A 57,671-nucleotide genomic window follows, 5' to 3' on the forward strand; every position below is an offset into this window, starting at 1 on the left:
TTTTCTCGGTATTTTTAGAATTACAGAGAAATATGAAGATGAAGCAGGACAGACACTGGCACCAAGTACCTATCAGGATGTAAATAGAGGTGCAACCTATGAGAAATTAGGTCCCTTATTGCCTCATAACTGGCTTCAAATTGGTTATCGTTTAAATCAGACAAACTTCAAGGAAACAACCGCAAAGATTACTGCTGTTGATAAGGTCAATACGGTGACCTTTATTTACCGTAAATTACCTGCAAAAATTCATTTAAGACAAGTTATTTTAGATAAAAAGGATGACCTTGTGATCCCAACAAATGGTTATTTCCAGTTGCTTCATCATGACACAACAATGAATCTCCAAACACAATCTGGCGCATCAACAACCGTGCCTTTTAATACAATCCAATCAGAAATGCAGGTAGGAAACTATCAATTTACGATACAGTCAATTGTCCCAGAGCATTATAGCTACGATGGCTATCTCATTAGTTCAGAGCAAGCAACCATTCATGATGAAAAAAATCGTATCCAAACAGGTTATCCTCAGTTAGATTTCACTGTTGAAAAAGAATATTGGGTAAGTATTTATTTGAAACCAATCAATGCTAATGAAGTACGATCCTATAGTTGGAATTACCAAACCAATCCATTAGGTAAATTAATTCCCTAAAATAAAAAGGCATGTCTTGAATTTTTTCAAGACATGCCTTTTACTAATCTTCATCCTTAATATCAATATCCTCAGGAAGTGGTTCACTTAAATACTGCGCTAAATCCATTTTATACTGCTCAATTGCTTTTAAATACAAGTTAAATTGCTCCTTATAAATTAACAATTCCTCTCCATCAAAAACCGTTCGAATTTGCTTTTCACGAATCAATCGTTCAATATCTTCTATTGACAATTCTAAATACTCAGCTGTTTCCTCAATTGTGAGATACATCTTGTACCCTCCATTCATCTACTACTTTATTCTACAAAATTTTGCTAAAAATAGAAAGCCTCATATACAGAAGCTTCTTCATCAGACAAAGAATTTATTTATGCGGCAATCTTTCATTTCATGGTACAATAGAACAAGCGAAAATGATAATGAAAGGTGTGTCAGCCGTGATTACGAAAGTTATTGCGCATCGGGGAAGTAAAGGAACCCATCCAGAAAATACTTTAGCTGCTTTTAAAGAAGCTGTGCGAGTAAAAAGTGATGGGATTGAATTAGATGTACATTTTACAAAAGACCGTGAATTAGTTGTGATTCATGATGAAACCCTTGATCGCACAACCAATGGGACTGGGAATGTTGGGGAACAAACCCTAGAAGAAATCAAACAATATGATGCTGGAAGTTGGTTTTCTCCTGTTTATCAACAGGAGAAAATTCCTACATTAAAGGAAGTCCTATCCTTATTAGCAGGATATGAAGGACTCTTAAATATTGAAATAAAAACAGATAAAATTGCTTATGCAGGAATTGAAGAAGCGCTGATAGGATTGATTGAACATATGCAACCAACCTGTCACATTGTCTATTCTAGCTTTAATTTTAGCAGTTTAAAAAAAATCAAAGCATTCAATCCTAAAGCAGAGATTGCTTGTCTCTTTAAAATGAATAATAAGCAAACTAAACTATTTTCAAGAACAACACAAGTTGCCTTTTGGCATCCATCTATTCAATGGCTTAAAACGAAGAAATGGTTGTTGCTGTTTCCCAAAAGACGCCATCTGCGCGTATGGACTGTGAATAAAGAAAAGGAGATGTTGTTTTGCTACAAGAAAAAAATCGCTGCGATTATTACAGATTATCCTGAACAAGCTTTAGCAGTAAGAAAAACTTATCAAAAATAGAGAGTACGTGAAATCAATGAAAAAGAAAATTATTGTGATTGTTGGACCAACTGCAGTAGGAAAAACAGCCCTTAGTATCCAACTGGCACAAAAATTTAATGGAGAAATTATCAGTGGAGATTCAATGCAAATCTATGAGCATTTGAACATTGGAACAGCTAAAGCAACCCTTGCAGAAAGAGCAATGGCTAAACACTATTTGGTTGATTGTATTCCAATTACCCAACCTTATACCGTTTCTGATTTTCAAAAGCAGGCCAGAGCTTCTATTGATCAAATCATTGCAGCTGGAAAAGTGCCAATCATTGTTGGTGGCACAGGTCTGTATATTGAAGCCTTGCTCTATGATTTTTCACTTGGAGGCACAAATGATAAAGATGTCGCTTATCGTCAGCAATTAGAAAAAGAGGCTGCAGAAAATGATGTGCTTTATTTATGGGAGCAATTAAAAGCAATTGATCCACTAGCTGCTGAAAAGATTCATCCGAATAACCAAAAAAGAGTGATTAGAGCGCTAGAAGTCTATCATACAACTGGACAGCCTTTTTCAGCCTATCAAACGGCAGTAGAGAAGCCAGAGCCATTATACGATGCTTATTTAATTGGCTTAGAGACAGAACGTCCAACTTTGTATGCACGTATCAATGAACGTGTTTTATTGATGATGAAACAGGGCTTATTAGAGGAGGCAAAATGGTTATATGAACAGCAAATTCCGACTTCTCAAGCAGCCCAAGGGATTGGCTATAAAGAACTATTTTCATACATTGAAGGCACGCAGTCATTAGAAAGCTGTATTGAAAAAATTCAACAGCATTCCAGACAATATGCGAAAAGACAACTTACATGGTTTAAAAACCGGATGACGATTCCTTGGTGGGATTTAGTAATGACAGAAGAGATTTATCCAACTTTAGAACAAGAAGTTGCACAATTTTTACAAAATAAATGAAGTCAAACAACGAAAGTGTGAACAAAATGGAGACAAAAACAGAAACAGAACGCGTGATTATCGTTGGTGTGCAAACAACAGAAGACCAAGCTGATTTCCATTATTCAATGGAAGAACTTGAGCAATTAACTGAAACAGCACAGGGACAAGTAGTGGCAGCAGTCACACAAAAAAGAGAACGTGTAGATGGTAAAACTTATATTGGCAAAGGCAAATTAAATGAACTGTTACATTTAGTGGAAGAACTAGCAGCTGATGTCGTGATTTTTAACTATGGATTAACTCCTAGCCAAACTAGAAACATTCAAGAAGAAATGGATGTTAAAGTCATTGACCGAACCCAGCTTATTTTAGATATTTTTGCCATGCGTGCGCAAAGCAAAGAAGGGAAGCTGCAAGTTGGTTTAGCGCAGCTTCAATATTTATTGCCAAGATTAGCAGGGCAAGGTAAGAATTTATCTAGATTAGGTGGAGGAATTGGTACCAGAGGACCTGGTGAAACCAAGCTAGAATCTGATCGCCGTCATATCCGTAACCAAATTAGAGATATCAAAAAAGAATTGGTTGAAACGCAAGCACATCGCAAACGTAGTCGAGATAAAAGAAGTCAAAGTGAAGTCGTTCAAATCGGTTTAGTTGGTTATACAAATGCCGGAAAATCTACTCTTTTAAACCAATTAACAGATGCTGAGACTTACGAACAAAATCAATTGTTTGCTACATTAGATCCATTGACTAGAAAAATGGTTCTACCAAACGAAATGCATGTCACATTAACAGATACAGTTGGCTTTATCCAAGATTTACCAACACAATTAGTAGATGCCTTTCACTCAACTTTAGAAGAAACGATGGAAGTGGATATGATTCTCCATGTTGTTGATGCATCAGCACCAAATATGCTACAACATGAAGCGACTGTTTTAAAATTACTGACTGAATTAAAAATGAATCAAATTCCAATTTTAACTGTTTATAATAAAAAAGATTTGATTACAGGAGCGTTTTTACCTGATTATTTCCCACATATTCTGATGTCTGCAAGAGATGACGCTGACATTGAACAGCTAAAAATAGAAATCATTAACTATTTAAAAAATATGATGGTTCCTTATCATAAAGTTGTCAAGGCAGATCAGGGCGATTTACTGGTGAAAATCAAAAAAGAAACCTTAGTTGAACTGTTAGCATTTAATGAAGAAACCAATCAATATGAAGTTTCTGGTTATGCAATGCCACATTCAAAATGGATTGGAGCGAAAGAAGCAGAATGAACTGGAAAGCAGATTATGACCAAGAATTAAATGAAAAAATTAAACTTGTTGAAGCAAAAATTAAACCACTACATGAAAAAATTCATGAAGTGGCCTTAGTCAATCAAAAGAAGATTTTAAATAGTTTCCGGAAGCATCAAGTATCGGATAGTCATTTTAATCCAACAACAGGATATGGCTATGATGATTTTGGCCGCGATACCTTAGAAGCCATTTATGCAGATGTCTTTGGCGCAGAAGCAGGTCTTGTTCGCCCACAGATTATTTCTGGCACACATGCCATTTCGACTGCCTTATTTGGTGTCTTAAGACCAGGAGATGAATTGCTTTATATTACAGGAAATCCATATGATACCCTACAGGAAATTATTGGACTGACTGGCAATGGTATCGGTTCACTCAAAGAATATCAAATAACCTATGATAAAGTAGATTTAACCGCAGAAGGCAACTTTGACTATCCAGCCATTAAACAACAATTAACGGCTCAAACAAAAGTGGTCGGTATTCAACGTTCAAGAGGTTATTCAAGCAGACCCTCCTTGACTATTGCCCAAATTCAAGAAGCGATTACTTTTGTTAAAAAACAATTGCCAGAAGTGATTGTCTTTGTTGATAATTGTTATGGTGAATTTGTTGAAGCACAAGAACCAACAGAAGTTGGTGCAGATTTAATGGCAGGTTCTCTGATTAAAAATCCAGGTGGCGGCTTAGCTAAAATCGGTGGCTATATTGTTGGAAAAGAAACCCTAGTGGAAGCTTGTGGTTACCGGTTAACTGCACCAGGAATTGGTCGTGAAGCAGGGGCATCCTTATATAGCCTACTTGAAATGTACCAAGGCTTTTTCCTAGCACCTCATGTTGTCGGAGAAGCTTTAAAAGGAGCCATTTATACAGCAGCTTTATTGGCAGAGTATCAAGTGAAAAGTGATCCAGCTTGGGATGCACCAAGAACAGACTTAATCCAAATGATTTCATTAGGCGAGAAAGAAGCCATGATTTCTTTTGCACAAACCATTCAAAAATACTCACCAGTAAATGCCTATGTCACCCCTGTTCCAGCTTATATGCCAGGCTATGAAGATGATGTCTTAATGGCAGCAGGAACCTTCATTCAAGGCGCAAGCTTAGAATTAACGGCAGATGGCCCGATTCGCCCACCCTATACTTTATATGTACAAGGTGGTTTGACATATGAACATGTAAAACTTGCTGTGACAGAAGCTGTCAAGGAGCTACAAGCTTTTAGAAATGAGCAAGACTAAAAAAAGTCTGTTAAGGATGGATGCTTGTCCAATGTCCTTAACAGACAGTTAAAATGACTCAAATAATTGGAGGAAGCGCATGAAAAAAAGACAGTCAAATTTAGAAGTTTTACGCATCATTAGTATGCTATTAATCATACTTCATCATTATTCAGTTCATGGAAATTGGGATTTTCAAACTGCTAATGGCTTTCAGAAAATTTTTATAGAAACAGCGGCAATTGGCGGGAAAATAGGTGTAAATGTTTTTGTACTGATTTCTGGTTATTTTCTGGTATCCTCAAAATTCAATTTAAAAAAAGTAGTGATGCTGATTAGTCAAATCTTCTTTTATTCCTGTTCAATCTTACTATTTTTTAAATTTGTGTTACATTACCCATTTAGTATCCAAGCAATAGCGACGAGTTTACTTCCTACAACATTTAATGTTTATTGGTTTGCAACAACTTATGTTGCGCTCTATTTACTTTTTCCGTATCTGAATATTTTCATTAAAAATATTTCTCAGCAAGGCTTAAAGCATCTGCTCATATTATCGTTTATTTTATTATCCTTGGTACCAGGAATGAAACATCTGGTTTCAGGTATGCTATTCTTAAATGCAATTGTTTGGTTTATCTTCTTATACCTGATTGCTGCCTATATTAGACTTTATGGACAGACATTTCGCTGTCAAATGAAGCATTATATTTGGGGCTTATTGCTTAGCTTAGGATTTATTATTCTTTCTTTTCCTGGTATAGATTACATAAAAGCACATGTTCCACTATTGGGCTATTTAAATACGATTTATTTTACCGAAATGAATACAGTGCCAGTTTTAATCATTTCAGTTTGTCTCTTCTTAATTTTTAACCAACTAGATTTAGGTGTGAGACCTTGGATTAATCTGATTGCGAAAACAACATTTGGCATCTACTTAATTCATGATAACGTTTTAGTTCGTCCATTTTTATGGCAACAATTAGCTAAAAATGCGATCTTTTTGCATTCAAAATGGTTATTTTTACATATGATTGTTTCTGTTTGCATCGTTTTCATTTTTTGTTGTATAATTGAGCTTATTCGGATGTATTGTATTGAACCAATCTATGCAAAACTAGTTGATCAAGTCATGGAGACTAAACCAATCCAACGATTGATAAAAAGCTACGAAGTAAAATAACCTAAATAAAAGAGGGATAAAGATGTCTAATGGAATCTACTTGGATCATGCGGCAACAAGTCCAATGCTTCCAGAAGTTATTGATGCGATAACAAATGCGATGCAAGAAAACTATGGCAATGCTTCTAGCATGCACCAATTTGGCAGAAGAGCAAGACAAGCATTGGATCAAGCCAGAGAAATATTTGCAGCCAGTATTCAAGCGACGTTTAATGAAATTGTTCTAACCAGTGGTGGAACTGAAGGGGATAATTATGCCATTCTTGAAACAGCTTTTTCAAGACAAGCAGTAGGACGTCATCTGATTACCACTGAGGTAGAGCATCATGCTGTGTTGCATACCATGGAACATTTAGAAACACTCGGCTTTGAAGTGACTTATTTACCTGTGGATGAAAATGGAGCGATTTCCATAAATGATTTAAAAGCTGCCTTAAGAGAAGATACCATTTTAGTGAGCATTATGTATGGAAACAATGAAGTAGGGACACTGATGCCCATTCATGAAATTGGTGCCATTGTTCAAGCAACAAATGCCTATTTCCACACAGATGCAGTACAAGCTTATGGTTATGAAGAAATAGATGTGAAGCGTGATCACATAGATTTACTCAGTGTAACCGCACATAAAATTAATGGCCCAAAAGGCATTGGTTTTCTATATATCAATGAAAACATTCATCTGCCAAATATGATGTATGGTGGTGAGCAGGAAATGAAGCGCCGCCCAGGAACAGAAGCGATTCCAAATGTGATTGGCTTTGCTACAGCAGTTGAATATATGAAACAAACCAATCAAGCTAAAAATAGGGATTATCCAGCACTATTTGATGCTTTGCTACAGGAATTAAATCAGGCACAAGTTGACTATTCGTTGAATGGACAAAATGTCCCTCATTTACCCCATATCCTCAATATCTGGATCAAAGGTGTTCCTGTTGAGCAAATGCTGATGAACTTAGACCTAGCTGGTGTTGCAGCTTCAAGTGGTTCAGCTTGTACAGCTGGTAACTTAGAGCCCTCACATGTGTTAACCGCCATGTATGGCAAAGACAATCCAAGAATTCATGAGTCCTTACGCTTTAGTATTGGTTTTGGTACCACAGAAGCGGATATGAAGCAAGCAGGCCAAGCCATTGCAGCCATTGTGACACGTTTAAAAAAATAAAGTAGCGTCAACCTTTTCCTTTGAGGATTCTCAGAGTGAAAAGGTTGATTTTTTTCTAGAGTAGCTTATAATAAGTAAGACTGAAAAAATGCGACCTTCAAATCGTAGATGCTTCAGAATCTATATTGAAATGATGGTGAAAAAATGACAGATAACAGCAAAATTCGCGTTGTTGTTGGCATGAGTGGAGGCGTCGATTCTTCTGTAACCGCGCACTTATTAAAAGAGCAAGGTTATGATGTAGTTGGCATCTTCATGAAAAATTGGGATGATACAGATGAGTTTGGGGTTTGTACTGCAACAGAGGATTACAATGATGTGATCCGTGTAGCAAATCAAGTGGGCATTCCGTATTATTCTGTTAACTTTGAAAAGGAATATTGGGACAAGGTTTTCGAGTACTTTTTAAAAGAATACAAATTAGGCAGAACACCCAATCCTGATGTCATGTGCAACAAAGAAATTAAGTTTAAAGCCTTTTTAGATTATGCAATGAGTTTAGGTGCAGATTATGTCGCAACTGGTCATTATGCACAAGTGACACGTGATGAAAATGGTGTGACTCATATGCTAAGAGGTGTTGATCAAAATAAAGACCAAACCTACTTCTTAAATCAATTGTCACAAGAGCAACTTTCTAAAACCATGTTCCCATTAGGTGGCATGGAAAAAAGTGAAGTCCGTCGTATCGCTGAAGAAGCTGGCTTAGCCACCGCTAAGAAAAAAGACTCAACAGGAGTTTGCTTTATTGGCGAACGCGATTTCAAACAATTCTTGATGAACTATTTACCAGCTAAACCAGGTAAAATGTTAACCATTGATGGAGAAGAAAAAGGGACTCATGATGGTTTGATGTATTATACAATTGGGCAAAGACAAGGCTTAGGTATTGGTGGTGGCGGTGCCTCAAACGATCCTTGGTTTGTTGTAGGAAAAGATTTAGCTAAAAATGTGTTATATGTAGGACAAGGATTCCATCATGAATGGCTTTATGCCACACATTTAGATGCGACTGATTTACATTTTACAACAAATGCTGAACTGCCTAAAGAATTTAAATGTACAGCGAAATTCCGTTACCGTCAACAAGATGTTGGTGTGACAGTGAAATTAGGGGAAGATGGTACGACTGCAACGGTTATCTTTGATGAACCAGTACGTGCCATTACACCAGGCCAAGCTGTGGTTTTCTATGCTGGTATGGAATGCTTAGGCGGTGGTACGATTGATCGAGCGTATCAAGAAGAAAAGCTTTTACAATATGTATAGAATATAATAGGGACTACTTATTTCTAATAGGGAATAAGTAGTTTTTTTGTCTCTTTTTCTAAATTGAGTGAATTTCAGTAAACAATACTGTAAAATGGAGACAGAATAAATTGTTCAATTGGAGGTTCAATCAAATGAGAACTGAAAAAGAAAAAATGCTACAAGAGGATTTGTATCGTGCAAGTGATTCAGAATTAATTGCAGAACATGCAAGGGCAAGTAGTTTAACACGTTTACTGAATCAAACAACAGAAGAGCAGTTAGAAGAAAGACAAGCTCTAACGAAAGAACTATTTGGTCAAACTGGCGATAAAATTTATGTAGAACCGCCATTTCGTTGTGATTATGGCAAAAATATTTTCATTGGAGAGCATTTCTATGCCAATTTTGATTGTGTCATGCTAGATGTGGCAAAGATTACAATTGGTAAAAATGTGATGTTTGGGCCAAGAGTTTGTTTATTTACAGCAGGTCATCCAATTGATGCGGTTGTGCGCAATACGGGTTTAGAATTTGGACGAGCAATCACAATTGAAGATAACGTTTGGATTGGCGGAAATACAACGGTAAATCCTGGTGTGACCATTGGAGAAAATGTGATTATTGGCTCTGGTTCAGTTGTCACAAAAGACATTCCACCAAATACCATTGCAGCAGGAAATCCTTGTCGTGTCATTCGAAAAATTACTCATGAGGATGAAAAATATTGGCAAGAGAAGCAAAATCAGTATTGGGCAGAGCTTGATAATCAGTCATAAATTTTGAAGGAGGTATGCCAATGAAACAAGAATTAAAATCCGCTGCCAAAGAAAAATGGGAGATGAAAACAAAGATCATGGATGCGTTATATGAAGATACAGCATTTATCTTTACTGACTTTAATCATCCAATTTTTACAAAGACAGTATTTAAAAACTGTTTATTTAGAAATGTAAATTTAAAGGATGCCAGAATCTATGATTGCCAATTTATTGACTGTACCTTTAAAAGTGTTCATTTTGCAACAGTCACAATTGGTGCACATAATGGTTTGTATCAAGACTGTACTTTTACTAGCTGTCGATTTAGAGGTGCATTCTTTTATAACCCAGAATTTATTGCTTGTCTTTTTAATAAATGCCAATGGAAAAGTGTGGATTTAAGCGCCAGCTATTTTGATTCCTGTAAATTTATTGGGAAATTAGAAGATGTTACGTTTAGAGGATATCATGAGTCAGACCTTACTGAAGGTGCAAAACCTAACCCAATGAAAAAAGTGGATTTTTCTGAAGCTATTTTTGGTGAATTTGTCGGTTTTACTGGCTGTGATTTATCAACTGCAATTCCACCTGTTGGTTATACGTTTGAAGAATTACTGAGGCCATCTAAATACGGTAGTGATATGGCGTACATAGGAACGGGAGAGAATGGTATGCTAACAGCATATCAAAAATCATAATAGAAGAGGTAAATAAAATGAAATTAGAAAAAATTGCACAAGTAGATGAGAATGAGCTAAAAAAGTTTTTAGCACAAATTGATTTTGAGTTACCAAAAGACTATCTTTCATTCATTACAGAAAATAATGGTGTTCGTGTAGAAAATGGCTATTTTTATGTGGAGGATTTAAGTGAATTTATTTTAATGGATTTATTTCTTGGAGTGAGTCAACCAAAAAGAAATTTAATGAATCTAAATGAGGAATTTGAAGATGAAATTCCTAAAAATAGTTTATTGATTGCTAGAGATCCTGGCGGTGGCTTCATTCTGCAGATTCATGATGGAGAAAATGATGGGATTTATTATTATGATCATCAATACTTTTTTGATCAATCTTCTGATGAAGAGAATACTTACTTTATTGCTCAAACATTTTCTGAATTTTTACATTTATTAGAAACAACACAATTAAATTAATTGGATGTCCTGTTCTCCTATAAATTTAATAAGAAATAGTGTAAAATGTTCCTATTGGACAAAACAAGAAAAGGCGTGAATCAAATGAATCGTAACCAACAATCCTTTGAATTATGGGAGCAAGGTAAAAAAGAAGAGGCTATTCAATTATTATTTGAAGAAATAGAAGAGCATCCAGCAGATGCAGATGCTTATATTAACTTAGGCAGTATGTTTATGATGATGGAAAAATATGAAGATGCAGCTGCAATCTTTGCAACGGCTAGCGAAAAAAGTCCTGATAATACAGAAGTGATTTATTGTTTTGCTAGTCTTTATTATGAACAAGGACAATATGAAGTAGCGATTAAACAATATGAAAAAGTAATTGCGCTAAAACCAGAGCAAGAAGCACTAGCTGATGCAAACTTCATGATCGGTATGAGCTATCAAGGCATGGGAGATTATAATCGTGCGCTTGTTTATGTGCTACGTGCAACTGAATTAAGTCCTGAGGTAACCGATTTTAATCTTTCAGCAGGAGATATTTTAATGAGTTTGGAGCAATTTGATCAAGCCAAACAATATTATGATTTAGCGATTCAGCATGAACCTGACCATCAAGGTGCTTACTTTAAACGTGGCTTAATGGCCTTTATTTTAGATGAAGCAGATTCAGAAGTTTATTTCAAAAAAGCTAGTGAGTTAGATCCAGAAATGTATCAAGAGCAATTAAAACAATTAAAAGAAATTGAAAGCTTTATTCAAGCACAAAGTAAAAAATAATCGAAAGGGGCACCAGTAATATGGCACAAGAAAATCTGAATTTATTCTCTGCAGAAAATCCGTATATTGCTGGTACTGTAGTCGCTATTTTTTATCAGAACCCAACCAACTTTTATAAAGTGATTTTATTAAATGTAACGGATACAAATACAGATTATTTAGAACGCGAGATTGTCGTAACAGGCACCTTTGGAAAAATTCAAGAGGGTGAACCCTATCGTTTTTTTGGTAAGCTAACGGATCATCCAAAATTTGGCATGCAATTTAATGCTGAAACTTATCAAACTGAGACACCAACCTCAGAAGCGGGTATTGTGGCGTATTTATCTAGTGAAAAATTTCAAGGAATTGGCAAGAAAACGGCACAAGGCATTGTAGATCATTTAGGTGAGTCTGCGATTGATGATATTGTGAGAGACCCAACCGTTTTAAACCAAGTTCCAGGAATGAATGCTAAAAAAATAGAAACCATTGTAAATGTATTATCTGAGGGTGCCGGTATGGAAAAAGTCATTATTCAGTTAAATGGCTTAGGCTTAGGAAATCAATTGGCATTTGCAGTGTACCAACATTATCAGGAGCGAACCCTAGAAGTGATACAGGAAAATCCCTATCAATTAATTGAAGATATTGAAAATATTGGGTTTATTAAAGCTGATGGCATTGCTGATCAATTAGGCATTCAAGCAGATTCACCTGAACGGATGCAAGCCGCGATTCTATTTGCCTTAAATGAAGCCTGTCTTTCAAATGGCAATACGTATACAACTGCAGAGCCATTGCTATTAGAAGCCATTCAATTATTAGAGTCTCATCGTCCAATTGAATTAAACGCAGAAGAAGTGGCAGAACAAATTGTGACATTAATGACGCAAGAACGGATTATTGAAGAAGAAGGAAAGCTCTATTTACCGACACTCTATTATGCAGAAGTTGGGGTGGCAACAAGCATTCATCGTTTGCTTGACCGGAAAAATAAAATTCACTATCAGGACAAAGATATCCAAAAAGAAATTCGTATTTTAGAGAAGCGTTTAAAAATTTCCTATGGTGATTCACAGAAGCAAGCGATGGAAGAAGCCATTTTATCTCCAATATTTATTCTGACTGGGGGACCAGGTACTGGGAAAACAACTGTATTAAATGGCATTGTTGAATTGTTTGCTGAATTAAATGGCATTTCTTTAGATTTAGCAGACTATACCAATGCAATTTTCCCAATTCTTTTAGCGGCACCAACAGGGCGAGCAGCGAAAAGAATGAATGAATCAACTGGCTTACCAAGCAGTACCATTCACCGTTTACTAGGCTTAAATGGACGAGAAAATCCAAATGATTATCAGGGCGAAAAGGAATTAGAAGGTGGCTTATTAATTATTGATGAAATGTCGATGGTTGATACCTGGCTTGCTAATCAATTATTAAAAGCGATTCCCAATAATATGCAAGTCATTTTTGTAGGAGACCAAGATCAGCTGCCATCTGTTGGACCGGGACAAATTTTACATGATTTATTGAAAACCAAGAGCATTCCAAGTATGGAATTGGTCGATATTTATCGACAAGAAGATGGTTCAACCATTGTTAATTTAGCCCATGATATTAAAAATGGTCAATTACCAGCTGATTTTATGGTCAATCAAAAAGACCGTTCATTCTTTCAATGCCAAGCTCTGCAAATTGAAGGTGTGATTAAGCAAGTTGTAGAAAGAGCAAAGAATAAGGGCTTTACTGCTCAAGATATTCAAGTTTTAGCACCAATGTATCGAGGACCTGCTGGGATTGATGCGCTAAATAAAATGATGCAAGAAATTTTTAATCCTAATCTAACAGGTAAACGAAAAGAAGTGCGCTTTAATGATAAGGTTTATCGGATTGGCGATAAGGTGCTACAGCTGGTCAATTATCCTGAAATGAATGTCTATAACGGAGATATGGGGGAAATAGTCGGCATTCAGCTAGCAAAAGAAACTGATGATAAAGTGGATGAGCTGACGATTCAGTTTGATAGCAATGAAGTCACCTATAAACGAAATGAGTTTCTTAAAATTACCTTGGCGTATTGCTGTTCCATTCATAAATCCCAAGGTAGTGAGTTTAAAATGGTGATTCTACCAATGGTCAGGAATTATAGCCGCATGTTAAGAAGAGACTTGCTTTACACTGCGATTACACGTAGTCGTGATTTATTAATATTATGTGGGGAAGTTTCAGCCTTTGCGGATAGTGTAGAGAAAACCTCTGATGATCGTTTAACTACTTTAGCAGATAAGATTCTTGGCATTGAAGGAATGACTGAAAAGCTAGCAGCTTATGAAGTAAAAGAAAAAGAGAAAATTAAAGAAGCAATGGCTGTGAAACAAGAGGAGAAAGCTGTTGAAGTAACAGCAGTACCTATTGTTAAAGAAGTTCAGCCAATTGTAGAAGCGGTTGATTTATTTGCACCAGTTGTAGAGGAAGTTCCTGAAAAAGGTGCAGTGCTAACGATTCAGTTAGTGCAAAGTGGCGGAATTGACCCGATGATTGGGATGAAAGAGTTAACGCCAATGGATTTTTTATAGCAAAGAACCACAAATAAGTTCCTAGAAATAGCAGCTTATTTGTGGTCTTTTTTTGTTTATCTAAATATTTGCTTTACTTTTTGATACTTGCAACAATCTTCATTTTTAGTTTAACCGGTACAAACCGTTGAGCTTTGTTAAAAAGACCTGGAACAATGACTTCCTTACCTTTTAATAATTTTTTATAGGCGTAATGAGCCACTTTTTCAGCAGACATTGAGAGCGGAGGTGTAGCCATACCCTCGCGTTGAAAGAAATTAGTTCTAGTGGCACCAGGACATAAGGTGGAGACAAGTACACCTTTTTCCTTGGCTTCATATCTTACTGCACGAGTATAGCTTAATACAAAAGACTTACTTGCAAAGTAAGTGGATGTATAGGGACCCGGCTGAAAGGCACCTGTTGATGAAATATTTAAGATGTTCCCTTTATTTTTTCGATACATATCAGCTATCAAATACTTTGTTAACTCTACCAATGAAATCATATTTAAAACCATCATTTTTTCATCCTGAATAAAATCAATTTCTTCAGTAGCACCAACGAGACCATATCCTGCATTGTTGATTAAAATAGAAATATCTAATGCTTCATTTTTAATGATTTCATATAAATATTTTGCCTGTCCAATGATACTCAAATCTATTGCATATGAATGAATAGGTACCTGACTCATTTTTTTTATTTCATTTGCTGCTAAATCTAATTTGTCTTGATTTGAGGATACAAGCACCAAACCATAATTATTTCGGGCAAATACTTTTGCAAGTTCAAAGCCAATACCAGATGAAGCTCCTGTAATCAATACATATTCCATAAAAAACCTCCTTTATAAAACTTATTATAAGGAGTCGCGTAACCATTGTAATTCGCATAGGTCAATTGCTAAAGCTTTTTTCGGATTCTACTTAAAGAACTAGATTGAATACCAATATAAGAGGCTATGTACATTAAAGGGACTTGAGCATGAAGCTTGGGATAAATGTGTTGAAAATGAAGATATCTTTTCTCCGCACTACTAAATAACAACATTTTCTCTCTTTTTTCGAGTTTGGCAACTTCATCTGTATAAAGCTTTCGAATCATTTTTTCAATGCGCTTATCTTCATTGCTTAATTGATGAATAACGGTATAGGGAATTTTAAAACAAGTACATTTTTGAATACATTCAATTGAAAAGGAAGCTTCTTTCCCAGTCCTCAAACCTTCAGATGAAAAAAAATGATGCTCTGTCGCAAAACATTTCGTATATTCCTCTCCCGCCTCATTTGAATAAAGACCTCTCACAATTCCAGAAATGACATAATATAAATGGTAAGGTGTTTCTCCTTCCAAAAGAATCATCTCATTAGATGCAAAGTGAACCAGTTCAACATGCTTAGTTAATAAAGCTTGGTGAGATGAGGATAATTGAAAATCAAAAATAGTAAAAAGAGCATTGGATGGATTCATAAGTAGGACACCTTTCTTTTCTGTAGATGATTTAATTCATTATAAGGTTAAAAATGATAAATCGCTAATTATTCTATCAATAATAGAAAAAAATTAAGGAATTATGATAATGAGAACTTACTGGATACAAAAAAGAACATCTCTAAAATCACTTTTAAACAGATTTTAGAGATGTTCTTTGATTTTTTATCAATGATATAGATCATTCCCAATCAATATTCAAAAAATTAATGGCTAATTAGAACTATTTTTTAATGATTCAAATGAGCCTCTAATTTTTTGAATATTTTTAACACATCTTCTTCATTTGGGGGATTATGAATAGAAACAATTTTTTCCTCCTCATAGATATCAAGCCAATCAAGTTTATTACCACTTGTAATAATCATATCAGCTCCAGTGTAACCATCAGAAAAATCTGTTGCTCTGACCTGAATATTTACTTTGTCTTTTAAAGCACTTAGAATTCGTTCGATGATTAAATTTTTATATAAAATATCAAAACTTGTATCAATTGTCACGGATACCTTTTCCTCAAAGTAGCTAAGTGGTCTAAGAAGATTGAAAATTAAGGCGTAATTTGTTTCTAAAAAACGAGTTGTATGATTTTCTAACAAAAATAAATCACTTTCAACAATTGCATGCACAATATGAGAAATCCGTTTATCTAAGTTTTTAAAATGATTATTGATTGTCGGAGAAACAGCTACATCATTCCATTTGGGATATAAAAATAAAGAGAGGTGCTTAGAAAATACATAAGGATAAATCAATTCTTTTTCAAATGAAGTCAATTCAATTAAGTAAGTTTCAAATGATAAGAAAAATAAATAATTCAGATAAGTAAATGGAGATAAATAGTTTTGAAACGTATGTAAAATGCTGTTTCCACTAGCATCTATTGTGAACTGTGGATCTTTAAGAATATGAAGGTATAAATAGAGAATTTCGTTTTCAGGTAAGGAAAGTTTATTTTTTAATTGGGTTCCTTGAACATAATTAGAAAAGAGGAGTTCCTTTTCTCTTTTCAAGCACTTTGGTATCTCAACATATCGTCCATTTTTTACTCGAATGATGAGGATTCCAATAAAATTTTTGATTCTTCTTAAATCATTATGAGTTGTAAAAATATGCTGATTTTCTTTTGTAATATGAAGTTCTTTAACATAAAAGTCGACTTCATCTTTTTTCACTTCTTGAAATGGCCAAGTCAGACTACCATATATTTTCCAAAAAAAATATTCAGCGAACAGTCGAATCTGTCTTTCATCTCCAAAAAGCGTAAGGTGACGTTTTCTAGATTTAATTTTTAAATCATATTTTGAGAGAAAATGATTTAGTTCCTTAATTCTTCTCCGAATACTTGTTTCACTAATGAAGTGTTCTTGTGTTAGCTGATAAAAACTCAACTCATAGCCAAGTAATAACTTGGAGAGTATCACAATTCCTAGCTCATCCATCATTAATTGTTTCACAAAAAACTTATATTTATGTTTATCATAAATCGTCATACTTAATCCTGAAGAAGGCGTATTCTTTATTTTTGCTGCTTGCTGATACATCAATGCATCATCTAATTCCTTTATATATTTATATAAAGTATTGGTTGCAACATTGATTGCTTTTGCTACATGAAAAATTTTAATTTTCTCTTCAGATTCTTCTAGTAAATGAAGTAAATCTAATTTAATCCAAACATTTTTTGTTAGAACATTCTTGTATAATTCATTAAACATACAAAACTCCAATAAATAAATTTATTCTTTTACTATATTCGAATATAAATCAATATAACATAAATTCAATCTTTTTTTTAACCTTTTTTTGAGCAGTTTGTTATCAAAAACTGAGAACAAATAAAATTCTTTTTATATTATTCTATTTATACAGAGAAAAAATGTCTGGATAAGGAGAGAATTTAATAATGTTTATTAAAAAAAAGAAACGAGAAGATGAGTATGATTACGATTATGAAGAGTATGATTTAGAACATGAACAGAGTGATTACAATCCTATCAGTCATTCACAACCAACTCATTCCGTGAATCATGATTTAGAGGACGAGTTATCAGCCTTAAAAAAGGTTTTTGAACAAACACAAAATGATTACGTTAGATTGGATTCAGAGATTTCACAGTTGAGAGAAGAAAATCATAGATTACATACTATTAATGAAAGAGTGAAGCATGAAGCTGATGAAAAACAAAGAGAGATTGATCAGCTAACTAGTAAAGCAATGGATTTTCAAGACTCAACCAATCACTTTGAACGTGATTTGGATCAAGTTAAACGAGCAAATCAAGAAGAGATGGCACATTTAAATCAAGTGATTTCAGATTTACAGCTTGAAAAAGAGCGATTGAAGAACGAGCTAAAATTGGTCAATCAACAATTAGATCAAACCATTAGAGATGAAAGAAATCAAAAAGATCAAGAAATAACGCACCTATTAAAAACGATGGATGAACTAAAAGTAGCAAAAAATGATCTAGAAACCAATCTAAATGAAAAAATTCATAATCTGCAGTTAGAATTAGCACAACAAAGTAGTGATAAAAATAGCAGCAAGATTGAAATTGGAGAAGTTTTAGTAGAAGCAAAAGAATTGTCTAGTCGAATTGTTGCAAAAGCTGAAAATGAAGCAAGCCAAATTTTGAATCAAGCATCATATGAAGCGCAAACCAAAACAGCAGAAGCTGAAATGCAATTACGGTCCATTCAAAGTCAAGCTTATGACTTCTATAAAAATGTTGTGGTATTAAAAGAAGTATCAAACTCAACATTTGATAGTTTAACAAAACGCTTAAGTGTTTTTGATAAAGAAGAAAAAATTAGCAGAATTAAATAGAGAAGAGGGGGAACGAGTATGCAAGAAGTAAAAATAGCATTATTTCAGCATCCATCGCCAAAAATCGGTCAAGTTCTCTATCAAAGCAATCAAAGAGACGCCTTCATTATTGGTAGCCGGAAACTGCTTGCAAAAAATTACTCTCCTTATCAATCAGAAGAGTTACTCAACTTATTTGAACCAATTTGGGCAATCAGTTCCCCTGTTAAACATTTAGAAGTGACCTTTGATACTGCCGAGTTAGACTGGCAAGCCGTTTTGCAAAAAATGAAGCAGCAATATGAACAATTGATTTGGTTACAAATTCAAGTAAAAAAAATAGAACCAAATAAAACAATCTATTTCTTTGATTTTATCCCTTTGGCCAGAAAATGTGAAGGCTTTCCAATAGAAGTTAACCTAACAACGAGTTTGACACAAGAATTAGGCAAAACTGAGCATCCGCTTAAGCATTTTGTGCTACAACTAGAACAAAGTTTTCTTCCTTATCTGAGTTTAGCACAAAAGCCTGCTTTTGCTAATGATTTAGGGTCTGCTCATTTTCAGGGAAATCATAAGATTCAGCAGCTATCTTCCTCTAACTATCAGGTAAGCAACCAAATAGTAGAAGGAAGACGACAGCTCAAATTGAGTACAACAAGAACTAAAAAGACGAATCGAGGACTTATCGCTGCTGCTTGAACAGCAGTACCAAAAAAATTCTTTTTTAGTTTTATGACGGCCTTTTTAGTTTTGTTCATTATAGCTGGAATAGTCATTTTTCCAAGAGATGAAAAGCTTCAGGCGCAAGTTGAAGGAGAATCAATGATGCCAACTTTTCATAACTTAGAAGAAGTTATTGTGGCAAAAAATAAAAAGACGATTAAACGATTTGATGTGATTGTGTTTCAACATGGAGAAAAGGATAAGTACATTAAGCGAGTAATTGGTCTACCAGGAGAGAGCCTTTACTATCAAGATGGCATTCTTTACATCAATCATCAAAAAGTTGAGGATCCTTATCATGAAGGAAATGAAAACTTTACTCTTTATGAAACAGCTGAAGTGATGGTTATTCCTCCAAATCAATATTTTGTGCTAGGAGATAATCGTAAAAATTCCTATGATAGCAGATCATATGGCTTAATTAATCAATCTGATCTCATTGGTATTGTAGATGAAGGAGTGAAAGAATGAATCAACGCGAAAAATTAGAGTGGTTGGAATATTTTTATTGGGGCTATTTTGGTGCTTCCATTGTGACAATACTGATTTCCATCATTTATCTCATTAAATTGTATATCTTTACATTAGAAGTAACAACAATTGCGGATATTTTTTTGATTTTAGTCTTGTTGTTATCAAGTTTCTATTTTAGATATAATGCGTTTCATTATCAAAATTTAGTGATGCAGCTAAAAAAAGAAGAAATTTGAAGGAGGTCAATTAAGGATGGATTTTTTCAAAAATAATAAAAAAAGTTACCTACTATTGACAACTTTTAGCTTATTCCTAGTAGGAACCGTTATCGTAGGCGTAACAAATAGAGAAGAATTACATTTATTAGCAAAGACATCAGATGTTGTGGAAACAAAAAAAGAAGCTTCTAAGAATTCAGCCAAAAAGGAAGCCTTCAAAGATTCGTCGGGAATGGAAGCTTCTAAAGATTCATCAGAAGAAGAGGCTTCCATAGACTTATCGGGAACAGAAGCTTCCAAAGATTCATCAGAAGAAGAGACCTCCAAAAACTCATCAGAAACGGAAGCTTCTAAGGATTCAACAGAGGAAAAAGATGTTGCAGATACTTCAGAAAAAGAAGAGGGAAAAGAGGAAAAAGAAACCGACAAAGAGTCCTCAGAAAAAGCACCTACTGTTATTTCACCAGAAAAAGAGGTCATTAAAGATTCATCAGAACAGACAGCAAATAAAGTAGTAGAAAAACCTCAAGAAAAACCAGCTGAACAAAAATCAGAAATGACTAAAAAACCAGCTGAACAAGCTACAGATGATGCTAAACCAAAAGATGAAAATCTAGCGACTCTTGCGAAGGAAGAGCTTGAAGATAATTATTATTTTTCAGTAATTAAGAATCAAACGACCGAGGAATTTATTGATACATTAAAAAAAGATGCTAGTGAAATTGCTTGGCAGAATGATCTCTATGCATCTGTCATGATTGCGCAAGCGATTTTAGAAACAGGCTCAGGAAATAGCGCCTTGTCTAGTGAACCTAATTATAATTTGTTTGGTGTAAAAGGTAGCTATGATGGAGCAAGTGTGATGATGAAAACAAATGAAGATGATGGAAATGGCAATCTATTTATGATTCAATCAGCATTCAGAAAATATCCTAGCTATCGAGAAAGCCTTGAAGATTATGCAGCTTTATTAAAAGGAGGCATTTCAGGAAATCCAACTTTCTATCAAAATACTTGGAAATCTAAATCAAAAGCCTATACAGATGTGACGGCATTTTTGACTGGGCGCTATGCAACAGATATTCATTATGCAAAAAAATTAAATGCCATTATTACAACTTATCGTTTAACACAATATGATGTTCAGCTTGATGCTAAGCAGAAAGATAAAGAAATCAAACAAACCAGCCAGCAGAAAGAAAATCAAACAAAAGTAAATCAGCAAAAAAATGAGGTAGAAGCAGCAACTGATTCTCAAAGCGTATCCTCTAAATCAACAGAAAAAATGACTAAAAAAGAGGGTATAAATTTTGATGAAGAGGAACAAATTGGTTTGATGAAACGAAAAATTCAAGAGGTTTCAAGTGACACAAATATTCTGTTTAAAGGACAGTAAAATTCATTTGGGAGATAGAGGTAGGACATCATGAATGATTTTAAGAAAACATTGATCAATGAAGAAGGCCTATCAATGATTGAAATATTAGCAGCCGTGGTGATTTTAGGGATTGCCCTCTTACAGCTTTCTTCTTTAATGTATCAAAATTTTATTGCCATCGACCAAAATAAGCTAAAAGAAGAGGCTATTTTTGTAAGAGAGGATATCAAGGAATGGCTGACCTATAGAGCCCAAAACCAGGATGTGGCCAACTTAAATACCTATGCTTTGCTCTGGGAATTCAACAATGCAGGGACCTATACAGAAGAACAAACCATGCGAAGGAAGCATTTCATTTTAGATGAAACAGGTATTCAAGTTGATGTAAACACAGGGGAGAATATCTATGGTGAAATTGCAAGAGAGGCAAGTGCTGAAAGAGGAGAGCTTGTTTCAAAAGTCAGATATGATTTTTCAGGTAGCTTGCTACCAGATGCCCTACAGCAGGATCCGTACAATAAATACTATATTGGAGAATATATCGATTCAGAGGCGGATGAGCCGCTGTTCTTAGTGAAAATTTTAGTAGAACCCAAAGATATACTCAATAAAAAGTACGATGCAAGAACAGGCGGTGTAGGGTTAAATATTTTGATTTATAGCAAAGAAACAGGAAAACTTCTCACCGAAACATATCTGAATTTTGTAGCAGCATACTAAGGAGGTAGGGTTATTTGCAGAAAATGTTGAAAGAGGAACGAGGCGTATCAATACCAGAATTATTAGGCATCATAGCAGTTTTAGGTATTGTCCTTGCTTTAATGTCAGGAATCTTTCTAAGCATTGTAAAAACTACCACCATTCAAGGTCAAAAAGTTGAAATGCAGCAAACCGCTAATAATTTGGTTGTGCAATTGGAAAAGATTAGCAAAATTGATGGTATTTACGAACAGGCTGGTTATTTAGGTAAATTTGTTGGAATTGATTGGAAACAAGCGCATATTTTTAAACCATTAGTTCAAGAAAATGGCTCAGATGAATGGGTTGAAATGAGTCTCACTGGACAAGGTGCGAATCAAGTTGCTCTTACTGATATCAATGATACCTTAAACCAATCAAAAGAAATGTTTAAAATCAAAGATCCAGCAATTAAAATCAAAATTTTACAGCAAAAAAATGAAAATGAAGTCACAAAAACCCTATATGGGACACCAAATTATCGTGATACTTTCTCCATTCAAACAACCGTGATGATTCTTTTTTATAAAGAGGAGATTAACTTTACAGATTACTATCAGACATCAACTGGTTATTGGAAGTTTGAAGAAATCAAACAGCATCCTAATGTCGTTTATTCACGAGAAGCCATGTTTTATTATCGTGATGATGCGAAATCGAAAGGAGAGATTCCAGGAAATGGTAGATGGTAAAAAAAATGAATCAGGACTTGCCCTAGTCTCTGTCCTTGGCATTATTATTTTAATCGCTGCAATGGTTGGTAGTATCTTTTTTATTGCGAGAATAGTTTTTTTTCAAGTAGAAAAAGTCGACCAATTTACGCGGATTAAGGAAGTTGAAGAGTATGCACTACAAGATGGTGCCAATCAGATTCAACAAAAAATTTCTGATTATCTTTTTGAACAAGAGACAATAGATTTTGGTCAAGATATCACTGGAATCGGTACAGCAATAGATTCACTGCTTTCAAATTACGCTAAATCAGAAGAAGAAATTGGCAGTCAAGATCAGTTTTCTTACACCCTTTCAATTAAGGGGATACATAAAGAAAAGGTTACACCCTATGTTTTAGTAAACAATACTGGTAGCTTTGGTTGGGAAAAAGACACCTCTATTATGAACAAAACCAACGCAACAAATGTCAAATTAACCTTTGATTTGGAAGCTATTGTAACAGAGAAAGAACAAAATGGGCAGGAAACAACAGCAACAGCAACTTCTCAATTTTGCTATGAGATTCAATGGAATGATGTGGATGTAGCCAATGAGCTAACAGAATTGGATGTTTGGCGAAATGTGGTTTATTCCTACAATATCCCAAATGGTGCGCTGTATCTATCAGCTGATTCTTGGATAAAAAAGATGGAGGCTGTCTATCACTATAACAGCAAACCCTCACAATTTGATTATATTGGATTTGACAATCAACACCCACATGTAGCTGGATATATGAATGGCCAAGTGGTTGATATCACAGATGGTAGAGTCTTAGATTTTTCAACAAGTGGGAAAAAAATTTATTCAAGCTTATCATTCCGAGGTTCTTTACTGTTGGAAAATGGTATCCAAATTGAAGGTGATCATGAGATGGCGCGCTTAAAGACCAATAATCTATTAGCTTTAAGAACGAAGAATCATGAAAAAAACTTTATTAAAAAGTTAGATATTCAAGCAGCTTCTGGAAGTTATATTGATTTGAACGGTCAAGAGAGTTATTTAGCAATGATTGACACAGCCTTTGATACAAGTGGTTTATTGATCAATCATACACCCATGAAAAATGATAAGAGTACGGGTGGTTTCTTATTTGGAAGTGGTAAATTACATGTTCAGCTACAACATACAAATGAACCTTTTTCATTCGCAAATTACTTAAGTCATGCCTTACAAAAATCGCCACAAGATGAATATTGGAATGAATTTTTAAAAGGCTCAATGGTAATTGCAAGTGCTAATTTTTATGCAGGTCCTGTTAGTCTGAGTGATCAAATTCAATCTACTGTAGAACAGGATCGGAGAATTCGAGTATCTGGCAACTTTATGTTGACGAGTGCCATGCTTGAGAGTGATTCAGAAGGCAAAAGAATTTCTTATTTTGAAAAGGAATCCACGAGAGGGGTGTCTGATCCAAATGCACCGTCAACCTTAACCTTAGATGGACCCTATACGGATATGTATGTTGATGGAAAAAGTTTTATTGATGCTCCAAAAACAAGTCGAAGAAAATCACCAAGTGAATCGGATTTTATAGAGACACCAAAATTTTATGGTAGTCAGAATGATTGGAATTCTATCCATATTAAAAATGGCGCGAGCATGTATTTAAATTATACAGGGATTGAGCCTTTTAATTTAACCATTGAAAAAGATTCTATCTTTTCTGCAAAAGTCTTGCCTGATTTAGCTTTCTTCGATACAACTTTTCTTTTTAATAGTGTCAGTGCTGGAAAATTAAAAGGAAAGGTCATTCTTCAAACCTTTAATCAAAAGGATGCCAATACATTAAAGGATGATTTAAAAAGTCAACATATTCCTGTATCAACAGCAACTTATGAATCAGATGCTAAAAATGGTGAAGTGACCATTATTAAACCCGATAATCCTGCTGGATCAGGGTCTTCACAGATTATTTCAAGAACCTTTTATTATGTAGATAAGGTTGATTATTAAGTAAAAGGAGACAAAAAGATGGATGAATCTAAATATAGAAGCTATCAGGAAACACGCAGACCTTTGACAGAAGAGAACCGACCACGCTCAGTGGATTTATTTAAACATACCATTCATTCAGAGCTGCTTGATTTAATTCCTAAATCATTTGCAAAAGAGCATAGTGTGATTCCGCTAGAATTGGATCAGCGACGAAACCAATTAACCGTAGCCATTGGGAATCCAATGAATTATTCAGCTTTAAATGATTTACGACTGAAAACGGGCATGCAAATTGTACCACTAAGTGCGAGTGAAGTAGATATTCAACAATTAATCGTGCGAGATTATCCTTCCGAAATTAATTTAGATGGTTTTTCAGCTGATGAAGAAGTGATGGCTTATTCAGGAGGAGGAGAAGAATTAGCTAATGATGATTCTCCTATGATTAAGCTCGTCAATAGTTTGTTACAAGATGCGGTTGACCGTAGAGCAAGCGATATTCACTTTGATTCGCAAGAAAAGTATATGGTTGTGCGCATTCGAATTGATGGAGAGTTAAGAGAGTTAAAGAAGCTCCCCAAAAATATTCAGCCTGCAGTTATTTCCCGTTTAAAAATTATTTCTTCATTAGATATTACAGAGAGTCGGGCACCACAGGATGGACGTGCTGTTTTTAAGAATGGCTCTCGTGTAGTTGATTTACGGGTATCGGTTTTACCAACCATTCATGGGGAAAAAGTGGTGATTCGGATTATGGATCGTTCGGTTGGAATTAGAAAACTAGAAGATTTTCGGATTGAACCCAATAATTTAAAAGCCTTACGCCACTTATTAAGACAGCCACATGGCATTATCTTAGTGACAGGACCAACTGGATCAGGGAAGTCCTCTACCTTATATGCTGCCTTAAATGAATTAAATGAACCCAATGTCAATATTATTACAGTAGAAGATCCTGTGGAGTATCAATTAGAAGGTGTTAACCAGGTTGCAGTAAACAGTAGTATTGGTTTAAGTTTTGCAAGTGGTTTACGGTCTATTTTACGACAAGATCCAAATATTGTGATGGTGGGAGAAATTCGAGATGGCGAGACTGCTGAAATTGCCATTCGTGCGTCAATGACTGGTCACTTAGTGCTTTCAACAATTCATACCAATGATTCTGCAAGTACAGTCAATCGTTTAATTGATATGGGCGTTGATCCATTTTTAGTGGCAAATTCTTTAGGCGGTGTCCTTTCACAAAGATTAGTTCGTACGATTTGTTCGAGTTGTAGTGTACAGGAACCAGTTTCTAGCCAAGATATGACCATTTTAGAAGCGTACCATCTTCATGCTAGAACATTAGCTAAGGGAAAAGGCTGTGCCAAATGTAGCTTTACTGGCTATCAAGGTCGAATGGCGATTCAAGAATTACTTGTGGTAACAACTGAAATTCGTAAGATGATTACCTCTAATGTAACAAGTGAAGCATTAACAGATTATTTAAAAAGACAAGGAATGAAATTTTTAATTGATGATGCTTTTGATAAAGTTTTAGCTGGCTATACAACCATCGAAGAAGTATTAAAAGTCGTTGCAACAGAGGGATAAAGAAAGAGAGGAGATTGCTGGATGTACCAGAATGATGCCTATTATAAAGGTGAAGATTATTTAGATACCGATTTTAAAGAGAGAAGTAACTATCGTGATACAACTTATGAGTCCACAACGCCCTCTTCATATGAACCATATGAGTCAAGAGAAATGACCGCTCAATCAACTTATCAGAAATATGCTGGAAGTCCTACTATTGTCAGTCCAAAAGCAACGTTAGATGAATGGTTAAACTTAACCGTTACAAAAAATGTTTCCGATTTACATTTAGTTGAAGGGGTTGAACCCATTTTCCGTTTAAATGGAGAGTTACTTCCAATTGAAGGCTCTTCTGTTTTATATTCAGAGACCATCACAAAAATGGGCGAAGCCATCTGTGATCAGGAACAATGGGAAGAATTTTCTGAGAAAGGTGAAGTCGATTTAGCCTATGAACTAAAAGGCGTAGCTAGATTTCGTGTCAATATTTTTAAACAAATGGGCACAACCGCCATTGCCTTTCGACGGATACCAATTGATATTCCTAGTTTAGCCTCATTAGGCGTACCAGAAGTGCTGCAAAGTTTGATTCATAAAAGCCAAGGTCTATTTTTAGTCACAGGACCAACTGGTTCAGGAAAATCAACCACCTTAGCTGCTATGCTAGATTATCTGAATGACACAAAGAAAACCCATATCTTAACACTTGAAGACCCAATTGAGTATGTGCATCATCATAAGAAATCAATTATTTCGCAACGAGAAATTGGACGAGATACGGATTCCTTTGGCAATGCCTTACGTGCAGCTTTGCGTCAAGATCCTGATGTAATCCTAGTTGGAGAAATGCGAGATTTTGAAACCATTTCAATTGCCTTAACTGCGGCTGAAACAGGACATTTAGTATTAGGAACGCTACATACTTCAAGTGCACCAGCCACAATTGAACGGGTTGTTGATGTATTTCCAGCCATTCAACAAGCACAAATCCGCTCACAGCTGGCAGGAGCCTTACTTGGTATTTTATCACAACGCTTATTGCCAACAAGAGATGGCAAAGGACGTGTAGCAGCAACTGAAATGCTAGTAAATACCAAAGGAATTGCCAATATTATTCGCTCTGGAAAAACCCATCAAATTAGTAATATGCTACAAATGGGTAAAAATGAAGGGATGCATACAATGGGCGCAACAATTACTAAGCTCATTCGTTCAGGACGTGTTGATTCGGATATTGCTTCCTCCTTTGAAGAAGAAGGTAGTGATTTTTAATGGCACTCTATAGCTATGAAGGAAAAAAATCAAATAAAGAAATTGTGACAGGAAGTATTCGTGGCAATTCGATCTCTGAAGTTCAAAAAAAACTACGAGAAAGTCAAATTAAAGCCATTTCGATTATCGAACAAGAACAAACACTAGCGAATATGGAAATTCAGCTCTTTAACAAGATTAGCTTAAAACAAGTTGCTCCTTATTTACAACAAATGTCTACCCTAATCAATGCTGGGATTACGGTGTTGGATGCTTCTATGATGCTTGAGAAACAAACCAAAAAGGGGAAGTTTCAATTGATTTTAGAAGAGGTCAGAAAGGATTTAGAAAATGGTGAGTCCTTATCAGCAAGTTATCGTAAACATCCCAATGCTTTTCCAACCTTATTGGTTAGTGTCATTTCAGTAGCTGAACTATCTGGAGCACTGGAGAGTAATTTACAGCAAATGGCAAAGTATTATGAAAAAACGTTAGAGAATAAGAGCTCAATGATTACAGCAATGATGTATCCATTAATGATGCTACTTGCGGCAGTAGGAGTAGGTGTTTTTCTGATGGTTTCTATTGTCCCAATGTTTGCAGCCTTTTTTGAAAGTTTTAATGCGCCACTACCAGCCATTACCAAGGCAACAATGGCTATTAGTGCTTTTATCTCAACTAAAGGCTATATCATTGTATTAGCCCTGATTGTAATCATTTCATCTTTTTCAGTAGCAAAGCGCAATCCTGTGTTCAAGCTGAAATGGGATGCCTTTAAATTAAAAATTCCCGTTTTTGGCGAATTTATTCAAAAAAGTGATTTTGCAGTATTTATGACCACTATGTCAACCTTATTATCTAGTTCTGTACCCATGGTAAATGCACTAAAGATGAGTAAGGATGTCGCGAGTAATGGTTGTATCCGTGAGGTCATTTCAAAGTGTGAGCTTGAAATTGAACAAGGGGGACGTTTAAGCAATATTTTCTTAGATAGTCCAATCGTGCCAATGATTTTATCGCAAATGGTAGAAATTGGCGAAAAGACCGGTTCACTAGAAGACATGCTCGCTAGATTGAGCATTATTTTTGAAAAAGAAGTAGATGAAAGCAGTAAACGTATTAAGACAGTCTTAGAACCACTAGTGATGGTTGTCATTGCTGGCATTGTTGGATTTATTGTTGCGGCAATTATGCTGCCAATGTTTTCAATGTATACAACGATTCAAGGATAACAAGAAATTGAATTGTTTTAAAAGGTTTCATTCAGCTCATTTGAGCGACTAAAAGGTGTTATTAAGCTTAGAGACCTAGACCTCTAATTTAATATAAAAAAATAATCAAAGTTTATTAGGAGGAATAATAAAAATGACAGGTGTATTAACGTTAAAAGAAGAAAGCAGAATGAGTCGTATTTTAAAAGATGAGCAAGGGATGACACTAGTAGAATTACTAGCAACAGTTGTAATCTTAGCGATTATTGCAGCAATTGGTGTAACCGCAATTGGAAAAGTGATTCAAAATACGCGTGAAGATGCTGGAATTGCAAATATACAACAAGCAATGAATGCAGCGAAATTGTATCAATCAACTAATTTAGGAGCAGGTAGTGGTACTTTTCATTTATCAGATTTAACAGATTATTTAGATACAGCTGATGCAACATGGGCTGATCCAAGTGCTGTTTCATTTGAAGTACAAGATAATGGCTCTTTATTAATTACTGTTCCAGCTGGGCAATTAACTGCTGGTAATAAGAGCAGTAATGTTTTAACAGATATGTCTAATAGTCAAATTCTTGATTTAGATAGAGATACATTGTGGAATTAATTTAGCCTAACTTACTTATAGACCACACCAAAAAGGAGTTTTTTTATGAATGTAGTACAACAAAATATCAATCCAATCTTTGTCTATAGCTATATTTTTATCATAGGAATGTGTCTAGGATCTTTCTTTATGGTGGTGGGCTACCGAATACCAAGAAAAGAAACACTGATGGGGAAATCACATTGCGAGCATTGTCAAAATCAATTGCGATGGTGGCAAGTGATTCCGTTGTTTTCCTATATCCTATTAAAAGGAAAATGTTCTTTTTGTACTTCCAAAATAGGGGTAATTTACCCTATTTTGGAAGTATTCATTGGTTTTTTATTTGTAGCGAGTGCCTATTTTTTAAGATTAACACCAGAAGTATTGGTTAGTTTCACCTTTATTTGTTTGTTATTTACAATTAGTGTTTCTGATATCTTATATCGCATCATTCCCAACAAAGTTTTGCTCCCATTTTTGATTGTGGGCTTAATTGAAAGGTTGCTGATTCCTCAAAATGATAGCTGGTGGTATCCACTAGTAGGTATTTTAGCAGGTTTCTTACCCTTATTCCTGATTGGCTTATTAAAAGAACAGGCGATTGGTGGCGGGGATATTAAACTATTCGCTGTTGTAGGGATTTTTATCGGACCTATTGGCGTGTTGATTTCTTTATTTTTATCATCTGTAATTGCTATTATATTTCATGTTTTTTCATTTTTTTCTAGTAAAGAAAAGCAAAAATACATTCCTTTTGGACCTTCGATAGCAATTGGTTCTTTGATAATTTATCTATTTACATCAGGTCAAATTGAAGCAATAACACAGTTATTTATGTGAGAATAGTAGAATGGAAGTGAAGAAGTAATGTTTGGGAAAAAGAAAGATATTTTAGGGATAGATATTCAAAAAAATGTTGTCAGATATTGTATGTTACATAATGGAAAATGGAAATATGGTGAAAAAATAGGGAATGGCAGTTTTTTTAAAGATAATGGTGTAAAGAATAAAGAAGCTTTAAGAGAAATTTTACACGATATTTTTGCTGAAATCCACATAAGAAGCCCTCATATTGTCATCTCTGTTTTAAATTCTAAGCTGTTGATTAGACAAATACCACTTCGAGATATGGGAACCGAAAAAGAAATTCGAGAATTTTTATTTTTTGAATTAGGTGAATCGATTCCATTACCTTTTGAAGAGCCGATTTTTGATCTATTAATCTTAGATCGACCAACCCCAAAAAAACAACAGTCATCAAGGCTAAAGAAAAATACAAAAGCACCATCTCATCAAAAAAATGTAAAAATTAAAACCATTAAACGGAATCGCTTTGCAGTCAATGGGAAGGTTCCAGTAGTGATTACTTCAGAGCCACTTCTTGAAGAAATAGGAGATACGATTCAAAAAGGTGGTGGGCATTTATCAGGTGTTGATTTTAGTGCACTTGCTTATACACGTGCGCTAAAAAGAAATATTCAATGGGGAGAAAGCTTTGCTCTTGTTGAAATTGATTCAGGTGAAGCGACTATTACAATTTTTGAGAAATTTGTTCCTATTTATGTCCAATATGAAGCCTATAATCAAGTCAATTGGCGCTATCAAGAAATAAAAGGCAAGATTGTTCCTGAGTTTAAAGGAGAGATGGAATCCTTAACACAATTAGGCGAAACTATTCGCAATTTAATTCATTATTTTGAATCTGAAATTTCACTAAATAGTAAAGTTTCAAGAATCTACTTAGTTGGGGGACATCCTCACTTAAAGAGAGAAGTTTCAGAAATCATTCAAAAACAAAATAGCATTCCAGTGAGTGTACCAGCAATGCCATATACATTAAGAAATCAAAAAACACTTCCTCATCGATTCTTATTAGCGGCAAGCTTATCTATGAAGGAGGTTTAATGAGATGAATATCAATTTATTGCCACAAAAATTTGTGAAAAATAGAGCAACAGACCTGATCATCATGGGCACCATTGTTGCCAGCCTTTTTTTTATCATCTTAATTGTTGTGATTCAGTTATTTTTTAGTATTCAGTTGAGCCAATTAAGTGGAAAGGTTCAGCAGGCTAAAGTAGAAAAGTTTACACTTCAAAATGAAGCAAGTTTATTAAAAGAATCACAATCATTGGATATTCAAAACTATCTAACAACCTTTAAAACAGATAAAAAATTAATGAGTCCTGTGATGGGAAACTTTGAAAAGGTAGCAGGTGGCTTAAATCTAAAAATATTAAATTATCAAGTTTTCTTAATAGATCCGGAAGATCAATCTAACCAAAATCAAAATTTCGTTGGTGCGACGGGTGAGCCATTGCTCCAACCCATTACCATTAGGCTACAAGGAGATTTATTTGATCATACAGCTAAATTTAAAACAGAAATAGAAAAAATAGATTGGGTTTATGATGTTCAGCCAGTTCGTATGACCACTGAAAATGATAAAACAGAATCAGAATTTGTGATTCGGATTAAAAAAGAGCAAGTTACTGGGGCAGTAGAAAAGGAGGGGGCTGAATCATGAATCAGGTGTTATTCACAAAAAAGCACATCATAGTCTCCATAGGAATAGGCTGTCTGATTATCCTATTAGTTGTGGGAAGCTGGCTTTTACTCATTTCTCCTAAGAAAGCCCAAGTGGAAACAGCAAAAAAAGAATTAAATACATCCCAAAGTGAGATTGCCACAATTAATCAAGAATTATCAGGCCTAAGAGCAAATCCAACTTTATTTGAATCTGCTGTGGTAAAAGAAGCACCAATTATTTCAAATGGGATTCGTTTAGAAAATTACTTTCAAGAATTAAAAGGAGTTAGTACAAGTCTCTCTGTTTCCATTCAAAATGTTGTATTTGAACATTTTTTGGTTTTTCCAGAAGAACAGAGTGCTGAAAAACAACTACGAAAAAGTGTCATTGGTTTTGATGTCATTGGAAATAGTGGCCGAGATTTAATTGCTTTTGTTGATGGCTTAGAGCAAGGCAATCGTTTTGTGAAGGTTCAAAATGTGACCTATCGTGCAAGTGAATCAATGGGAGATGAGAGTTATGCTTATTCAGCAACAGTGGTCATAGAAATGTATTATCTCTCTAACTTTGAAACAGGAAAAGCAAATGAAGAGGTTAAAGGACAATAAATTTTTGATGAAAAGGAGGCAAAGACATTGAAAAAGAAAGTAGCTATTACACTATTTGTATTGGCAGTCGTTGGTGTAAGCTTGTTGGTATTTAATCCATTCAAACAAGAACGAATAAAGGTTAAAGGAGCCGACTATGAGACCGAAGTAGTTAAAAGGGGAGATTTTAGACTAACTGCTGAGAATAAATGGGATTTAGAAAATGAAAGAATCTATGTTTCTTTGGAGTGGGATGAAGTGGATGAACTGCTCCATAGTGGGTATCAAGTGTATCAATCTGATGATTTAGGTTCAACTTGGAATATTCGTTCTATGAACTTTGATAAGGCAGTTAAAGTCTTAAATATTTATCCAGATGTAGGCGGTTCAAATACTTTAAAAAGATGGATGGACGATGCATCCATTGGTTTGGGTTTAGTTGATGTCACACCAATGTCCCTCTCAGCTTATAATGCTAATCCCCAAACTGCGCTCATGGATCAAGAGGGAAATTATAAGTATGATGTTTTAGTATTTGGATCATGGGATAATAATAATGGAAAAGATTTAAATGAAGCCGGTCGCATTGAAACCAAGAAATTTATGGATGTTGGTAGAGGGGTTCTTTTTGGTCATGATACAGTTTGGGCTGGAAATCCTAACTTTAATAGCTTTAAAGACTATCTAGGCATTACGACTTTTTCATTAGGAAACCATAATAATCCTTGGGGAAAAGAACTACGAATGGGAAGCACACAAGTAAGAGTCGTCAATAATGGCTATTTAATGAAGTATCCCCATGAATTAGCAAATAGTGTCACTTTAAACATTCCTTATGCCCATTCAGCAGCACAGATGACTAGAGCTGTAGATAATACGAGATGGTTAGAGTTTCTTCCACCATTTGGGATAGCAGATCCAAATTATCGTAATGGAACGCTTATAAATGATGCAACTTATGGGACCAATAATCACTACTTAATTACCAAAGAAAATATTGGATTGATTCAGACAGGGCACTCCAATGGAGCCTCTACTAAAGATGAAATGAGAATATTAGTCAATACCATTTATAATTTAGCGCAAGTCTCTTTAGTTACTTATGGAAATGATCAAACAGTGATTGATGATGTTGCTCCTGAACCACCAAGCTTAGAATGGGGTGATGCTGCTGCTGGTCATAGTTATGAAGATTTCCCTATTTCTATCAAGGGCAAAGACAAAGGCAAGCCCTATCAATGGTATGTATTAGCTGAGACATATGAGAGGACCTTAACATCTGATGTTGTGATGAATAATGTGAAGAGTAATATTGCCGGCTATTTTTATGTTGTAGATGATCAGCAAACGTCTAATTTAAAACAAGTGGTAGAAGGTCAAAAAGATGAGTATGGACGCATTTCTAAAGAGAAATATGATTTTTATGTGGCACCAGAAAATAGCACGGCATTGGAATATGAAACAAAGGCTGTGATTCCACATTTTAATGGCGCAACTGATGCGAACAAATTTGTCCATGTAGTTGCAGTGGATCGTGCGAATAATATCAGTGAAGTGAGTACAAAGCAAGTTAGAGAAATTATGATTGAGTTTCGTGTGACAGAAACTTACTCTGATGATTTTGGCAATAAACTAAAAGAAAACCAACAAGTAGCTGTAAAACAAAATGGTGAATATATTGAAACCTTTCCTAGTATCACTGATTATCTAAAATATAGTTATCAAATTGATAATGGTGTAGTGGAGACAGCGAATGAAGATACTATTGTGGAGATTATGAATATAACAAATAATCATACAGTCAATTATGTTTATACAAGACCAGTCAAGTTACATTTGAGACAAGTCATTCTTGAAAGAAATGGTGCGATTGCGATTCCTGATAATGGTCATATTTCCGTGTGGAATACACAAGATCAAACAACAGATCAGATTGCGAGTAAAATGAAGTATGATATCAATTCAGGAACGGAAGATGTCTCCTTTTCTGATATTGAATTTAAGAAAACAATGGGCTATCATTTCTTACATTTAAAACCGAATGAACCAAGTCTTTATGAATATGTAGGTTCAGTTGTCACAAATAGTGATACCCCTCATAATGTTGCCGATCGAACAGCAGAGCCTCCTGTTTTATCATTAGCGGAGGGAACTGAGTATTGGGCAACGATTTATCTGAAGCCAGTCATAGATATGGGGGTTTACCTAAATGTTGTGAATGATCAGCTAAATGTCTATTATTCCAATATTAATAAATTTACTGTTTTTATAGATGGAAAGAAGTATCGAGATTACTCAGTTGATTTTAAACCAACAGTAGAGTCAATTGCATTAGATATGCCGATTAGCGAAATTAGAAATAAAGTTTCTGTCAAGTTTCTGACGCCATATGGTGTTCATGTGACAGTCTATTGGAACAATACTTGGGATTTTGTGAATGATAGGGATCGATAATTCTTAAAAGTCAGAGCGGTTGTTTCCAATTAACGATAAATAAAAGCCTTGAAAGTTAGACTAAAATCTAGCTTTCAAGGCTTTTTATGTCTGTCAATCAAATCTAGTAAGAATGGCTCTTCCATTACAGCAAAATAATGTCCTTCTGGATCAGCAAAGTTAAAAACTCTTCCTTGTGGCCTATGCACTACTTTGCCAACTGTTACACCCGCCTTTTGCAATTTTTGATAAAGTGCATCAAGCTCTTGGCTAGCCAATAAAATAGAAGGTGTCCCAAAATTTAATTCAGGCTTAAGCTTTTCAATGACAGCACGTTCAAATAAAACAAATTGTGTTTCACTATCTCTTGAGGGGGCAATCACAATTTGGATGATGCCTTGAGTATTTTCCTTATAAATCGTTACAAAATCAAGTGACTCAATCCAAAAGTCAGCAACTTTCTGTGGGTCATTTACATAAAGCATCACTTGTGCAATTTTTTGAATCATGGCTATCCTCCTAGTAAAATTAATAATTGCGTTTATTATTGGCGTGAATGGCAGGAAAGTCATTTGAAAAGGTTTGCATTTAAAGTGGAAATGCCTAAAAAATCTGTTAAAAAAATCTCATTTTACTAGGGCTATCCTTTGTCCTATTGTCCAATTTGTAGTATCGTATAGATGAGACTTGCAAATCCTTACAAGCCAATCTACTAAAATAGTTACTGGGGAAAAAACTATTTTTATGAAACGGAAGTGATGAATCAAACCAATTGAATGGTTAGTGACACATTAGTTTTCATAGGGGGAAAAGAAATGGAGAATGTAAAAAAGAAAAAGTTTCAAATGCCTTCGTCATACACAGTTTTATTCTTAATTATTGGTATTATTGCAATTTTGACATGGATTATTCCAGCTGGACAGTATGATGTAAATGATGCAGGAGGAGTGATTGCTGGAACTTATCAGCATACAGCTGCATCACCACAAGGAATCTGGGATGTTTTGATGGCGCCAATTAATGGGATGTTAGGAACAGATAGTACAAGTGGTGCCATTGAAATCTCTTTGTTTATTCTTGTTATTGGTGGCTTCTTAGGAATTGTCACTTATACAGGAGCAATTGATGCAGGGATTGGCTCTGTTGTTAAAAAGAATAAGGGCAAGGAAAAAAGATTAATTCCGATTTTGATGATTTTATTCGCTTTAGGTGGTAGTACCTTTGGGATGGCTGAAGAAACAATGGCGTTTTATCCGTTACTGATTCCAGTAATGGTTGCAGTTGGCTTAGATACAGTAGTAGCTGTGGCGATTATTTTAGTCGGCTCACAAATCGGCTGTTTGGCTTCAACTGTTAACCCATTTGCGACAGGTGTTGCTTCTCAGGCTGTTGGGATTACACCAGGAGATGGGATTATCTGGAGAGTTGTTTTATTAGTGTTAGGGACAGGCCTAGGTATTTGGTATGTCTATCAATATGCTTCAAAAATTGAAAAAGATCCAAAACGATCATTGGTTTATGAAAATCGACAAGCTGATTTAGCTGCATTTAAAATCACTGAAGAACCAGAAGCGATGGATAAACGGAAAAAGTCAGTGTTAATACTGTTTATGCTAACTTTTGTGATCATGATTATTGGATTGATTCCATGGGATGCGATTAATGAAAATTGGACATTCTTTATTGATTTAAATAAATGGATTGCAAATATTCCATTTTTAGGCAACCTGATTGGACAAAATGTTGCCCCATTAGGTACTTGGTATTTTAGAGAAATTACAACGCTGATGTTGTTAATGTCGATTGTTGTTGCCTTTGTTTATGGATTAGGAGAAGAAAAATTTGTTTCTACTTTTATTGCAGGCGCTAAAGACTTACTGAGTGTAGCTTTAATTGTAGCGATTGCAAGAGGAATTCAAGTGGTCATGAATGATGGGAATATTACGGCAACTGTGCTTCATTTAGGAGAGCAAGGGTTAAGCGGCTTATCTTCGGCTGTATTTACCATTTTAACCTATATCTTCTATATTCCAATGTCCTTTTTAATCCCATCAACTTCAGGCTTAGCTGCTGCGACAATGGGGATTATTGGCCCAATGGGAGAGTTCGCTAATGTTCCAACACATTTAGTTGTGACAGCCTATCAAGCAGGCTCAGGTATCGTTAATTTAATCACACCGACATCTGGTGTTGTAATGGGTGCTTTAGCTATAGCACATATTGAATATGGCACCTGGGTAAAATTTATTTGGAAATTAATGCTGATGCTCTTCATTCTTACTTGTTTAGTTTTAGGTGTTGCATCAGTGATTGCTTAAAAATAGAAAAGGGGTTTTAACATGAAAAAATATGTAACAGAAAAACAACAAAATGAATGTATCGAAACCATTCAAACCTTAATCAGCTATCCTTCTTATTTAAGAGAAGAAACAACTGATGGTACACCTTTTGGACAAGATATTGTTGATGTCTTAGACAAAATGTTAGCCATTTGTAAAGAGATGGGAATGAGTACTTTCCGTGATCCTGAAGGCTACTATGGGTATGCAGAATATGGTGAAGGAAAAGAAATGCTAGCAGTTTTATGCCATTTAGATGTGGTTCCACCAGGTAATCTTGAAAAATGGGAAACCGAACCATTTAAAGGAGAAGTAAGAGATGGCTTCTTAGTAGGTCGAGGCTCACAAGATGATAAAGGACCAGCGATGGCGGCCTTATATGGTTTCAAAGCATTATTAGATAATGACGTTAATTTTAACAAACGTGTCCGCTTTATTTTTGGAACAGATGAAGAAAACCTTTGGAGATGTATGGATAAATATAATGAAAAAGAAGAAAAAGCAACAATGGGCTTTGCACCAGATGCTGAATTCCCATTAACTTATGCTGAAAAAGGTTTACTACAAGTGAAACTAAAAGGAGCAGGAGATGCAACACTTGCACTAAATTGTGGGGGTGCCTTGAATGTTGTACCAGGAGAAGCAGCTTATGAAGGAATAGATCTTGAGGCAGTTATCAAGAACTTAAAAGCAGCAAATTTTGAGTATGAGGAAAAAAATAATGGTGTGACTGTACTTGGAAAAGCGATTCACTCTAAAGATGCCAATCAAGGAACCAATGCTTTAGCACGTTTAGCAATGGCACTTGCACCATTAACAGAGAATCAAGCCGTTCAATTTATTGCAAAAGAAGTCAAAGAAGATGCAAAAGCTATTGGCATTTTTGGTGAATTATCTGATCAAATGTCAGGTGTCTTAACCTTTAATGTTGCTTCTTTAAAAGTGACTGCAGAGGAATCAGAAATTGGCATTGATATTCGTATTCCAGTTTCTGCAGATAAAGAGGAAGTAGTAGCAAAATTAACAGCGCTCGCCCAAGCATATGATTTAACTTATGAAGAATTTGATTATTTAGCATCACTCTATGTGCCGTTAGATAGTCCACTTGTTAAAACCCTGCTAGCTGTTTATCAAGAAAAAACAGGCGATATGAGTGAACCCATGTCATCTGGTGGGGCAACTTTTGCAAGAACAATGGAAAATTGTGTTGCTTTTGGTGCGGTTATGCCAGATTCACCGATTACTTTCCATCAAGAAAATGAAAAAATGTCATTAAGAGATATTTTTGGTGCGATGGATATTTATGCTGAATCCATTTATCGTTTGTGTTGTGAATAAAATGATAGAACTAAAAAATATGATACTCAAATAGAGTGTCATATTTTTTCTTTTATCCATAAAAAACGCCCAAATAAAATAATAAAACCTTATTTGGGTGTATGTTATCTAAACCAAAATTGTCTTTTAACTGTTTGAAATTCAAAATCAAAAGACTTCATACCTAGCTCTTCACCATCAGCTTGCCCATCCTCTAAGGTTGGTGAATAGAGCTTGATAACCTTCCCTTGAAATAGGTGAACACGTTTAAATGCAGTGTGCTTCTTAAATGGCATCATCATAAATAACCATAAAAAATAAAGAAAATTAATTTTTGTGACAATAATTAAATCTAATAACCCATCATCTACTACTGCATTTGGAATAATAGGGACACCACCACCAAAATAGGGATGGTTTGAAGTTGTTACAAGATAGGCATCTTCAAAGTGCTGTTGCTGTCCATCAATTTCAATATCAATTGGAAAAGGTTTTTGCTTAAAAAAGACTGAAATCACAGAACTTAAATAAGACAAAGAACCTAATTTATACTTATTTAAGGCTTCTTTATTTGTTGAATGATTAGTCTTTTTCACAACTGCGGCATCAAAGCCAATGCCGATGTTATTCACAAAATAGCCTTCTTTTAATTGCTCTTTTTCTTTGTAATGAACAATATCAAAAGTCTTCGCTTCCGTTGCATTTAAGATTTTCTCTAAAGCAACAAGTGGTTTTCTAGAAATACCAACACCTCTAGCAAAATCATTACCAGATCCACAAGGGATATAAGCAATTGGGATGCTCGTCTGCTCATTTCCTAAACCATTCATCACCTCATGAAGGGTGCCATCGCCACCTAAAACTAAAATGATTCCCGTTTCCTTTTGTTCATTTTGAATGATTTCACTTGCTAAAATGGCACCATGTCCAATAAATTCAGTTTCATAAGCTGTATACAAAATATGTTGATCAATCAAAACTTGCTCTACTTGCTGCCAAGCTTTTTTACTTGTACCGCTGCCGGCATGCTGATTGAAAATAATATGATAATGTGCATTGTTCAAAAAATAACTCCTCCTAGAGTGGAACTGCATAAGTTGTCAAAGAGCCAATCAATTTAGCCCTTCTAAAAGTATACAATGTTTTTTACATAAATTCTAATGAAATAATGTATAAAGCAATTAAATTAAAAAATGATTGTAAAAAGATTAAAATTAAAGTAGAATGGTACAAATAGTTTTTCATGACCATCGTTTCAGCAGGAAAATTTTACAACAAGAAAAGGAGAATGAGATGATTAAGAGGAGAAGTAGCTTTTTACAGAATTGGAAGAGTTTGTCAATGGTTGGTTTATTGCTCATCACACTATTTGTCAATACAACCGTTAGTGTAGTATCAGCAACTGAACAAGAGATTACAACAACAGGATCACATTACGATGAGATGGATCAGCTGTTAACTGAAAAAATGGAAACAACAGATACGGTCAGTAAAAAAGCACTTGAAGAAAATATTCGCGCGCAATTAGAAGCTCGTGGCTTTGATTTGAGCGAATTGCAAGAAAATGAAGCTCTAGCAGAACAAGAATTCCGCATCATCATTCAATTAGAATCAGAAGCAGCAGTGAATGAAATTTCAGCTCCTACAGGTTCAGAAAGCTCAGTTAGAAAAATTGAAAGCGCCACTGATGAAGTGATTGCTGAACAAAAGGATATCAAAAAAGAGGTAGAAAAAATCACTGGCAATCAAGTGAATCAGTCATTTGGCTATCTTCTAAATGGTTTTTCAATAGATGCCAAGTATGCTGACCTAGATAAAATTCGTGAGATTGATGGTGTCCATTCAGTGGCCATTGCCAAAGCTTATTATCCAACAGCCATAGATGCGAATCAATTAGCTCATGTAGAGCAGGTTTGGGAGAAGCACCAATTAAAGGGAGAAGGCATGATTGTTTCAATTATTGACTCCGGTATTGATCCCACCCATAAAGATTTAAGACTTTCTGATCAAACCAATGAAAAGATTTCAATCAGTGAAGGCCAAACAAACGTGAACAATATTGGGTATGGAAAAGTTTTTTCTAGAAAAATTCCCTATGGACATAATTATGCAGATAATAATGAAGAAATTGTTGATAAAAATCCAGCAGTAGGAATGCATGGCATGCATGTAGCAGGAATTGTTGCAGCCAATGGAGAAGGAGATGATCCAGCCAAAGCAGTCTTAGGCGTTGCGCCAGAAGCACAACTTTTAGCGATGAAAGTCTTCTCAAATAATCCAAGAATTGCCACGGCTTTAGATGATGATATTATTGCTGCAATTGAAGATTCCGTTAAGTTTGGTGCAGATATTATTAATATGAGCTTAGGCTCCGTTTCTGGTTCAATGGATCCCAATTCCCCAGACCAGATAGCCATTAGAGAAGCAGCAGAAGCAGGCGTGCTCTCTGTCATTTCAGCTGGAAATAGTAGCTTAAGTACCACCAATAATCCTAATGTAGATCCACAAAATTTACTTGGTACAGTTGATACAGGAACCTTAGGTGCACCAGGAGTTGCAGCAGAGGCTTTAACTGTCGCTTCAGCTGAAAATAGCCTGATTACCAGTGATGGCTTACTACTTTACTTAGAAGATGGTATGGGAAATAAAACGCCTCATCAAATAGAAAGCGCTACTTCACCATCAGGTGCCATTCTTTTTTCAAAAACAGTCACCGCTAGTCATGATTTACTAACCACGACGCATGAAATGATAGATGTTGGTTTAGGAACAGAAGCAGACTATCAAGGAAAGGATGTTCAAGGCAAAATTGTGTTAATTAAACGCGGTGAAATAGCCTTTTCTGAGAAACAAGCCAATGCAAAAGCCAATGGAGCAGCAGCAGCGTTTATTTATAACAATATTCCCAATAACGCACCCATTTCCATGCAATTAGCCGACCCTAATTACTTGACATTAGGTTTAACAAATGAAGCTGGTGCAGCGCTAGTAGCCTTGATACAACAGCAACCAAGTCAATTAGTTAGCTTTGAAATCAATGGTTACCAGTTTTCTAATCCATCTGAAGGGAAAATGTCAGCTTTTTCTTCATGGGGACCTTTACCAAACTTAGAATTTAAACCAGAAATTTCTGGACCAGGTGGGCAAATTTATTCTACTTTAAATGATAATGGTTATGGTACAAAGAGTGGCACCTCAATGTCCTCACCATTTGTAGCAGGATCAACAGCTCTAGTTTATCAAGCATTAAAGCAAAAACAAGCACCTCTAACTGGTATTGATTTGATTCATTTTACCAAGCTATCTGTGATGAATACAGCAATTCCGATGTTAGATAAAGAACACCAAAATGCGATTATTTCACCTAGACGCCAAGGAGCTGGTCAAATTAAGGTTGATTACGCTATTGAGAATACAACCACATTAACTGATCTAGTAGATGGAGATGGTGCTTTAGCCTTAAAACAAATTGGCGCAGTAACGACTTTTTCTGTTCAGGTAAAGAATAATGGGGCAAAAGAAGTGCATTATCAATTTGATGATGTAGGTGGTGTTTATACAGAAGCTCAAACGGTTTCTTCTGAAGTCTATGATCAAAAAATTGAAGGAGCAACCCTAACAGCAAGTGAGCAAAGTATCACATTACAACCAGGAGAAGAAAAGATTCTTGAATTTTCATTACAGCTACCAAGTCAATTTTCAGTCAATCAGTTTGTTGAAGGCTATATTCGCTTGACTAGTGACACAGAGCCAGCACTTACAATGCCTTACTTAGGCTTTTATGGGGATTATGGAGATGCACCTGTGATTGATGCACCAATCTATGAGATGACTTCCTTACTTGGTTATGGTTATTTTACAGATAAGAAAAATACCATCTTAGGATTAGAAAATAACACTGTCAATCCAGAAAAAATTGCCATTTCACCAAACGCAGATAAAAGACAAGATGAAGCTAAACCAACACTACTTTTTTTAAGAAATTCAAAATCAATCGTTTATGAAGTCACAGATGCAAATAAAAAGGTGCTCCGTAAACTATATGAAAGCAAGCAAGATAGAAAAGATTATTTTAATGCAAATACAAGTAATTTTAGTTCACATACTATCACAGATGCTAATTGGGATGGAACCGTCTATCAGACTAAAACAGGCAAAAATGAAGTGGTTGCTGATGGGCAATATTATCTAAAAGTGACGGCATATGCTCAAGTAGAAGGTGCCAAAGCACAAGAAACCTATCTGCCGATTAAGGTAGATACCACTGCCCCAGAAATCAGTGAATTAGCATTCCAAAATAGTGCAGGAAATCCTACCTTAACAATGAAGGTGAAAGATGAAACAAGCAAAGTAGATACAAGAACAATGGTGGTTTCAATTAATGGGAAAATAGATACCTATGAAATCACAGATCAAAATCTAGATGCAGTCAAAGTAGCGATTTCACAAGCTCATGCCCCTCGAAATGGTGTGAATCAAGTAGAGGTTCTTGTGTCAGATCATGCTGGAAATCGCGGTTATCTCAATCAATTTGTGAAATATGGGGAAAGTGAAGCTCTTGTTCTATTTAATTTAGTGGAAAATCAAGTGATTACAAGCAATACTTTGGATTATTCTGAAGCAACTCAAACTTTTACAATTCAAGGTTCTTATCCAATAAATGGACAGCCTTTATTCGTAAATGGTCTAGCTTTAAATCCTTCACAAGGAGTATTTAAAGCAGCTATACCAATTGATGAGAGCACTGAAGAAATCATCTTTTCAACAGATGAAGCACAACAAGAAATACTTCAAGAAATTCCAATTGAAGTACATGTAAAGAAACCTGAATTCACGCTATTTACACCAAGTGAAATAACGAGTACAACCAACGAAGCAAGTGTAACAATTTCTGGTAAGGTGGATTCAACCATCCAAAACTTAAGCCTTGAAAATCATGGGACAACTCAAATTCTTGATTTAACCAGTCAGATTCAAGCAGATGGAAGTTTTAACCTAACAATTGGTTTAGCGAATGGTCAAAATGCGATTGAGGTTACAGCAAAAGATGCTTATGGAAATCAAACAATTGTGAAGCGCATGGTTACAACAACAAGTATCCAACAAAGAACGATTATTGAGCTAGAAAATGTGGACAGAAGTGGCATCACGCTTATTGGAGTTGGCAATCCATATGTTGATACAGAAAATCAAACCTATACCATTAAAGGCCGTTTAAGAGAAAAAGTTGATCAATTTAAGATTAACCAAGAAGATGTAGCCTATGATGAAACAACCTTAACCTTTGAACATCCAATTCAGTTGAAGCAAGGAAAACAAAGTGTTGCTTTCTATCTTCAAGCAGCTCATTTAAATAATGGGGAAGCTTTAGTCAATGAAGGCTATTACCTTTTCTCGGATACAGTCTTACCATCACTTGAAATTGCAGACTTATCAATTGATGAAAATGGTGACTATCAAGTCTATACAAATGAAAATCCTTTCCATTTAAAAGGATTGGTTTCAGATAATTTATCTGGCTATAAGCTTTATATTAACAATGAAAATGTGTATACAGATATAGACTATGCTTCCTTAGACGAAAAATTCTTTGAGGGAAAATCAGCCGTTTCTTTTGATCATCCTGTGGCATTAACAGAAGGCGAAAACTTTATTCAAGTTGGTTTGGTTGATAGCTTAGGCAATTTAGAGAAAAAAAGAATCACTGTTTTCTTGAAACAAGCAGTTGTTCAAGCGCCAGTTATCACACCTAGTACCACTGATGCTACAAAACAAGCAGTTCATTTACAAGCAACAATCCCAGAGGAAACAACCGTCTTTTATAGCTTTGATGGAGAAAACTTTGAACCTTATACAACAGAAATTGCTGTTTCTCAAAATCAAAAAGTTTACTTTAAAGCACAAGATAAATATGGCAATGTGTCAGAGCTAACGATTTATGAGGTTCAGAATATTCAAGAAAAGATTGCATCCAAACCAAAAGTAACCATTCGTGCTTATGATGCTGCAACAAAATCTGTTACAGCTATATTAGACTATGAAACACCTTTAACAGATGCTCAAAAAGCATATACACATTTACGTTATCGTTTAGATGATAAGAAGCAGCGCACAACTAAGGATGAATTTGTAGCTTATGAGGGACCGATTCAAATCACTCAATCCACTGTTTTAGCAGTACAAAGTTATGATGATGCTGGCAATGAAAGTGAAGTCATTGAAACAAGGATCCAAGTTCACCATCCTGTCAAACCAACAACACCAGAAACTGAAACTCAAAATGATGAAAAAGCTAAAGAAACAAATGAAAAAGAAAATGGTGTGAACCAAGCAAGTGATACAACCCCTCATGCTAACCAAAGGCAAGAAAAAGCAACAAGCCAAAATGAAGAAGAGACGAACCCTTCAACACATAAGGGCTCCTTACCAAGAACAGGGGAGCAACCAATCGTCGAATTGAATTTATTAGGGTTAACAGTTGGACTGCTAGCGCTTAGCTATCTAAAAAGAAGCAAAAAAGTAAAATAAGTTATTAGTATAAATGGGCTAAGAATCGCTAAATAATAGCAGATTCTTAGCTTTTTTTCAAAAAGTAAAAAAATAAGCTGGGCAATAAGATGAGAAGAAAAGAGGTGGTTAACTATTGACAAAATCATAAAATAACCCTATAATTTCAAGTATCTGAAAGGCTATATCAACTTGAATTCAATGATTTTAGAGACATTTCTCAAGGCTGAAAAGAAATGATCATGAACAGTTAGATGCTCCCTTTCCTAAAGATGTGATAGAAATATCACCGCTTTTTCTAGCGTTATCAAGAAATTTAAGAGGTAATGAATTCAAAGCGACTTCATTGCAAACAAGGTGGTACCGCGATTTTTCGTCCTTGTATTGCAATGAAAGTGGCTTTTTTTGTTTCTTTTGTTGCAGCAGAAACAGCATCAAAATCTATCAAAAGAAAGAGGAAAGTAAACATGAAAAAATTAAGTAGTAGCGAAGTCCGTCAAATGTATTTAGACTTCTTTGCATCAAAAGGTCATAAAATTGAACCAAGTGCGTCACTTGTACCCGTTGATGATCCAACCTTATTATGGATTAATTCAGGTGTTGCCACACTTAAAAAATATTTTGATGGCACCATTATTCCTGAAAATCCAAGATTAACCAATGCACAAAAAAGTATCCGTACCAATGATATTGAAAATGTTGGGAAAACAGCGCGTCATCATACTTTATTTGAAATGCTAGGTAACTTTTCAATTGGTGATTACTTTAAAGAAGAGGCGATTACTTGGGCCTGGGAATTATTAACTAGTCCAAAATGGTTTGATATGGAAGCAGAAAAGCTCTATATGACAGTGAATCCTAAAGATGAAAAAGCTAAAGAAGTTTGGTTATCATTAGGAATTCCAGAAAGTCATATTATTCCATTAGAAGATAACTTCTGGGATATTGGTGCAGGTCCAAGTGGTCCAAATACAGAAATCTTCTATGACCGTGGTCAAGCGTATAATGATGTAGCAGAAGATGATCCAGAAAACTTCCCTGGTGGAGAAAATGAACGTTATTTAGAAATTTGGAATATTGTTTTCTCTGAATTTAATCACAATCCAGATAACACTTATACACCACTACCTAAGAAAAACATTGATACAGGAATGGGCTTAGAACGTGTTGTCTCACTTTTCCAGGATGCACCTACAAACTTTGAAACAGATTTATTCTTACCAATTATTGAAGCAACAGTGGCGATGAGTGACAATAAAAAATATGCAGACAATAAAAATGATGATATTTCATTTAAAGTCATTGCTGACCATGTCCGTGCAGTTAGCTTTGCTATTGGTGATGGTGCATTGCCTTCTAATGAAGGAAGAGGTTATGTTTTACGTCGTTTACTACGTCGTGCAGTGATGCATGGTAAAAAACTAGGAATTCATGAAGCCTTTATGTATAAATTAGTTCCAGTAGTCGGCAATATCATGTCAAGTTACTATCCAGAAATTAATGAGCAAGCTGAATTTATCCAAAAAGTTATTCGCACAGAAGAGGAAAGATTCCATGAAACCATTAATGATGGGCTGAACATTTTAAGTGATTTAGTTGCAGCACTTAAAAAAGCTGGTAAAGATACAATTGAAGGAAAAGATATTTTCAAATTATATGACACTTATGGCTTCCCTGTTGAATTAACAGAAGAATATGCTGAAGATAATGGGTTAAAAGTGGATCACAAAGGTTTTGAAGCAGAAATGCAAGCACAAAAAGACCGTGCGCGCGCAGCGAGAAGTGATGAAAAATCGATGGGTGTTCAAACGGGCTTATTTGCAGATGTAAAAGTGAAGAGTGAATTCACTGGTTATACAGATGTTGCAGATAAAGCAAAATTAGAAGTGATTGTGCATCAAGATGCATTAGTTGAAGAAATTGATGCAGGTGAAGAAGCACAATTAATCTTTAACCAAACCCCATTTTATGCTGAAATGGGTGGACAAATTGCCGATAATGGTGTGATTAAAAACTTAGATGGCGCGATTATTGCTGAAGTCACAAATGTTCAAAAAGCACCAAATGGTCAACCGCTTCATTTTGTAACGGTTTTAGCACCCATTAAAAAAGGTGAAAAATATGAGCTAGTAGTAAATGATACCTTTAGACATAAAGTGATTAAAAATCATACAGCGACTCATTTACTACACCGTGCGCTAAAAGATGTGTTAGGGGAGCATGCAAACCAAGCAGGTTCACTGGTAACAGAAAAAGGTCTTCGTTTTGACTTTACCCATTTTGGTCAAGTAACAGCAGCAGAGCTTGCTGAAATGGAGCGTATTGTGAATGAGAAAATTTGGGAAGCTATTACAGTTGAAACCATTGAAACAGATGTAGCGACAGCTAAATCAATGGGTGCAATGGCACTATTTGGTGAAAAATATGGAGATGTTGTGCGTGTAGTCAGCATTGGAAACTACTCAATTGAGCTTTGTGGCGGGGTACATGTCCGTAATACAAGTGAAATTGGTATCTTTAAACTAATCTCAGAATCAGGAATTGGTGCAGGTGTAAGAAGAATTGAAGCTGTTACAAGCCAAGAAGCTTATTTATATCTACATGAGGAAGAGAATCGCTTAAAAGCTGTTGCAGCACTTGTAAAAGCACCTCAAACAAAAGATACGCAAAGCAAAGTTGAAGCTGTGCAACAAGAACTGAAAGAATTACAAAAAGAAAACGAATCCCTTCAAGCAAAACTTGCCAATGATCAAGTAGGAGATATCTTTGGACAAGTGACAGAAACAAATGGTGTCCGCCATATCGCTGCTCAAGTTGATGTCAAAGATATGAATCAACTACGTCAAATTGCAGATCAATGGAAACAACAAGCAGCTTCTGATGTGCTCGTTTTAGCAACAACAAGTGAAGGCAAAGTCAGCTTACTGGCTGCAGTTAATGAAGCAACAATTGCAAAAGGCTATAAAGCAGGAGATTTAATTAAAACAATCGCACCTCTAGTAGGCGGTGGTGGTGGCGGCCGTCCAGATATGGCACAAGCAGGTGGTAAGAATCCAGCAGGGCTACCTGATGCTTTGAAAGCTGTTACGGCTTGGATTAGCGAGAAATAGAGTGAACAGACCATGAGGATTTTCATGGTCTGTTTTTTTAAAGTGGTTGTGACAAATGAATTTCGCACACTTCTATATCAATCTTTAAACGTCTTAAAATTAGTAAGGATTGACAAAATATCAACACTTCAACAGTTAAAGGAATAATACCTTGAAAAGTGTCCTCATATAGTTGACTATACAAGTTTAGAACAAAATGCTACAATTGAAGAACTATTTATTTCGGAATGAACTTCTCTTTCATTTATTCAAAAAAATGAAAAAGTTAGCTGTTGTTCAATTTTGGTATGTAGAGGCTGAGCGTTTAGAACCACTGCTTCAAAATGTTAATCTAAAGCCAATCTATTTCTATCCGAATAAACGACATGACAACTATAAACTAGCTGAAATACAAGGAATCATAAATAGGAGAGCTTAAAATAAAAAACATGTAAATGCTACCCTTATCACCAAGTATAGCGTCAAAAATAGAACAAATTCTTAAAAAAGCTTAAGGATTACATAATCTGTTTGTAGTTTTCAGTTATTTCTTGTAAAATAGTATATAGAACGAAAGAAAAGCCGAGGTGTTAGATATGAGTTCACTAGACAAAACAATGCACTTTAATTTTAACGAAAATCATGACAAAAATGTTGAGGAAACACTAACGGTTGTTTATGATGCCCTAACAGAAAAAGGGTACAATCCAATTAATCAAATAGTTGGTTATTTATTATCTGGAGATCCAGCATATATTCCACGTCATCAAGATGCAAGAAATCTAATCAGACGTTTAGAACGTGATGAAATTGTGGAAGAATTGGTCAAAAATTACTTGAATAAAGCAGGTAAGCGTGACTAATGAGAATAATGGGATTAGATGTAGGGTCTAAAACAGTAGGAGTAGCAGTAAGTGATCCTTTTGGCTGGACGGCTCAAGGGATAGAAATTATTCGTATTAACGAAGCTGCTGAAATATTTGGGCTAGACCGTTTAGCAGAATTAGTTGCAGAATATGAAGTCACGAAGTTTGTTGTTGGCTTACCAAAGAATATGGATAATTCTATAGGTCCACGTGCAGAAGCTTCAATGGCTTATGCAGAGCTATTAAAAGAACGCTTTTCTTTGCCCATTATTTTTCAAGATGAAAGGCTGACAACAGTTCAAGCAGAGCGGATGCTTGTTGAGCAGGCCAACACATCTAGAGCAAAGCGTAAAAAAGTCATTGATAAGGTAGCTGCTGTCATGATTTTACAAAATTTTTTAGATGGACAAGGGAACTAGATTTTGTTAAAGTCTTTATGTATAGATGAATATTAGAAAGAGGGGGCTATCAAAATGTCACATGAACACGATCACGATCATCATGATCACGAACATATTACAGTTGTCGATGAAAACGGGAATGAAGAGCTTTATGAAATTCTTTTTACCTTTGATTCTGATGATTATGGTAAATCATATGTTATTGTTTACCCAGCCGGAATTGGTGAAGGAGAAGAAGTTGAATTACAAGCATTCTCTTATGTAGAATCTGAAGAAGGTATGCAAGGTGCTTTAAATCCAATTGAATCAAACCAAGAGTGGGATATGGTTGAGGAAGTTTTAAACACTTTTCTTGCTGACGAAGAAGAATAGATTGTTGCTTAAAAAGTATACTGGGAAATCGCCTAGTATACTTTTTTTTATGCACATGAATCAAAAATATTCACTTATCTAAAGAAAAGCATAAGAAATACAATTTTTAGTTTAGGTGTTCTCATCTACATTCAATTCATGTATAATGTTAGAAGTTAATAAAATGATTTCTTACACTCAAGGTGAGATACATTATAGAAGAGGAGTGCTTTGATATTGGGAAAAGAAAATGAACCAAGCTCCCAAAAGAAATTTGATTGGAAAAAAGATTGGAAGCAAGATGCGACACCAAAAAAATTAGAACGACAAAAAGAATCAAAAATTGTTAGAAGAATTGTTTTTTCGATTGTTGCAAGTGTTGTTGTTGTCTTAGCAATTGTTGCTTTCATTGGCTATAATTATGTTCAGTCTGCTTTGAAACCATTAGATGCAAAAAGTACAGAACAGATTCAAATAGAAGTACCAATGGGCAGTTCTACTAAATTAATTGCTAAATTATTAGAAGAAGAAAAAATCATCAAAGATGCAACAGTTTTTAGTTATTATGTTAAAACCAATAACACTGGAGAATTTCAATCTGGTTATTATCAACTATCACCAGCAATGAGTTTAGATGAGATTATAAAAGAGTTACAAGCAGGTGGGACAGCAGAACCATATGAAGTTTCTGGTAAAATATTAGTAAAAGAGGGCGATACAGTGGATCAAATTGCTGATACCATTGCTGAGCATACTGATTTTACTAAAGAAGAATTTTTAGCATTAATGACAAATGAAGCATTTTTACAACAAATGAGTGGACGTTACACACATTTATTGGAAAGTGCAATGACTGCTGAGGGTGTCAGATACCGTTTAGAGGGTTATTTGTTCCCTGCAACCTATGATTATGATGAAGAAAAAACAACCTTAGAAGATTTGGTTGCTAGTATGTTGCAAAAAACAGATGAGATTTTATCTAAAGATAATTTCTATAGTGAAATTGAAGCACAAGGTAAAACCACACAAGAGGTATTGGCGATTGCGTCTCTTGTTGAAAAAGAAGGGGTAACTCCTGAGGATCGCGCAAAAATTGCGAGTGCTTTCTATAACCGAATTGAACAAGGAATGCCACTTCAGTCTGATATTTCTATTTTATATGCTTTAGGCGTTCATAAAGAATTAGTGACCTATGATGATTTAGAAATCGATTCCCCATATAACCTTTATCAGCATACAGGTGTTGGACCGGGACCATTTGGAAATCCAGGTGAAGAAGCGATTCGAGCGACATTACATCCTGCAGATACAAATTATATTTATTTTGTTGCAGATATAAAAACGAAAATCGTTTATTTTGCGGAAACTTATGAAGAACACTTAATACTAAAAGATAAATATGTGGACAATCCAGAGTAATTAAATTTAATTGAAGAGAGAGCATTGAATCTAGCTAGGTTCAATGCTCTTCAACAGACAAAAGGGGTATTTTAATCATGGAAAATGGCAAAAAACCAATTGTGATTGGCGTAACAGGTGGATCAGGAAGTGGAAAAACAAGTGTTAGTCGCGCTATTTTTAATCAATTTTCAGGGCATTCAATTTTAATGATTGAACAGGATTTTTATTATAAAAATCAAAGCCATCTTAGTTTTGAAGAGCGTTTAGAAACCAATTATGATCATCCATTTGCATTTGATACAGACTTGTTGATTGAGCATATTCATGATTTGATTCAATTTAAAAAGATTGAGAAGCCAGTCTATGATTATGCTGCACATACACGAAGTGATCAAACCATTATTCAAGAACCTAAAGAAGTGATTATTTTAGAAGGTATTTTGATTTTAGAGGATGCTCGATTACGTGATTTAATGGATATTAAAGTGTATGTTGATACAGATGATGATATTCGGATTATTAGAAGAATTAAACGAGATATGGAAGAAAGAGGCAGAACATTAGATTCTGTGATTGAACAGTATTTATCAGTCGTTAAACCAATGTATCATCAATTTATTGAACCCACAAAAAAATATGCAGATATTATTATTCCAGAAGGTGGACAAAATCAAGTTGCAATTGACTTAATGACCACTAAAATTGGCAGTATTTTGACAAATGGAAAATAAATTTTCAAGGTAAATCACATACATTTATTTTTTTGTATTTACAATTAAGCGTGTTCATGGTATCTTTTCAATATTGAATGATAGGATAACAAACAAAGAGATTGAAAACATATAAAAGATTGTTCATCATCTGTGTTATATGTAAAAAGGAGAAATCAACTTATGGTAGACAAAGTATACCCTATGACATTAGAGGGAAAAGAAAAATTAGAAAATGAATTAGAAGAACTAAAAACAGTTAAAAGAAAAGAAATCGTAGAAAGAATCAAAATTGCTCGTGGCTTTGGTGATTTATCTGAGAACTCAGAATATGAATCTGCAAAAGATGAACAAGCATTTGTTGAAGGACGTATCACAACGATTGAAACCATGATTCGTTTTGCACAAATTATTGATAATAATGGTGTTGATAAAGATGAAGTTTCAATTGGAAAAAGTATTACTTTCATTGAAATGCCAGATGGAGAAGAAGAAACATATACGATTGTGGGAAGTGCAGAAGCTGATCCATTTTCAGGTAAAATTTCTAATGAGTCTCCAATTGCTAAAAGCTTAATTGGTAAAAAATTAGGTGAAATGGCAACTGTTTCCACGCCTGGTGGGGATATGGAAGTAAAAATTGTCAAAGTAAGCTAAGTCTAAGAAGCTACTCATGGGTAGCTTCTTTCTTTTTTTGAAAACTACGACTTTAGTCTGAGAAAGAGTTCGTTCTTTTGGTGGCTATTCAAATGAATAGGAACAAGCTATAATGTTTTCATAGAGATTATGGATAAAGGGGGATAAAGATGACTAGGAATTTGCGGATGTTTATTTTAGTTGAAGCTTTGTTATTATTAGGAACATTATATGACATCTTTAAAAATATTCCATTACTCATTTGTGCAGTGATTGCAGTTTTTTTAATTTTTATTAGTCTTGAAAAAAAACGACCACGTTCTAATACCTCCAGCTTCACATTAGTGTTAGGAAGTATTATGCTGATATTTGTTCTCTTATCGACCATGTTCTTTTGGTTATTCCTTGGTTTTGGGATTGTCTTTTTTGTCAAAACAACTAAAAGAGCCTTTCCAAAAGCAGGAAAGAAATTTAAAAATGCACCATGGAATAAGAAGGAGTTAGTTGTTGTTGAAACAACAGAGTCCACCGAAAAAAATGGAAAGAAATTTAAACGCCAATGGTTAGGAAATCAGCGTATTGGTGATTCAATTTATGAATGGGATGATATTAATATCACGATTTTTGCTGGAGATACAATCATTGATTTAGGAAATACTTTATTGCCAAAAGATGATAATGTTGTCTTAATGCGTAAAGGATTTGGTAAAACAAGAATTTTAGTACCAGTAGGAACAGGTGTCATGTTAGAACACACTACTTTAAGTGGTAAAGTTACTTTTGAAACACAAAAGTTTGAACTACAAAATGAATCTGTTAAAATATATAGTGAGCATTACGATGAAAATAATCGTAAATTAAAAATTATTACAAATGTACTAGCGGGGGATATTGAGGTGATATTTGTATGATGAAAGCACCAAGCAAAATCTTAATGTTTGTCAGTTCTTTCCTCGCTTTTGCCGTAACAATTTTGATTGCGATTTCTTATAGCTATTCTACAGGGAATAAAGAGTGGTATGTCGCGCTTGTGAGAGGGCGAATTTTCCATATTCCTTTTTTAGCCTATTTGCTTTTATTTTCTTTGATGATTGGTATGGCGGTGACCTTAACCGTTTATTTAGTCAATCGTAGACAATATGGTAATATTGAAGAAAATTTAAGAAATTTAGCCAGTGGGAAATATGAAAATTTACTAGCAGTTGGTAGTGAAGATGAGCAACTGAATACATCCATTGTATTGGTTGATATTGATACACATATTCATGCTATTAGAAATAAGCTGCTTGATTTATCTAAGGAAATTCAAATCATTAGTAATCAACCACAATTAGTAGATGGACAAACCAAAGAAGAAATTCTAACAGGTGAACGACAACGGTTAGCAAGAGAATTACATGATTCAGTGAGTCAACAATTATTTGGCGCAATGATGCTTCTTTCTGCATTAAATGAACAAGCCGGTGAGTTAACCCCAGTCTTTCAAAAACAATTACAAATGGTTGAAAGTATTATTAATGAATCACAGTCAGAAATGCGCGCACTCTTACTTCATTTACGTCCTATTCAATTAGAAGGAAAACGATTAAGAAAAGGTGTCGAGCAATTATTAGTTGAATTAAAAACGAAGATTCAAATTGAAATGAAATGGGATATTGATGATGTTTGCTTACCAAATGGTATTGAGGATCATTTATTTAGGATTGTTCAGGAATTACTTTCAAATGCACTGAGACATTCAAAAGCAACTGAACTTGATGTATACTTAAAAGAAATTAATAAAAGTGTGCTATTAAGAATTGTTGATGATGGTGTTGGCTTTGATGTTTCTGAAAATAGAGCAGGTAGTTATGGCTTACAAAATATAAAAGAACGTGTTCTTGGCATGGGCGGTACTTGTAAAATTATTAGCTTCCCAGGCAAAGGAACCAGTATTGAGATTCGTATTCCATTATTAGGTGAGGTGTCAGAAGAAGATGATTAGAGTACTGTTAATTGATGACCATGAGATGGTTCGTTTAGGTGTATCTGCCTATTTATCGATTCAAGAGGATATTGAGGTTGTAGGTGAAGCCGAAAATGGTAAAGAAGGCTATGAAAAGGCATTAGAGCTTCGTCCAGATGTGATTATGATGGATTTGGTTATGGATGTCATGGATGGCATTGAATCCACTAAAGCCATTATGAAGGATTGGCCAGAAGCGAAAATTGTCATTGTCACAAGCTTTATTGATGATGAAAAAGTTTATCCAGCTTTAGAGGCTGGTGCTTCAAGCTATATGCTGAAAACCTCAACTGCAAGTGAAATTGCGAAAGCCATCCGTTCAACTTATGCTGGAGATTCTGTATTAGAACCAGAAGTAACAGGGAAAATGATGGAACGCTTAACCAAAAAGCATGTACCTGAACTACATGAAGATTTAACCAATCGAGAACAAGAAATCTTGATGCTGATTGCGCAAGGGATGTCTAATCAAGAAATTGCAGATACCTTATTTATTACCCTTAAAACAGTGAAGACTCATGTGTCTAATATCTTATCTAAGTTAAGCGTAGAAGACCGTACACAAGCAGCAATTTATGCATTTAAGCACAATTTGATTGATTAAAATAAACCTTTTACTATTCCTGTTCTGCTAGGAGAAGTGAAAGGTTTCTGCTATACTGTGAAGGAATAGTGAAAATGGAGGCTTAAAAGGCGATGAAACAAAATTTTGCAATTATTGGTCTAGGAAGATTTGGCGGCAGTATCTGTCGTGCTTTAATCGAAAGTGGGCAAGAGGTTTTAGCCATTGATTCTAATGAAGACCGTGTAAATGAGTATATGAATATTGCTACACATGCTGTCCTTGCAAATGCACAAGATGAAAATGTCTTACGTTCATTAGGTGTGAAAAATATGGATCATGCAATTGTGGCAATTGGTGAGGATATTCAAGCGAGTATTCTAGTAACTTTGATGTTAAAAGAACTTGGGGTGCCTTATATTACTGCAAAGGCACAAAATGAATACCATGGAAAAGTCTTAGAAAAAATTGGTGCTGATCGTGTGGTGCATCCGGAAAGAGATATGGGAAAACGGATTGCTCATAATTTAGTGTCAAAAAATGTATTAGATTACATTGAAATCTCTGATGATTATATGCTGATTGAATTAAAAGTAACCAATCCAATATTTTTCAATCAAACGCTACAAGATTTAAATTTCCGAACCGCTTATGGTGTCAATGTTATCGGGATTCGTCGTGGCAAAGAAATTATCATTTCGCCAAAAGCAGATGAGCAAATTAAAGAAGGAGACTCTTTAATGGTTGTAGGCTCAACCGTATCAGTAGAACGCTTAGAGGGAAAAATGCCTTAGTAGCATATTGTGACAAACAGCATTTATCCAAATTTGTTCATTTCATGGTACAATCAATTTAAGAAACGAGATTGAGATGAATAGGAGGAATTATAAAGATGAGGTCATCTTTATGAGCAAATAGATGAAAATTACTTTAGATAAGCAAGCAACTAAATGGTTTCAAGATGAAGTAGGGGTAAAAGCGGGTGATTCAGTTCGCTTCTTTGGAAAATATGGTGGTTCAAGCCCCATTCAGCATGGTTTTTCATTAGGGGTAGAATTAACTGAACCGCATCAACCAATTGCTGAAGCAAAGGAAGATGGGATTACTTATTTTGTTGAAGAAATCGATGCCTGGTATTTTGATGGACATGATTTATTGGTCGAATATGATGAAACCTTACAAGAGCCTAAATATGAATATGCCTAACCAATCAAAAGTACTTGGCTGAACCAAGTACTTTTTTATTCAGAAAACTATATTTTATCTGTAAAATATGATAGAATATAGTACGTAACAACTTTTCTCTGGGGGCGTTACGGATTCGACAGGTATAGGTCGAGCTTGGATGGCGTTTCGTAGGTTACGACTACGCAAAAACGTTACAGTTAAATATAACTGCAAAAACAAACAATAACACTTACGCTTTAGCTGCCTAAAAACAGTTAGCGTAGATCCTCTTGGCATCACCCATGTGCTCAAGCAAGGGTCTCAAATTTAGTGGGATACGTTAAAACTTTCCGTCTGCAAGTTTTAAAAGAGATCATCAGACTAGCGAAGTTCGAGGCCTGTTATGTGGCATAGGGCTTAGCGAAATTGAAATAGCATAACTATGAACGTAGAAATCTAAGTGCCGATATGCTTGGACAGGGGTTCGACTCCCCTCGTCTCCATCTGAGTGAATAGCCAATAAATACTGTTAAATCAGTATTTATTGGCTATTCTTTTTTTTCGAAAAATGTGTAAAATACTAATCTTAAAATTATAAAAATGGAAGAAACTAAACCAACTTTAATAAATGTAAAAATTCTTTTGAAGCACTTGAAAAGATTTGGTCTTTTTTCCAAACAATATTGATATTTGCTGTTAATGGTGGTGATAAGGGAACAAAAGCTAGGTTTGTATTAGCTGTATTCACAATACCATCAATACAAAGGACACTTGCGACACCTTCTTTTGCCAACAGCGAGGCATTATAAAGTAGGTTATATGTGCCAACAATATGAAGATGCTCTATATTTCCTCCAAACCATTCAGACAGCTGATTGTCAACGAATGATTGATTTGAAATGAGTAAAGGCGTACTTTGAATATCTTTTGGTTGGACTGTTTTTTGGTTAGCCAGAGAATCGGATTTATTGACTAAAATTCCCCAAGAATCAGTTGAAGGTAGTCGAATATATTCGTATTTTTGTTTTTCTACTGGGTCAATAACAAGGCCAAAATCTAATAGTCCTTTATCAATTTTTTCTAATACATCATCTGCATTTCCGCTATAAAGGTCTATATTAATTTCAGGATAGTTGTCTCTAAGTTCATGAAAAATACGACCAAGAAACTCAAATGCTTGCGTTTCTCCACCGCCAATTGTTATTTTTCCACTAATAACTTCATTCCTATGAAGATTTGTTGTTGTTGACTCAACCAAAGATAGAATTTCTTTTCCTCTATTCATTAAATAGATACCATCTTCCGTTAGTGTGATAAAACGATTTCCTCTAGTAAATAATGTAACACCTAGCTCTTCCTCTAACTCTTTTAATTGTTTTGAAAGAGTTGGTTGAGACAAATGCAAGACTTCAGCAGCTTTACTAATGGTTTTTTCTCTCGCAACAGTTAAAAAATAAGTTAATACACGAAGTTCCATTTAATACTCCTTCCTATAACTAAAAAGAATAGTTATCTATGTTT

At 35.0% G+C, this 57,671-nt stretch carries 52 protein-coding genes and 1 other RNA gene (1 of these 53 only partly in view); 46 read left to right on the plus strand and 7 right to left on the minus strand.

The features are described from left to right. Nucleotides 1-658 carry the 3' portion of a MucBP domain-containing protein gene (locus tag BMW29_RS06180; protein ID WP_092651502.1) on the plus strand. It extends 1,439 nt beyond the left edge of the window, so 658 of the gene's 2,097 nt are visible here — the last part of the coding sequence; its start codon lies off the left edge, out of view; its stop codon occupies nucleotides 656-658. 43 nt (nucleotides 659-701) lie between these two features. On the opposite strand, the gene BMW29_RS06185 is transcribed toward BMW29_RS06180, so the two are convergent. Then, the gene (locus BMW29_RS06185) at nucleotides 702-932 is read right to left on the minus strand and encodes an excisionase family DNA-binding protein (RefSeq protein WP_092651504.1); all 231 of its coding nucleotides are present in this window, start codon (nucleotides 930-932) and stop codon (nucleotides 702-704) included. Between the two features lie 167 nt (nucleotides 933-1,099). Here BMW29_RS06185 and BMW29_RS06190 point away from each other — a divergent pair, with 167 nt between their 5' ends. The 12 genes from BMW29_RS06190 to recD2 all read left to right on the plus strand — a co-directional run bounded on the left by BMW29_RS06190 (nucleotide 1,100) and on the right by recD2 (nucleotide 14,149). Then, nucleotides 1,100-1,834 carry a glycerophosphodiester phosphodiesterase gene (locus BMW29_RS06190; RefSeq protein ID WP_092651679.1) on the plus strand — a complete coding sequence of 245 codons (735 nt, stop codon included), beginning with the start codon at nucleotides 1,100-1,102 and terminating at the stop codon, nucleotides 1,832-1,834. 16 nt (nucleotides 1,835-1,850) lie between these two features. Further along, nucleotides 1,851-2,786 carry a tRNA (adenosine(37)-N6)-dimethylallyltransferase MiaA gene (gene miaA / locus BMW29_RS06195; RefSeq protein WP_092651506.1) on the plus strand — a complete coding sequence of 312 codons (936 nt, stop codon included), beginning with the start codon at nucleotides 1,851-1,853 and terminating at the stop codon, nucleotides 2,784-2,786. A gap of 26 nt (nucleotides 2,787-2,812) precedes the next feature. Continuing rightward, the gene (gene hflX / locus BMW29_RS06200) at nucleotides 2,813-4,060 is read left to right on the plus strand and encodes a GTPase HflX (RefSeq protein WP_092651508.1); all 1,248 of its coding nucleotides are present in this window, start codon (nucleotides 2,813-2,815) and stop codon (nucleotides 4,058-4,060) included. Continuing rightward, nucleotides 4,057-5,325, plus strand: a complete 1,269-nt coding sequence (locus BMW29_RS06205; protein WP_092651510.1) for a methionine gamma-lyase family protein — start codon at nucleotides 4,057-4,059, stop codon at nucleotides 5,323-5,325. Before hflX ends, BMW29_RS06205 begins: the two co-directional genes overlap by 4 nt. 79 nt (nucleotides 5,326-5,404) lie before the next feature. Beyond that, nucleotides 5,405-6,490 (plus strand): acyltransferase, encoded by a 1,086-nt coding sequence (locus tag BMW29_RS06210; protein WP_092651511.1) that lies wholly within the window; start codon nucleotides 5,405-5,407, stop codon nucleotides 6,488-6,490. Between the two features lie 22 nt (nucleotides 6,491-6,512). Continuing rightward, nucleotides 6,513-7,658 carry a cysteine desulfurase family protein gene (locus BMW29_RS06215; RefSeq protein ID WP_092651513.1) on the plus strand — a complete coding sequence of 382 codons (1,146 nt, stop codon included), beginning with the start codon at nucleotides 6,513-6,515 and terminating at the stop codon, nucleotides 7,656-7,658. Between the two features lie 144 nt (nucleotides 7,659-7,802). After that, on the plus strand, nucleotides 7,803-8,927 hold the full coding sequence (mnmA, locus tag BMW29_RS06220; RefSeq protein WP_092651515.1) for a tRNA 2-thiouridine(34) synthase MnmA: 1,125 nt from the start codon (nucleotides 7,803-7,805) through the stop codon (nucleotides 8,925-8,927). A gap of 134 nt (nucleotides 8,928-9,061) precedes the next feature. Further along, the gene (locus BMW29_RS06225) at nucleotides 9,062-9,685 is read left to right on the plus strand and encodes a sugar O-acetyltransferase (protein ID WP_092651517.1); all 624 of its coding nucleotides are present in this window, start codon (nucleotides 9,062-9,064) and stop codon (nucleotides 9,683-9,685) included. 20 nt (nucleotides 9,686-9,705) lie between these two features. Further along, complete coding sequence (locus BMW29_RS06230; protein WP_177165695.1) at nucleotides 9,706-10,365, plus strand: pentapeptide repeat-containing protein; 660 nt, start codon at nucleotides 9,706-9,708, stop codon at nucleotides 10,363-10,365. 17 nt (nucleotides 10,366-10,382) lie between these two features. After that, nucleotides 10,383-10,823, plus strand: a complete 441-nt coding sequence (locus tag BMW29_RS06235) for an SMI1/KNR4 family protein (protein ID WP_092651520.1) — start codon at nucleotides 10,383-10,385, stop codon at nucleotides 10,821-10,823. 84 nt (nucleotides 10,824-10,907) lie between these two features. Further along, nucleotides 10,908-11,588: a tetratricopeptide repeat protein gene (locus BMW29_RS06240; RefSeq protein ID WP_177165696.1), complete on the plus strand. Its 681-nt coding sequence runs from the start codon at nucleotides 10,908-10,910 to the stop codon at nucleotides 11,586-11,588. Between the two features lie 20 nt (nucleotides 11,589-11,608). Continuing rightward, nucleotides 11,609-14,149, plus strand: coding sequence for an SF1B family DNA helicase RecD2 (recD2, locus tag BMW29_RS06245; protein WP_092651524.1), 2,541 nt, complete (start codon nucleotides 11,609-11,611; stop codon nucleotides 14,147-14,149). 73 nt (nucleotides 14,150-14,222) lie between these two features. Here the strand turns inward: recD2 and BMW29_RS06250 are convergent, their stop codons facing one another. The 3 genes from BMW29_RS06250 to BMW29_RS06260 all read right to left on the minus strand — a co-directional run bounded on the left by BMW29_RS06250 (nucleotide 14,223) and on the right by BMW29_RS06260 (nucleotide 17,337). Further along, nucleotides 14,223-14,966 (minus strand): SDR family NAD(P)-dependent oxidoreductase, encoded by a 744-nt coding sequence (locus BMW29_RS06250; protein ID WP_092651526.1) that lies wholly within the window; start codon nucleotides 14,964-14,966, stop codon nucleotides 14,223-14,225. A 68-nt stretch (nucleotides 14,967-15,034) separates the two neighbouring features. Then, nucleotides 15,035-15,601 carry a Crp/Fnr family transcriptional regulator gene (locus BMW29_RS06255; protein WP_092651528.1) on the minus strand — a complete coding sequence of 189 codons (567 nt, stop codon included), beginning with the start codon at nucleotides 15,599-15,601 and terminating at the stop codon, nucleotides 15,035-15,037. A 251-nt stretch (nucleotides 15,602-15,852) separates the two neighbouring features. Next, entirely contained in the window at nucleotides 15,853-17,337 is a 1,485-nt protein-coding gene (locus BMW29_RS06260) for an AcpB/EbpR/MafR family transcriptional regulator (protein ID WP_092651530.1), read from the minus strand. 188 nt (nucleotides 17,338-17,525) lie between these two features. On the opposite strand from BMW29_RS06260, the gene BMW29_RS06265 reads away from it, so the two are divergent. From BMW29_RS06265 to BMW29_RS06345, 17 genes are all read left to right on the plus strand, one after another. After that, the gene (locus tag BMW29_RS06265; protein WP_092651532.1) at nucleotides 17,526-18,449 is read left to right on the plus strand and encodes a coiled-coil domain-containing protein; all 924 of its coding nucleotides are present in this window, start codon (nucleotides 17,526-17,528) and stop codon (nucleotides 18,447-18,449) included. Between the two features lie 18 nt (nucleotides 18,450-18,467). Beyond that, the gene (locus BMW29_RS06270) at nucleotides 18,468-19,130 is read left to right on the plus strand and encodes a hypothetical protein (protein WP_092651534.1); all 663 of its coding nucleotides are present in this window, start codon (nucleotides 18,468-18,470) and stop codon (nucleotides 19,128-19,130) included. Between the two features lie 33 nt (nucleotides 19,131-19,163). Then, nucleotides 19,164-19,625, plus strand: coding sequence for a signal peptidase I (lepB, locus tag BMW29_RS06275; protein ID WP_092651536.1), 462 nt, complete (start codon nucleotides 19,164-19,166; stop codon nucleotides 19,623-19,625). After that, nucleotides 19,622-19,864, plus strand: coding sequence for a hypothetical protein (locus BMW29_RS06280; protein ID WP_092651538.1), 243 nt, complete (start codon nucleotides 19,622-19,624; stop codon nucleotides 19,862-19,864). The genes lepB and BMW29_RS06280 overlap by 4 nt, the downstream gene beginning before the upstream one ends. A 16-nt stretch (nucleotides 19,865-19,880) precedes the next feature. Beyond that, nucleotides 19,881-21,242, plus strand: a complete 1,362-nt coding sequence (locus BMW29_RS06285; protein ID WP_245706242.1) for a glucosaminidase domain-containing protein — start codon at nucleotides 19,881-19,883, stop codon at nucleotides 21,240-21,242. 30 nt (nucleotides 21,243-21,272) lie between these two features. Further along, nucleotides 21,273-21,944 carry a type IV pilus modification PilV family protein gene (locus BMW29_RS06290; RefSeq protein ID WP_092651540.1) on the plus strand — a complete coding sequence of 224 codons (672 nt, stop codon included), beginning with the start codon at nucleotides 21,273-21,275 and terminating at the stop codon, nucleotides 21,942-21,944. Nucleotides 21,945-21,958: 14 nt separating this feature from the next. After that, nucleotides 21,959-22,654 (plus strand): PilW family protein, encoded by a 696-nt coding sequence (locus tag BMW29_RS06295; protein WP_092651542.1) that lies wholly within the window; start codon nucleotides 21,959-21,961, stop codon nucleotides 22,652-22,654. After that, nucleotides 22,641-24,632 carry a hypothetical protein gene (locus BMW29_RS06300; protein WP_092651544.1) on the plus strand — a complete coding sequence of 664 codons (1,992 nt, stop codon included), beginning with the start codon at nucleotides 22,641-22,643 and terminating at the stop codon, nucleotides 24,630-24,632. The genes BMW29_RS06295 and BMW29_RS06300 overlap by 14 nt, the downstream gene beginning before the upstream one ends. 18 nt (nucleotides 24,633-24,650) lie before the next feature. After that, on the plus strand, nucleotides 24,651-26,207 hold the full coding sequence (locus tag BMW29_RS06305) for a GspE/PulE family protein (RefSeq protein WP_092651546.1): 1,557 nt from the start codon (nucleotides 24,651-24,653) through the stop codon (nucleotides 26,205-26,207). Nucleotides 26,208-26,228: 21 nt separating this feature from the next. Next, entirely contained in the window at nucleotides 26,229-27,461 is a 1,233-nt protein-coding gene (locus BMW29_RS06310) for a type IV pilus twitching motility protein PilT (RefSeq protein WP_092651548.1), read from the plus strand. Then, complete coding sequence (locus BMW29_RS06315; protein WP_092651550.1) at nucleotides 27,461-28,672, plus strand: type II secretion system F family protein; 1,212 nt, start codon at nucleotides 27,461-27,463, stop codon at nucleotides 28,670-28,672. Before BMW29_RS06310 ends, BMW29_RS06315 begins: the two co-directional genes overlap by 1 nt. A 133-nt stretch (nucleotides 28,673-28,805) precedes the next feature. Next, nucleotides 28,806-29,267 carry a type II secretion system protein gene (locus tag BMW29_RS06320; RefSeq protein WP_092651552.1) on the plus strand — a complete coding sequence of 154 codons (462 nt, stop codon included), beginning with the start codon at nucleotides 28,806-28,808 and terminating at the stop codon, nucleotides 29,265-29,267. A gap of 45 nt (nucleotides 29,268-29,312) precedes the next feature. Beyond that, nucleotides 29,313-30,089 (plus strand): prepilin peptidase, encoded by a 777-nt coding sequence (locus BMW29_RS06325; protein WP_092651554.1) that lies wholly within the window; start codon nucleotides 29,313-29,315, stop codon nucleotides 30,087-30,089. A gap of 27 nt (nucleotides 30,090-30,116) precedes the next feature. Further along, nucleotides 30,117-31,154, plus strand: a complete 1,038-nt coding sequence (gene pilM, locus BMW29_RS06330; RefSeq protein ID WP_092651556.1) for a type IV pilus biogenesis protein PilM — start codon at nucleotides 30,117-30,119, stop codon at nucleotides 31,152-31,154. A 4-nt stretch (nucleotides 31,155-31,158) separates the two neighbouring features. After that, complete coding sequence (locus BMW29_RS06335) at nucleotides 31,159-31,776, plus strand: hypothetical protein (protein ID WP_092651558.1); 618 nt, start codon at nucleotides 31,159-31,161, stop codon at nucleotides 31,774-31,776. After that, nucleotides 31,773-32,387 carry a hypothetical protein gene (locus BMW29_RS06340; RefSeq protein ID WP_092651560.1) on the plus strand — a complete coding sequence of 205 codons (615 nt, stop codon included), beginning with the start codon at nucleotides 31,773-31,775 and terminating at the stop codon, nucleotides 32,385-32,387. The genes BMW29_RS06335 and BMW29_RS06340 overlap by 4 nt, the downstream gene beginning before the upstream one ends. Nucleotides 32,388-32,414: 27 nt before the next feature. Beyond that, a complete protein-coding gene (locus BMW29_RS06345; RefSeq protein ID WP_092651562.1) occupies nucleotides 32,415-34,820 on the plus strand; it encodes a DUF5057 domain-containing protein in 2,406 nt (801 codons plus the stop codon). 74 nt (nucleotides 34,821-34,894) lie between these two features. Here BMW29_RS06345 and BMW29_RS06350 read toward each other — a convergent pair whose 3' ends face one another. Next, nucleotides 34,895-35,308: a VOC family protein gene (locus BMW29_RS06350; protein WP_092651564.1), complete on the minus strand. Its 414-nt coding sequence runs from the start codon at nucleotides 35,306-35,308 to the stop codon at nucleotides 34,895-34,897. Nucleotides 35,309-35,614: 306 nt separating this feature from the next. Between BMW29_RS06350 and BMW29_RS06355 the strand changes: the two genes are divergently transcribed. After that, nucleotides 35,615-37,117: a YfcC family protein gene (locus BMW29_RS06355; RefSeq protein ID WP_092651566.1), complete on the plus strand. Its 1,503-nt coding sequence runs from the start codon at nucleotides 35,615-35,617 to the stop codon at nucleotides 37,115-37,117. A gap of 21 nt (nucleotides 37,118-37,138) precedes the next feature. Then, entirely contained in the window at nucleotides 37,139-38,476 is a 1,338-nt protein-coding gene (locus BMW29_RS06360) for a M20 family metallopeptidase (protein WP_092651568.1), read from the plus strand. 104 nt (nucleotides 38,477-38,580) lie between these two features. Here BMW29_RS06360 and BMW29_RS06365 read toward each other — a convergent pair whose 3' ends face one another. Beyond that, nucleotides 38,581-39,519: a diacylglycerol/lipid kinase family protein gene (locus BMW29_RS06365; protein ID WP_177165697.1), complete on the minus strand. Its 939-nt coding sequence runs from the start codon at nucleotides 39,517-39,519 to the stop codon at nucleotides 38,581-38,583. A gap of 277 nt (nucleotides 39,520-39,796) precedes the next feature. Between BMW29_RS06365 and BMW29_RS06370 the strand changes: the two genes are divergently transcribed. The 14 genes from BMW29_RS06370 (at nucleotide 39,797) to ssrA (ending at nucleotide 56,656) form a co-directional block, all read left to right on the plus strand. Beyond that, nucleotides 39,797-44,983, plus strand: coding sequence for a S8 family serine peptidase (locus tag BMW29_RS06370; RefSeq protein ID WP_177165698.1), 5,187 nt, complete (start codon nucleotides 39,797-39,799; stop codon nucleotides 44,981-44,983). Between the two features lie 446 nt (nucleotides 44,984-45,429). Continuing rightward, a complete protein-coding gene (alaS, locus tag BMW29_RS06375; protein WP_092651683.1) occupies nucleotides 45,430-48,072 on the plus strand; it encodes an alanine--tRNA ligase in 2,643 nt (880 codons plus the stop codon). 575 nt (nucleotides 48,073-48,647) lie between these two features. Next, on the plus strand, nucleotides 48,648-48,914 hold the full coding sequence (locus tag BMW29_RS06385) for an IreB family regulatory phosphoprotein (protein ID WP_092651576.1): 267 nt from the start codon (nucleotides 48,648-48,650) through the stop codon (nucleotides 48,912-48,914). After that, on the plus strand, nucleotides 48,914-49,336 hold the full coding sequence (ruvX, locus tag BMW29_RS06390; protein ID WP_092651578.1) for a Holliday junction resolvase RuvX: 423 nt from the start codon (nucleotides 48,914-48,916) through the stop codon (nucleotides 49,334-49,336). Before BMW29_RS06385 ends, ruvX begins: the two co-directional genes overlap by 1 nt. A 54-nt stretch (nucleotides 49,337-49,390) precedes the next feature. Continuing rightward, nucleotides 49,391-49,690 carry a DUF1292 domain-containing protein gene (locus BMW29_RS06395; protein ID WP_092651580.1) on the plus strand — a complete coding sequence of 100 codons (300 nt, stop codon included), beginning with the start codon at nucleotides 49,391-49,393 and terminating at the stop codon, nucleotides 49,688-49,690. Between the two features lie 213 nt (nucleotides 49,691-49,903). Then, a complete protein-coding gene (gene mltG / locus BMW29_RS06400) occupies nucleotides 49,904-51,088 on the plus strand; it encodes an endolytic transglycosylase MltG (protein ID WP_425431590.1) in 1,185 nt (394 codons plus the stop codon). A 77-nt stretch (nucleotides 51,089-51,165) separates the two neighbouring features. Further along, nucleotides 51,166-51,801 (plus strand): uridine kinase, encoded by a 636-nt coding sequence (udk, locus tag BMW29_RS06405; protein ID WP_092651584.1) that lies wholly within the window; start codon nucleotides 51,166-51,168, stop codon nucleotides 51,799-51,801. Between the two features lie 162 nt (nucleotides 51,802-51,963). Then, the gene (greA, locus tag BMW29_RS06410; protein WP_092651586.1) at nucleotides 51,964-52,437 is read left to right on the plus strand and encodes a transcription elongation factor GreA; all 474 of its coding nucleotides are present in this window, start codon (nucleotides 51,964-51,966) and stop codon (nucleotides 52,435-52,437) included. 149 nt (nucleotides 52,438-52,586) lie between these two features. Then, nucleotides 52,587-53,327, plus strand: a complete 741-nt coding sequence (gene liaF, locus BMW29_RS06415) for a cell wall-active antibiotics response protein LiaF (protein ID WP_092651588.1) — start codon at nucleotides 52,587-52,589, stop codon at nucleotides 53,325-53,327. Then, nucleotides 53,324-54,400, plus strand: coding sequence for a sensor histidine kinase (locus BMW29_RS06420; RefSeq protein WP_092651590.1), 1,077 nt, complete (start codon nucleotides 53,324-53,326; stop codon nucleotides 54,398-54,400). Before liaF ends, BMW29_RS06420 begins: the two co-directional genes overlap by 4 nt. Then, nucleotides 54,393-55,025, plus strand: a complete 633-nt coding sequence (locus BMW29_RS06425; protein ID WP_092651592.1) for a response regulator — start codon at nucleotides 54,393-54,395, stop codon at nucleotides 55,023-55,025. Before BMW29_RS06420 ends, BMW29_RS06425 begins: the two co-directional genes overlap by 8 nt. Before the next feature lie 92 nt (nucleotides 55,026-55,117). Beyond that, nucleotides 55,118-55,777: a potassium channel family protein gene (locus BMW29_RS06430; RefSeq protein ID WP_092651594.1), complete on the plus strand. Its 660-nt coding sequence runs from the start codon at nucleotides 55,118-55,120 to the stop codon at nucleotides 55,775-55,777. A 124-nt stretch (nucleotides 55,778-55,901) separates the two neighbouring features. After that, on the plus strand, nucleotides 55,902-56,189 hold the full coding sequence (locus BMW29_RS06435) for a HesB/YadR/YfhF family protein (RefSeq protein WP_092651596.1): 288 nt from the start codon (nucleotides 55,902-55,904) through the stop codon (nucleotides 56,187-56,189). 100 nt (nucleotides 56,190-56,289) lie between these two features. Continuing rightward, nucleotides 56,290-56,656: a transfer-messenger RNA gene (gene ssrA, locus BMW29_RS06440) on the plus strand. Between the two features lie 104 nt (nucleotides 56,657-56,760). Here ssrA and BMW29_RS06445 read toward each other — a convergent pair. Further along, nucleotides 56,761-57,627: a LysR family transcriptional regulator gene (locus BMW29_RS06445; RefSeq protein ID WP_092651598.1), complete on the minus strand. Its 867-nt coding sequence runs from the start codon at nucleotides 57,625-57,627 to the stop codon at nucleotides 56,761-56,763. Between the last annotated feature and the right edge of the window lie 44 nt (nucleotides 57,628-57,671).

Source organism: Isobaculum melis, from assembly GCF_900111355.1.
Classification (GTDB): Bacteria; Bacillota; Bacilli; order Lactobacillales; family Carnobacteriaceae; genus Isobaculum; species Isobaculum melis.

Excerpts from the sequence above, each read along its gene's own strand:
- BMW29_RS06185 (WP_092651504.1), bottom strand. The coding sequence starts at position 932 with ATGTATCTCACAATTGAGGAAACAGCTGAGTATTTAGAATTGTCAATA.
- miaA (WP_092651506.1), top strand. The coding sequence starts at position 1,851 with ATGAAAAAGAAAATTATTGTGATTGTTGGACCAACTGCAGTAGGAAAA.
- hflX (WP_092651508.1), top strand. The coding sequence starts at position 2,813 with ATGGAGACAAAAACAGAAACAGAACGCGTGATTATCGTTGGTGTGCAA.
- BMW29_RS06205 (WP_092651510.1), top strand. The coding sequence starts at position 4,057 with ATGAACTGGAAAGCAGATTATGACCAAGAATTAAATGAAAAAATTAAA.
- BMW29_RS06210 (WP_092651511.1), top strand. The coding sequence starts at position 5,405 with ATGAAAAAAAGACAGTCAAATTTAGAAGTTTTACGCATCATTAGTATG.
- BMW29_RS06215 (WP_092651513.1), top strand. The coding sequence starts at position 6,513 with ATGTCTAATGGAATCTACTTGGATCATGCGGCAACAAGTCCAATGCTT.
- mnmA (WP_092651515.1), top strand. The coding sequence starts at position 7,803 with ATGACAGATAACAGCAAAATTCGCGTTGTTGTTGGCATGAGTGGAGGC.
- BMW29_RS06225 (WP_092651517.1), top strand. The coding sequence starts at position 9,062 with ATGAGAACTGAAAAAGAAAAAATGCTACAAGAGGATTTGTATCGTGCA.
- BMW29_RS06230 (WP_177165695.1), top strand. The coding sequence starts at position 9,706 with ATGAAACAAGAATTAAAATCCGCTGCCAAAGAAAAATGGGAGATGAAA.
- BMW29_RS06235 (WP_092651520.1), top strand. The coding sequence starts at position 10,383 with ATGAAATTAGAAAAAATTGCACAAGTAGATGAGAATGAGCTAAAAAAG.
- BMW29_RS06240 (WP_177165696.1), top strand. The coding sequence starts at position 10,908 with ATGAATCGTAACCAACAATCCTTTGAATTATGGGAGCAAGGTAAAAAA.
- recD2 (WP_092651524.1), top strand. The coding sequence starts at position 11,609 with ATGGCACAAGAAAATCTGAATTTATTCTCTGCAGAAAATCCGTATATT.
- BMW29_RS06250 (WP_092651526.1), bottom strand. The coding sequence starts at position 14,966 with ATGGAATATGTATTGATTACAGGAGCTTCATCTGGTATTGGCTTTGAA.
- BMW29_RS06255 (WP_092651528.1), bottom strand. The coding sequence starts at position 15,601 with ATGAATCCATCCAATGCTCTTTTTACTATTTTTGATTTTCAATTATCC.
- BMW29_RS06260 (WP_092651530.1), bottom strand. The coding sequence starts at position 17,337 with ATGTTTAATGAATTATACAAGAATGTTCTAACAAAAAATGTTTGGATT.
- BMW29_RS06265 (WP_092651532.1), top strand. The coding sequence starts at position 17,526 with ATGTTTATTAAAAAAAAGAAACGAGAAGATGAGTATGATTACGATTAT.
- BMW29_RS06270 (WP_092651534.1), top strand. The coding sequence starts at position 18,468 with ATGCAAGAAGTAAAAATAGCATTATTTCAGCATCCATCGCCAAAAATC.
- lepB (WP_092651536.1), top strand. The coding sequence starts at position 19,164 with ATGACGGCCTTTTTAGTTTTGTTCATTATAGCTGGAATAGTCATTTTT.
- BMW29_RS06280 (WP_092651538.1), top strand. The coding sequence starts at position 19,622 with ATGAATCAACGCGAAAAATTAGAGTGGTTGGAATATTTTTATTGGGGC.
- BMW29_RS06285 (WP_245706242.1), top strand. The coding sequence starts at position 19,881 with ATGGATTTTTTCAAAAATAATAAAAAAAGTTACCTACTATTGACAACT.
- BMW29_RS06290 (WP_092651540.1), top strand. The coding sequence starts at position 21,273 with ATGAATGATTTTAAGAAAACATTGATCAATGAAGAAGGCCTATCAATG.
- BMW29_RS06300 (WP_092651544.1), top strand. The coding sequence starts at position 22,641 with ATGGTAGATGGTAAAAAAAATGAATCAGGACTTGCCCTAGTCTCTGTC.
- BMW29_RS06305 (WP_092651546.1), top strand. The coding sequence starts at position 24,651 with ATGGATGAATCTAAATATAGAAGCTATCAGGAAACACGCAGACCTTTG.
- BMW29_RS06310 (WP_092651548.1), top strand. The coding sequence starts at position 26,229 with ATGTACCAGAATGATGCCTATTATAAAGGTGAAGATTATTTAGATACC.
- BMW29_RS06315 (WP_092651550.1), top strand. The coding sequence starts at position 27,461 with ATGGCACTCTATAGCTATGAAGGAAAAAAATCAAATAAAGAAATTGTG.
- BMW29_RS06320 (WP_092651552.1), top strand. The coding sequence starts at position 28,806 with ATGACAGGTGTATTAACGTTAAAAGAAGAAAGCAGAATGAGTCGTATT.
- BMW29_RS06325 (WP_092651554.1), top strand. The coding sequence starts at position 29,313 with ATGAATGTAGTACAACAAAATATCAATCCAATCTTTGTCTATAGCTAT.
- pilM (WP_092651556.1), top strand. The coding sequence starts at position 30,117 with ATGTTTGGGAAAAAGAAAGATATTTTAGGGATAGATATTCAAAAAAAT.
- BMW29_RS06335 (WP_092651558.1), top strand. The coding sequence starts at position 31,159 with ATGAATATCAATTTATTGCCACAAAAATTTGTGAAAAATAGAGCAACA.
- BMW29_RS06340 (WP_092651560.1), top strand. The coding sequence starts at position 31,773 with ATGAATCAGGTGTTATTCACAAAAAAGCACATCATAGTCTCCATAGGA.
- BMW29_RS06350 (WP_092651564.1), bottom strand. The coding sequence starts at position 35,308 with ATGATTCAAAAAATTGCACAAGTGATGCTTTATGTAAATGACCCACAG.
- BMW29_RS06355 (WP_092651566.1), top strand. The coding sequence starts at position 35,615 with ATGGAGAATGTAAAAAAGAAAAAGTTTCAAATGCCTTCGTCATACACA.
- BMW29_RS06360 (WP_092651568.1), top strand. The coding sequence starts at position 37,139 with ATGAAAAAATATGTAACAGAAAAACAACAAAATGAATGTATCGAAACC.
- BMW29_RS06370 (WP_177165698.1), top strand. The coding sequence starts at position 39,797 with ATGGTTGGTTTATTGCTCATCACACTATTTGTCAATACAACCGTTAGT.
- alaS (WP_092651683.1), top strand. The coding sequence starts at position 45,430 with ATGAAAAAATTAAGTAGTAGCGAAGTCCGTCAAATGTATTTAGACTTC.
- BMW29_RS06385 (WP_092651576.1), top strand. The coding sequence starts at position 48,648 with ATGAGTTCACTAGACAAAACAATGCACTTTAATTTTAACGAAAATCAT.
- ruvX (WP_092651578.1), top strand. The coding sequence starts at position 48,914 with ATGAGAATAATGGGATTAGATGTAGGGTCTAAAACAGTAGGAGTAGCA.
- BMW29_RS06395 (WP_092651580.1), top strand. The coding sequence starts at position 49,391 with ATGTCACATGAACACGATCACGATCATCATGATCACGAACATATTACA.
- udk (WP_092651584.1), top strand. The coding sequence starts at position 51,166 with ATGGAAAATGGCAAAAAACCAATTGTGATTGGCGTAACAGGTGGATCA.
- greA (WP_092651586.1), top strand. The coding sequence starts at position 51,964 with ATGGTAGACAAAGTATACCCTATGACATTAGAGGGAAAAGAAAAATTA.
- liaF (WP_092651588.1), top strand. The coding sequence starts at position 52,587 with ATGACTAGGAATTTGCGGATGTTTATTTTAGTTGAAGCTTTGTTATTA.
- BMW29_RS06420 (WP_092651590.1), top strand. The coding sequence starts at position 53,324 with ATGATGAAAGCACCAAGCAAAATCTTAATGTTTGTCAGTTCTTTCCTC.
- BMW29_RS06425 (WP_092651592.1), top strand. The coding sequence starts at position 54,393 with ATGATTAGAGTACTGTTAATTGATGACCATGAGATGGTTCGTTTAGGT.
- BMW29_RS06430 (WP_092651594.1), top strand. The coding sequence starts at position 55,118 with ATGAAACAAAATTTTGCAATTATTGGTCTAGGAAGATTTGGCGGCAGT.
- BMW29_RS06435 (WP_092651596.1), top strand. The coding sequence starts at position 55,902 with ATGAAAATTACTTTAGATAAGCAAGCAACTAAATGGTTTCAAGATGAA.
- BMW29_RS06445 (WP_092651598.1), bottom strand. The coding sequence starts at position 57,627 with ATGGAACTTCGTGTATTAACTTATTTTTTAACTGTTGCGAGAGAAAAA.